The following is a 54,916-nucleotide window of genomic DNA, read 5'->3' as shown; positions in this document are numbered from 1 at the left end:
TCCGCTATGGCGATAATGACCGGCTGGCCGCGCGCGTGGCGACGATGATGGGCGCCGACCTCCTGGTGCTGCTCTCCGACATTGACGGGCTCTACACCGCCCCGCCGGCGCGCGATCCCGACGCAAAGTTCATTCCGGTGGTCGACCGCATCACGCCCGATATCGAGGCGATGGCCGGGGCTGCAGCGTCCGAGCTGTCTCGCGGCGGCATGCGCACCAAACTCGACGCCGGCAAGATCGCCACCGCCGCCGGCACCGCCATGATCATCACCTCTGGCACAAGGCTGTCGCCGCTGATGGCGATCGAACGCGGCGAGCGCGCTACTTTCTTCCGGCCGAGCGCCAATCCGGTCAAAGGCTACAAGACCTGGATCGCCGGCCAGCTGGAACCGGCGGGGCGGCTCACCGTCGATGCTGGCGCCATCGGCGCGCTGCTGTCTGGCAAGTCGCTGTTGCCGGCCGGTGTCAGGCTGGTCAGCGGCAATTTCTCACGCGGCGATACGGTGGCGATCCTGTCGCCTGAGGGACGCGAGATCGCGCGCGGGCTGGTTGCCTACGATGCCGCCGATGCCGTAAGGATCGCAGGCCTGAAGACGGCCGAGATCGAAACCGTGCTCGGATACGAGGCGCGCTCGGCGATGATCCATAGGGATGATCTTGTGGTGAGTGATCCGGGTGACCAGTCAGCCTAAGCCGGCGGCTTGCCAGTCATGACTGAAGCATAGCTGCTGTTCTGCCTCTATTTGCAATGGGGTCGTTAGCCCTAGATCCTCATAAAGAACAGCATCCATCGATGGCTGGCCAGTTCCTTTGCTGACCACAATCACCGAAAGGCGGGGAAGTTTGGCATCGCTACACCGAAGGGCGATTCCTCCCAATGTATTGCCCCAACCTCGGTCGATGCCGCCGAAGGCTTCCGTTAGCTCACCATATGTGACCAGACTTTGGGCAGCGGCCTTTTTTGCCAAAAATTTCGCGACATCCAGTCGGTAGCTGTTTCTCATTTTCTTTAAAGCTGCTGTTGAAATTCGCGGCACCATTGCCTCCCCGGTCGATGAAACACAATATCACGTTTGATCACCGCGTTGATGAGATCGTAGCGGGCGTGTAAAGCAACATCACTCTTCGAGCGTCTAGAGAATGCATATGCTGAAGCTGCATGAACAATCCGGGGATGACACCATCGCGCTGATGGCCGATATCGGCCGCCGCGCCCGCGCTGCCGCCCGACCGCTGGCCATCGCCACCACCACCGCCAAGAACGCAGCGCTCGTTGCCATGGCCGACGCGATCATTTCCCGTGAGCAGGACATTCTCGACGCCAACGCCATCGATGTTTCGAATGGCCACGAATCCGGGCTGTCCGGCTCCTTTATGGACCGGCTGAAACTCGATCCAGCGCGCATCCGCGCCATGGCTGACGGCATCAGGGAAATCGCTGAACTCAAGGATCCGGTCGGGGACGTGATCGCGGCCTGGGATCGCCCGAACGGCCTGCAGATCGAGCGCGTCCGCACGCCGCTCGGCGTTGTCGGCGTCATTTACGAAAGCCGGCCGAATGTGACGGCGGATGCCGGTGCTCTCTGCCTCAAGGCCGGCAATCCGGTGATCCTGCGCGGCGGCTCGGACTCGCTCAATTCCTCCGCCGCTATCCATGCCTGCCTGGTCGAGGGGCTGAAGGCTGCCGGCTTGCCGGAAGACGCCATCCAATTGGTGCCGACCACCGACCGTGCCGCTGTCGGCGAGATGCTGAAAGGGCTTTCCGGCAATCTCGACGTCATCATCCCGCGTGGCGGCAAAAGCCTGGTCGGGCGCGTGCAGAGCGAGGCGCGGGTGCCGGTCTTTGCCCATCTCGAAGGCATCTGCCATCTCTACATTGACCGGTCGGCCGATCTCGACATGGCGGTCAGCATCGCCGTCAACGCCAAGATGCGGCGCACCGGTGTGTGTGGCGCTGCAGAGACTTTGCTGGTCGACCGTGCCGTGGCGTCGACGCATCTGGTGCCGATCCTCGACGCGCTGCGCGCTGCCGGCTGCGAAATCCATGCCGATCTCGAGGTGATGAAGTTGTTCTTCGATGCCAAGCCGGCGACCGACGCCGACTGGGTGACCGAATATCTCGACGCCATCATTGCGGTAAAACTGGTCGACGGCATTGCCGGCGCCATCGACCATATCGAGACGTTTTCGTCGCACCATACCGAGGCGATCATCGCCGAGGACGCAAAGGCGGTGGAGCGCTTCTTCAACGAGATCGATTCCGCAATCCTGCTGCACAACGCCTCGACCCAGTTCGCCGATGGCGGCGAGTTCGGCATGGGTGCCGAGATCGGCATCGCCACCGGCAAGATGCACGCGCGCGGCCCGGTCGGTGTCGAACAGCTGACCTCGTTCAAATACCGTGTGCGCGGGTCGGGACAGGTGAGGCCTTGACGTTTTTCGGCCAAAGGGCCTGAAGCTTGCGCCCAGCCACCCCCCTCTGCCCTGCCGGGCATCTCCCCCTCAAGGGGGGAGATTGGCCGTCATCTGTGATTTCGCCAATCGTCAGCTCTGGGGGATGGTCACCGTCGCCGCAGCTGCTGATCTCCCCCCTTGAGGGGGAGATGCCCGGCAGGGCAGAGGGGGGTGCCTAGCACCATGCTGTCGTCCCCTCAGCCCGCCATCCCCTCGCGCTACCTCCGCATGCCGCATGCCGAAAAAGGCCTCGCCGTCGGCCTGTTCGGCGGTTCGTTCAACCCGCCGCATGCCGGCCATGCGCTAGTGGCGGAAATTGCCTTGCGGCGGCTGGCGCTCGACCAGCTGTGGTGGATGGTGACGCCAGGCAATCCGCTGAAGAGCACGCGCGAGCTCGCGCCGCTCAGCGAGCGGCTGGTTCAGTCGGAGCAGATCGCCAAGAACCCGAAGATCAAGGTCACCACCTTCGAGGCGGCGCACCATATCCGCTTCACCGCCGACACACTGGCGCTGGTCAAGGCGCGCAATCCCGGCGTCGATTTCGTCTGGATCATGGGCGCCGACTCACTGCGCGATTTTCACCGCTGGCAGCGCTGGCGCCAGATCGTCATGACCTTCCCCATCGCCGTCATCGACCGTCCTGGGGCGACGCTGTCCTTCCTGTCCTCGGTCGTCGCCAAGACCTTCGACTATGCCCGCGTCGACGAGGGTGATGCGCCCAGGCTCGCCCGCATGAAGGCGCCGGCCTGGACCTTCATCCACGGCCCGCGCTCCTCGCTGTCGTCGAGCGCCATTCGCAGCGCTGCGAAGGGGTAGGCTGCGCTGGCTCGCTCCCCCTTCTCCCCTTGCGGGAGAAGGTGTCGCCGAAGGCGACGGATGAGGGGGTGTTCCCAGCGGAGTGAGGCGTTGGCGTTCCCTGGAACACCCCTCATCCGTCTCGGCGCTGTCGCGCCGATCCACCTTCTCCCCCAAGGGAAGAAGGGAAGGCCTGCCGATGTCGCTTTTGCAGCGGCCTTTCGCCATCGGCTAGGCGATGCTGCTCGAACATGGCCGTTCCAGTGAACCAGACCCACATCGACCCGCAGCATGGCGCTCCGCCGGCGCCGGTGATCGCCATTGCCAGCGTCGTCGTGTCGATGGCGCTGATTGCGGTCGGCAATGGGTTGATGTTCGCCTATATCCCGGTCCGTCTCGGTGTCGAGCACTTCGATCCGACTTGGGCCGGGCTGATCATCACCGGGCTTTCGGCCGGCGGCCTTGCCGGCTGCATTCTGACCGGACCGCTGGTGCGTCGCGTCGGGCACGCCCGCGCCTTCATGGTGCTGTCGGCGCTGATTGCGCTGTCCAACGCCGCCATCGGCGCCGGCACCTACCCGTTGCTGTGGATCGCGGCGCGCGCGCTCTACGGTTTTGCCATATGCGGGCTGTTCATCGTCGCCCAGAGCTGGCTCAATGACGCCGTCGCCAATGCTATCAGAGGTCGGGTGATGGCGGTGTTTTACGTCGCCTATGTCGCCGGCCTCGGCGTTGGCTATGCCCTGCTGGCGGCGGTCGACATCGCGACGGCCGAAGCGCCGCTGATCGGCATTGCGTTCACGGCGCTGTCGATCCTGCCGGTCGGGATGACGCGGCTCGCCCAGCCGCCGCCGCCGCAGGCCGCGACCGTTGCGCTCGGCCGCGCCTGGCGGATTTCGCCTGTAGGGGTGGCCGGCATGCTGGCCGTCGGCGGCCTGTCGATGGCGATTGCCGGCTTTGCGCCGATCCACGCCACGGCCAAGGGCTACAGCCAGGCAGACGTGGCGCTGCTGCTCTCAGCCATGCCGGTCGGCACGCTGATCCTGCAGATCCCACTCGGCTGGATTTCGGACCGCACCGACCGCCGCTACGTGCTGGCTGGTGCCGCGGCACTCGCCACCGTCGCCGGCCTGCTCGCCATCGGCTTCGACGGCGGCGCGCTGATGGTGCTGGTGGTGATCTATGTTATCTGGGACGGCGCCTCGGAATCGATCTATTCGCTGGCCAGCGCGCATGCGGCCGACCGGGCCGGCAAGGACGACATGGTGGCGCTGTCGAGTTCGCTTCTGTTTGCCTGGTCGCTGTCGGGTTTCATCGTGCCGGGCATCGTGACGGCCCTGTCGGCTGTCTATGGAACGCAAGCCTTCATCTATGTGGCCATCGTCATCGCCACCGTCTTCTGCCTGTTCGTGCTGTGGCGGGTGGCGACGACGCGCGCCGTCCCTGCCACGGAGACCGGCAGTTTCGCGCCGATGTCGGCGCAGGCGCCGTTGCCGGTAGAGCTCGCTTACGCCCCGGAAGAGCAGCGCTAGGCCAGTTCCACAGACCTACTGTCGGGTGGCGGAAGCCTGCTGCCGCGCTTCCGGAGGCGGTGCCGGTACCGAGATGGCCTCGGCGTCGAAGGCCTGCTTGACGCGCTTCGTGAGATCGATCTGGGTGGCGAAGAAATCCGCCGCTGACGTCCAGTAGCGCAAGGTGATGGCGACGCTGGCGTCGCCGACGGTGGCGACAAAGGCGATCGGCGCCGGCTCGCGTTTGATGCGGCGCTCGCCACCGGCGACGCCCAGCATGGTCTTCTGGGCCAGGTCGATGTCGTTCCACGAGCCGATGGTGAGCGTGATGTCGCTGCGGCGCGCGCCGTTGCGGGTAAAATTGCGCACCGGCTGGTTCCACAGCGTCGAATTGGGCGCCAGAACATAGACGCCATCTGTCGTGCGAAGCTTGGTGGCGAACAGGCCGATTTCCTCGACGGTGCCGGCAATGGCGCCGACCTCGACATATTCGCCGATGCGGAATGGCCTGAGCGCCAGAAGCATGATGCCGGCGGCGATGTTTTGCAGCGTGCCTTGCAGCGCCAGCCCGATGGCGAGGCCGATGGCGCCGATGGCGGCGATGATCGAGGCCGTCTGCACGCCGAACTGTCCCAGCACCATGATGACGACCAGGATCAGGATGGCGTAGCGCACGATCTTCGAGAAGAAATGGCGCAGCGTCGCGTCGAAGCCATGAATATGGCCAAGCCCGGCAAAGATCGAGCGTTCGGCAAGGCCGGCCACGATGTAGCCGACGACCAGCAGGATGATGGCGCCGATGGCGGAGAAAGAATAGGAGACGATCAGCGTGCTGAGTTGCGCAAGCCCTGCCTGCACGGTGAGGAGCGTGTTCTGGGGGTCGATGGGCATCATGGAAATTCCGGTTGGGGGTGTGTCGATAACCCGTGCAGCGGCCATGGGTTCCGATTTTTCTCAAGGGCTGCGGAACCCGAAATCGGATGCGACGTTCGCGCTCGCAGGGCCTGCGTCTTGAAACTGCAACGGAACTCTGCCTATCTATGGGGTGTCACCTGATTTTATGGGTGATTTGGTTGTTCTTGCTGCGAAAGGAAATACACTGAGAACAGCACTGCGGAAGAAGGCCGACATCGTGCCTTCGCCGGCCGGGATCAGCGTAAACGACGCCGTGTCCCGCGCCATCACGACAGTCCTTGCCAGTCTGGAAGACTCCAAGGCCGAAAACATTGTCTCAATCGACATTCAGCGGAAATCGAGCCTCGGCGACTATATGGTCATCGCGTCGGGCCGATCGCACCGTCATGTCTCGGCTGTTGCCGACCATCTCCTCAAGGCGCTCAAGGATGCCGGGCTCGGCATGGCGCGCGTCGAGGGGCTGTCCGGCGCCGACTGGGTCCTGATCGATTCAGGCGACATCATCGTCCATGTCTTCCGCCCCGAAGTCCGCGAATTCTACAATCTTGAAAAGATGTGGCAGGCGCCGGACCTCGAGGAAGAGACCTTGCACTGAGCTCCGTCTCATGTCGTAACCGTCGTCGGTGCGACATGTGAAAGCTCGGCGAGGCAGGGATGAAGATATCAGTTCATGCCGTGGGCCGGATGAAGACCGGCCCCGAGAGAGAGTTGGCCGACCGCTATTTCGAGCGTTTCGCCAAAAGCGGGCCGGCGATTGGGCTCGAATTCTCTGGTGTCACCGAGATTCCCGAAGGACGCGCCCAGAACGCCAATGAGCGCCGCCGCGAGGAAGGCCAGAGACTGCAGGCGCAACTGCAGCCGGGCACGGCGCTGTTCCTGCTCGATGAGCGCGGCAAAAACCTGACCTCGGACGATTTTGCCAGCTGCATCGGCCAGTTGCGCGACGGCGGCCGCAAGGCGCTGGTCATCGCCATAGGCGGTGCCGACGGGCACGACCAGCCGCTTCGCGACCAGGCCGATCTGGTGCTGTCGTTCGGCGCGGCCACCTGGCCGCACCAAATGGTGCGCGTCATGCTGGGTGAGCAGCTCTACCGCGCGGCGACGATTCTTTCAGGCCATCCGTACCACCGTTCATAAACCGGTGGGTGGACGCCAACCGTACGGATTTCCGCCCCAATGCGCGGCTGTTTTATGCTAAAGCGCGTCATGCGACGCGCTTTAGGTCTTTTGGTTTTATGCATGTCGTTTTCCCAAAACCGAGGACACTTTTGGGCGACATGCATTCGGCTTCGGTTTCGATCATGGTTGATGGTTCGTTAACGAAGCCACGCATAGACTCGGGCTTCAATGGCTGACAACGGGAAATCAGGAACGGGCTTCCGGCACACGCGCTGCGGCATCGCTGCGGCAGTACTTTTGCTGTCGCTTGGGCTGGCGCGGGCTGAAAACACGCTCGACGTGGCGCCCGACCCGGACCAGAGCCGGGCTGAATATGAGAAGGTTTCCGCCGAAATCACTTTGTCGTCCGAACGGCTGGCCAAGCTCGCCGCGGATATAGCGGCGGTCAAGAAGGACCATGCCTCGATCACCGCGGCGCTGATCCAGTCGGCGATGACCGAGCAGAAGCTCGGCCAGGATATCGAGGATATCGGCGCCAGGCTCGAAGGCCTGAAGGCCGAGGAACAGAAGATCCGCGTCTCGCTGGCAGCGCGGCGCGACGTTCTGGCCGAGGTGCTGGGCGCGTTGCAGCGCATGGGGCTCAACCCGCCACCGGCGATCCTGGTCAAGCCGGAAGACGCGCTGTCGTCGGTGCGCAGCGCCATTCTGCTCGGCGCCGTGGTGCCGGAACTGCGTCAACAGACCGACAAATTGCTGGCCGACCTCAAGGAACAGACACGGGTAACGGCCTCGATCGAGGCCGAGCGGACCCGGCTGACGGCGGCGGTCGGCGAGCAGACGGCGGAAAAGAAACGCCTCTCCATGCTGCTCGAAGCCAAGCAGAAGCTTGAGGCGGACACCTGGACCGCGATGGTGGCGGAAAAGCAGCGATCCCAGGCGCTTGCGGCCAAGGCCGGCAGCCTGAAGGAGCTGATTGCCTCGCTCGAGGCCGACAAGAGCCGCAAGGCGGCGGATGCTGCGAAGGCCGGCGAGCAGAAGGCGGCCGACGCCGATAAGACCGACGCCGATACGACCGCGTCGACGGAACTGGCGTCATTGCCGGTGCCGGAAGGCAATCGTCTCACCGCGGCGGTGCCGTTTTCGGCGCTTCAGGGCCAGGTCGCGCTGCCGGTCACCGGCAAGATCAAGCGCCGTTTCGGGGCCGATGACGGTAACGGCGCGGTGATGCTTGGCGACATGGTTGCGACACAATCGGGAGCCATCGTCACCGCACCTGCGGACGGAAATGTGCTTTATGCGGGGCCTTTTCGCTCCTATGGTCAACTCTTGATCCTCAATGCGGGAGACGGCTATCATGTCGTCCTGGCGGGGATGAGCAGAATCAGCGTCGCGTCTGGCCAGTCGGTGCTCGCAGGAGAGCCGGTCGGCGCGATGGGAGAGGCCCGGGTGGCAAGCACCTCGGCCTCGAAGAATGGAAATGCCACGCCGGAACTCTACGTCGAGTTCCGCAAGGATGGAAAACCCGTCGATCCGACCCCATGGTGGGCGGACCGCTTCTCTGGAAGGACGTGAAATGATGCGGAAACTGTCGCTTCTTATTGCCGGTGCGCTGATGGGCGCGTCAGCGATGAGCCTGGTCTATGGCGCGCCCGGCTCGACGGCGAACGCTGCAGGCTCCGAAACCTACAAGCAACTGGCGATCTTCGGTGACATCTTCGAGCGCGTGCGGGCGCAGTATGTGACGCCGCCGGACGACAAGTCGCTGGTCGAAAACGCCATCAACGGCATGCTCGCCTCGCTCGACCCGCACTCCTCCTACATGAATGCCGAGCAGGCGCAGGACATGCGCGTGCAGACCAAGGGTGAGTTCGGCGGCCTCGGCATCGAGGTCACCATGGAGAACGACCTGGTCAAGGTGATCACGCCGATCGACGACACCCCGGCCGCCAAGGCAGGCGTGCTGGCCGGCGACTATATCGCCAAGATCGACGGCGAAGAGGTTCGCGGCCTGACGCTCAACGACGCGGTCGAGAAGATGCGCGGCCTGGTCAACACGCCGATCAAGCTCACCATCCTGCGCCAGGGCGCCGACAAGCCGATCGAGCTGACGGTGGTTCGCGACATCATCAAGGTCAAGGCGGTCAAGTTCCGGGTCGAGAACGACATCGGCTACATGAAGATCACGTCCTTCACCGAAAAGACCTATGACGACCTCGAGAACGCCATCGACACCATCAAGAAGCAGGTGCCGAACGACAAGCTCAAGGGCTATGTGCTCGACCTGCGCCTCAACCCAGGCGGCCTGCTCGACCAGGCGGTGAGCGTTTCCGACGCCTTCCTCGACCGTGGCGAGATCGTCTCGACCCGCGGCCGCGATCCGAAGGACGTCACCCGCTTCGACGCCAAGGCAGGCGACGACATCGGCGCCAAGCCGCTGATCGTGCTCGTCAATGGCGGTTCGGCCAGCGCCTCGGAGATCGTTGCCGGCGCGCTGCAGGATCTGCGCCGCGCCACCGTGGTCGGCACGCAGTCCTTCGGCAAGGGCTCGGTGCAGACCATCATCCCGCTTGGCGAGAACGGCGCGCTGCGCCTGACGACGGCGCTCTATTACACGCCGTCCGGCAAGTCGATCCAGGGCAAGGGCATCACGCCCGACATCAAGGTCGACCAGCCGCTGCCGCCCGAACTGCAGGGCAGGGATCTGACGCGCGGCGAATCGGACCTCAAGGGCCATATCAAGGGCGCCGACGAGAGCGATACCGGTTCGGGCTCGGCTGCCTATGTGCCGCCGGATCCGAAGGACGATCTGCAGCTCATCTACGCCGAACAGCTGCTGCGCGGCCAGAAGACGGATCCGGCGTTCCCGCCGAATCCGGAGAAGGCCGTGCTCAACCAGTAAAGTCGACCGGCGGCTCTGGCCGCCTGTTTGAAAGCGATGCAATGCTGCCGGGACCGCAAGGTTCCGGCAGTTTGATTCGGAGGCAGTGGATGGAGAGCAGTGCCTCAAAAGGCGCCGGGGACGCGCCGTCAGTTTTGGATATGCGCATGGCGAAAAGGTTTCGCTGATCGTGCGCCCGGGGATGCGGCTTGGCTGACATCGGCAAAGACATCGAACGCCCGCTCGGACAGACCGCCCGGCCGCGCCCTGCGTCGCGCGGAATCAGCGGCCGTGCTGTCGCGACGACACTGGTCGTGCTTGCGGCTGTAGGCATCTCCGGTGCGATCGCGCTGCGCGAAAAGCCTTTCCGCAAGCCCGAACAGGCGGCGGTCTCGACGCCGAAGGTGACGGCGGCCGAGCCTGTCGCGGCGGCACCGGCGGCACCGACTACCGCACCTGCTGCGCCGAAGGCGGAAACGCCGCCCAAGGTAAGCGGGCCGCAGATCATCCATGTGCAGACCCAGGAGGGCGATGGTCCGCCCAATGCAGCCATCGTCATCCATGACCCTTCGACGATCGGCCAGAATCTGAAGATCGCGCATATCCCTGACAAGGCCCTGATCGAGGCCAGCGACACCGGTCCGCTGCCGGTCCGCGCCGCCGACGGCCGGCGGCCGTTCGACGTCTATGCCAGGCCGTGGTCGGGTTCGCGCGGCGCCCGCGTGGCGATTGTCGTCGGTGGGCTTGCCGTGTCGCAGACCGGCACGCAGGCTGCGATCGCCAAGCTTCCGGCGGAAGTGACTTTGGCCTTTGCTCCGCAAGGCAACAGCATCGGCCGCTGGATGCAGGCGGCACGGCAGAGCGGGCATGAGGTCGTCATGCAGGTGCCGCTCGAACCGTTCGACTATCCCAACGTCAATCCCGGCCGCAACACGCTGACGGTGGCGGCGAGCCCGGATGAGAATCTGAAGAATTTGCGCTGGGCGCTGTCGCGGACCACCAACTATACCGGCGTCATGAACTATATGGGCGCGCGCTTTTCGGCCGACGCGACGGCGATGGAACCGTTCATGGCCGAGCTCGGCAAGCGTGGCCTTGCCTATATCGATGACGGCTCGTCCGCGCGGAGCCTGGCGCCCGACCTCGCCTTGAAGGACGGCGTGCCGTTCGTCGCCGGTGACACGGCGATCGACGCCGTGCAGGACCGCGGCGCCATCTTGAAAAAATTGGACGCGCTGGAAGCGACCGCGCGCGCCAAAGGCTCCGCCGTCGGCATCGGCTCGGCCTTCGACCTCACCGTCGACACTGTCACCTCCTGGATCGTGGAGGCGAAGAAGCGCGGCATCGAAATCGTTCCGATCTCGGCAGTGGCCATCGACCCGCAAAAGAATTAGCGCTATCTGCCGGACCGACGCGAACTTTCGAAACGGCTGGACCTGACAGATGGCTAAAAAGATCGATCCAGAGACGCTGCCTTACCGGCCCTGCGTCGGACTGATGATCCTCAATGGCGATGGGCTGGTCTGGGTCGGGCATCGCATCGCCGAGCCGGATAGCGAATTCGCCGGCACCACGCAGCTCTGGCAGATGCCGCAGGGCGGCATCGACAAGGGCGAGGAGCCGCTGGAGGCGGCCGGGCGCGAGCTCTACGAAGAGACCGGCATGCGCTCGGTCACGCTGCTGGCCGAAGCGCCACACTGGATCAACTACGATCTGCCGGCCGATCTGGTCGGCATCGCCTTCAAGGGGCGCTATCGTGGCCAGACGCAGAAGTGGTTCGCCTACCGCTTTCACGGCGAGACCAGCGAGATCCAGATCAACCCGCCGCCCGGCGGCCATACCGCCGAATTCGATGAATGGGCCTGGCGGCCGATGCGGGACCTGCCCGACCTGATCGTGCCGTTCAAGCGCAAGGTCTATGAGGATGTGGTGGCGGCGTTCCGCCACCTGGCGTAGCGGGCTGAAGGCTCGGCTGTTGCGGCGTCCATGAACTGTCCTTACTGATAGGGTTTGTTTGGTGCTCTGGTCAGGAGCCGGGATGAGCAGCGCCCTGGGGAAGTCATCGCGTTCAGAGCCGGAAACCGGCTCGCAGCCGATCAGCGAAGCGGCGGCCGGCGCGATCCTGACCATCGATCTTGGCGCTGTCAGAGAGAATTACCGGCGGCTGAAGGCCAAACTCGGCGGCGTGCGCTGCGCTGGTGTCGTCAAGGCCGACGCCTACGGGCTCGGCGCGCGCCAGGTGGCGGCCGCACTCGTTGCCGAGGGCTGCGACATCTTCTTTGTCGCGCATCTCGCTGAGGGTGTCGCGCTGCGCGACGCAGTTGGGTCGCGACCGGAGATCCATGTGCTGAACGGCCTGCCGCCGGGCTCGGAACCGGAAGCGGTTGCGGCGGATCTTGTGCCCGTCATCAACAGCGCCGGACAACTGAAGGCGTGGAGCGAGGCGGGCCAAAAGGCAGGCCGCAAGTTCAAGGCGGCCATCCAGGTCGATAGCGGCATGTCACGGCTGGGGATGGCGCCCGCCGAGGTCGAGGCGCTTGCCGCCGATGCTTTTGCCGGCGTAGATGTCGTCCTCGTCATGAGCCATCTGGCGCGGGCCGACGAACCCGCCAATGCGGCCAACGACGCGCAGCTCAAGGAGTTCGAACGGCTGCGTGCCATGCTGCCCAAGGCGCCGGCGTCGCTCGACAATTCCTCCGGCATCTTTCTGGGCTTTCCCTATCGTTTCGACCTCGCCCGCCCGGGCGCAGCGCTCTACGGCATCAATCCGACGCCAGGGGAGGCGAACCCGATGCTACCGGTGGTGCGGCTCGAGGCAAAGATCATCCAAACACGCAGCATCGACAAGGGTGCGGGCGTCGGCTACGGCCATGCGTTTCTGGCCAGCGGTCCCTTGCGCGCGGCGACGATTTCGCTCGGTTATGCCGATGGCTGGCACCGGCGCGCTGCGTCGGCCGCCTGGTTCGACGGCGTGCGGCTGCCCTTTGTCGGGCGGGTGTCGATGGATTCGATCATCCTCGACATATCGGCGCTGCCGGCCGGGCGGCTGCGCGAAGGCGACCTTGTCGAACTCTTGGGTCCGTCGCAGAGCGTCGATGACGCCGCCGGCCATGCCGGCACGATCGGCTATGAAATCCTGACCAGCCTCGGCCCCCGCTTCCACCGCCGCTACGTGAACGCATAGGACGAGACGCGCCCCCTTGGCGGACGCTGCAAAATCCGGCAGACAGGAGGCGGCGGCCTTCTGACAGATGTCGTCGTGGAGAGTGATGCGATGAAGATCTTCGTGTTGGGCGGCGGCGTGATCGGGGTCACCACAGCCTATTATCTCGCCGAGGCAGGCCACGAGGTCACGGTTTTCGACCGCCAGAAAGGGCCGGCGCTGGAAACCAGCTTCGCCAATGCCGGCGAGGTGTCGCCTGGCTATGCCTCGCCCTGGGCCGGTCCCGGCATCCCGCTGAAGGCAATCAAATGGCTGTTGATGAAGCATGGTCCGCTGGTCGTGCGCCCGGCCTTCGATCCGCATATGTGGACGTGGCTGCTCAAGATGCTGCGCAACTGCACGGCCGATCGCTACGCCATCAACAAGGCGCGCATGGTGCCGCTCGCCGAATACAGCCGCGACACGCTGAAGGCGCTGCGCGAGGCGACCGGCATCGCCTATGACGAACGGGCCAAAGGCACGCTGCAGCTGTTTCGCACGCAAAAGCAGCTCGACGGTACCGGCGGCGACGTCGAGGTGCTGAAAAAATACGGCGTACCCTACGAGCTGCTCGACCCCGAAGGCTGCATCGCGGCCGAGCCGGCGCTGGCTGGCGTGCGGGAAAAATTTGTCGGCGGGCTGAGATTGCCCGGCGACGAAACCGGCGACTGCAAGATGTTCACCGACAGATTGGCCGAGCTCTGCGTGGCGCGCGGCGTCACGTTCGAATACGGCACGCAGATCAGGCGCTTCACCAAGAACCGCAATCGCATCGTCAGCTTCGGCACGGATCAGCGCTCGCGCGCGGCCGACGCCTATGTGCTGGCGCTGGGCAGCTATTCGGCGCGTTTCATRCGGCTGCTCAGGCGTCCGATCCCGGTCTATCCGGTCAAGGGTTATTCGATCACCGTGCCGATCAAGGATGCGGCGGCAGCACCGGAATCGACGGTGATGGACGAAACCTACAAGGTGGCGATCACACGGCTCGGCGACCGCATCCGCGTCGGCGGCACGGCGGAGATTTCCGGCTTCGACCTCAGGCTGCACGAATCGCGGCGACGCACGCTCGAACATTCGGTCGGCGATCTGTTCCCGGATGGCGGCGACCTCAAGGCAGCGTCGTTCTGGTGCGGGCTGCGGCCGATGACGCCGGACGGGCCACCGCTGATCGGCCGCACCGAGTTCTCCAACCTCTACCTCAACACCGGCCATGGCACACTTGGCTGGACCATGGCCTGCGGCTCGGCCAAGGTGCTGTCCGACATCATCTCCAGCAAAGTGCCTGATATCGATGTGCGGGAGCTGGGGCCGGAACGGTATTTGAGGTAGGAAGCTAAAACGCCTCCTTCACCCAGCCCTTCGAGAACAGCCACCGGTAGGCCCAGGATATCGTCACCTTGGTCGAGACCGGGTTCGAATGGGCGACATAGTCGTCATAGACCGGCTGCATTCTGGCGTAGAAGGCGGGGTCGAGCACCATCATGCCGTTTTCCAGGTCATGGAAGAAGCTGCGGTTGTTGAGGTTGACCGACGAGATCGTCACCAGCCTTTCGTCGATCATCATGATCTTGGAATGCAGCACGACATCGGGCGCCTTGAATTCGCGGATGTTGATGCGGTCGCCATATTTCTCGACGAACAGCGTGTTGAGGGCGGTCAGCAACCTGCCGCCAATGTCGCCCTTGAGGTCGATGCGGCCGACTATGTCGATCCTGACGCCGCGCGCCAGTGCCCGCTCGATGGCGAGGCTGAGCTTCGGCGTCAGATTGAGATAGGGATTGACGATCTCGATATGATGCTCTGCGGTGTCGATCAGTTCGACGAAATAGGTCTCCAGCGCGTGGTTGTCCTCGTAGGGCACGGAAATGAAGTGGCGCACCGTGCCTGGCGGGCGCCGGCCGTCGGTGCGCACCGGAATGGAGAAAGGCCTGATAATATTGGTGTCGGCGTCGCGCAGCCACAATGTCGAAAGATGCGCGGCGAGCGTCTCGACGGTTGCCGGATCGGCGAACTCGATGTCGAAATCGCTCCAGTTCGAATAGTAGTTCAGCGAGAAGCCATCGGTCTTGCCGTATTGTTCCAGCTTTGGATAACGCGACAGGTCGATAGGCTTGTGGAACAGGAAGCCGTCATGGATGTTGCGGCCGCCGATGATGACGCGCGAGCGGGCGGGATTCTGCGCCAGCGTTGCCAGCATCTTGACGTGATGGGTCTTGTGCAACTGCGACAGCTGCTCGTCGATCGGCGCGCCCTGGTCGGCCCGCCAGCGATATTCCTGCACCTCGACATTGGGGTATTCGGCGGCCAGCCGGTGCAGCAGCGCATCATCCTTGTCGCGCTCCAGCACGTCGGTGACCATGATGCGCACCTTGGTGCCGAGGGCCGCGTGATGGCGGATCAGCCGCTCGATGACGCGGCCGGAAAAGTCGGCCTTGAACTCCAGTGACGACAGATAGATCAGCTTGAGTTTCGGCGCGTGCGAGAAGTCGAGCGGCAGTTCGGGATCGACCTTGTCGAAGGCGCTTTCGGGTAGCGGCGCACCGAGCAGCGCTTCGACCTTGGCGTTGAAGCCGTCGCGCGATTTGCGCAGCAGGCGTGGTTGGCCGAGCGGCAGCGAGCAGGTCTGCGAAAGCCAGCGGCCGGCGTAGAAGACGCGGTCAAGCTCTTCCAACCCGAAGGGATCTGGCACCGGACAGCGCTCGTAGCGGCTGTCGAGCGCGGCAAGCGCCGGATAGGCAACCTCTTCGCGCAGGATGGTGAGCGGGGCGCCGGCAGGTGCGAAGCTGGAGCTGAGCTTGAGATCGCAGCGGTTCAGACTGTCACCTGGAAACAGGCTGGCGGTGGCGGCTTCTTCTCCCGACAGGTGAAAGCGAAATGGCGCGCCAGCGGTGATGGTGCGCGAGCTGCCACCGGCGCGGATCGCCAGCGTGCCGTCGCAGGCGCCCGATATGTCGACTGGTTGGTGGCCCGACTGGCGCAGCACGATTTCGATCGAGCGCGCCTGCAGGCCGGAAAAACTGAATGTCTTGGGCGCGGAGGGACGGGCAGCGGCGTCGACATAGAGGGTCTGCCGCGACACCCGCCACCGGCCGTCGAAGTGGCCTTCGCCAGGCTTGCCGCTCGCCGCCGGCATCTGTTCGGCCGTAACCGGCTTCGCCAGCTGTTCCAGGGTCCGGTAGGTGGCCTGGAAATCGCGGTTGGCGATGGCATGGCGGTCATGGCCGAACGGACCGGTGCCGTTCTCCCTGTCCATGGCGCCGATCTGGTTGTAGGCGAGCAGTGCCAGAAACTGCCTTTCGTAATCGCTGGTGCCGGCGTCGCCGAAAAACGCGGCGGCCGCGGTCCGCGGCCCCGGTGTGCCCGCCGACAGCGAGGGCCGTCCGCAGTCCCTAGCATCGGGGAAGAAATCGCAGCTGTGTTTGAGCGGACCGGCGCAGGCGGCAAGGGCTGCTAGCGCCAGCCCGGCAAGGGCCAGGCGGAAGGCGCGGTTCATCCCGTCGCCCTGTTCATCGTCTTCAGCTCAGCCGGATCGCGCGGTGGCAGGAAGCCTTGCGGAAAGACCTTGCAGACGGGAAGCGCAAAGGTGGCGATCAAGAGCTCGGCCTCGCCGCGCATCTTTTTTGGCGCCGTCCTGTCGTCGCGGATCGCTTTTGCCGAGGCGACGAGCGCGCCGTCGCAGGCGCAATGATTGCGGCGTGCGATGTAGCAGGCGTCGTGGATCTGGCAGGCGCTGTCGAGCCGGTCGACCGGACGGGCCGAGAGGTCGCCGGTGCGGGTGCCGGGGCCGCAATAATTGCCGAAGACGAAAGGCGAGGGGCGGGCCATCGCGGTGCGGACCGGCTTTGGCAATTCGGCTTCCGGAACTTGGGTCCATGGATTGGCGCAGGCCGAAAGCCAGGCCAGCAGGAGGATGGCAAGAACGGCTCGCATTGTTATCCGCGCCAGTTTTCCGAAAAATGTGCCACCCCGGCGCTCCACCGTACCTGCGGCAAAATCCTGTGCCTGATGCCACACTCATTGATTCCGTGGCAAGGGAAGGGGATTTTATGGCAGGGGAAAGGCGGCACTTACACGAACAGCCCGCGTTCGCGTTCCACCGCCTTGGTGATGAAGTTGGCGACGATCTGCACGCGGCGCAGGGGCCGGACCGATTCGTGATAGACCAACCAATAGGCGCGGCGGATCGGCGCCACGATGTCGACGGGGATCAGCTCCGGCATCGAGCGGGCGACGAAGGTGTGCAGAATGCCGATGCCGGCGCCTGAACGCACCGCTTCGGCCTGGCCGAGGGCTGAGGAAATGGCAAAACTGGTGCGCCAGTCCGGGCTGAACTCGGCCGCATAGTCGAGTGACGGGCTGACGATGAGGTCCGGCACGTAGCCGATCAATGTATGCTGGCTAAGTTCCGCTGATGTCTGCGGCAGGCCATGCGCCTCGACATAGCCGCGTGAGGCAAACAGGCCGAGCGTGTAGTCGACCAGCTTTCCCGCCACCAACCTGCCTTCGCTCGGCCGCTCGACGGTGATGGCGATGTCGGCCTCGCGCCGTGACAGCGAGAAGGAACGCGGCACCGGCACCAGCTGGATGGTCAGTTCGCGGTGCAGCGCCGTCAGCGCGCCGAGGCGCGTGGCCAGGAATGCGACGCCGAACCCGTCGGGCGCGCCGATGCGCACCGTGCCGGAAATATCGTCGCCTTCGCCCGACACGGTCGAGCGCGCGGCAATCATGTCGCCCTCCATGCGCTCGGCAATGTCGAGGAAGCGCTCGCCGGCCGGCGTCAGCTCGCTGCCGGTGGTAAGCCGGCGAAACAGTTTTGTGCGCAGCGCATCCTCGAGTGCCGCGATGCGGCGCGAGACCGTGGCGTGGTTGAGCTCGAGGCGCTTGGCGGCGCCAAGGATCTGGCCAGCGCGGGCGACGGCGAGGAAGATGCGGACGTCATCCCAGTTCATGGGGGTGGTCCGGATGATGATGGTCAACGTCGCGTTCTGTGGCGCCCCCCTCTGTCCTGCCGGACATCTCCCCCACAAGGGGGGAGATTGGAAGTTCCGCCGACTGCTCTCCTTCAGCAACGGTTGCGATTGGCGAAAGCGGGGATGACCGAGCAATCTCCCCCCAAGTGGGGGAGATGTCCGGCAGGACAGAGGGGGGCGCGAAGGAACTCAACCGGTTGTCCTCAAGCAGATAATTCGTGACATCGCCATTTGCGGCAATTAATGCACACTCGACCACCGTTGTCTATTTCCTGCACAACGGTTGCGTTCTCCCTCGCGTTGCTTTCGCCCCCGCAAAGGCGTTCACTGCAGCATCACAAACTCAGGGAGAGAAACCATGATCGAATACGGTCATTTCATCGGCGGCAAGCATGTCGCCGGGACCAGCGGGCGCAAGCAGGATGTCATGCAGCCGATGGACGGCACGGTGCGCGGCACGGTGGCGCTGGCTTCGCCGGCGGAATTGCGCGCGGCTGTTCTCAACGCCAAGGAAGCACAGCTCAAATGGGCTGCGACCAACCCGCAGCGCCGTGTGCGCGTCTTGATGAAATTCCTCGAACTGGTCGCTCGCGACTATGACGAACTGGCCGACATACTGGCGCGCGAACACGGCAAGACCATCGCCGACGCCAAGGGCGACATCCAGCGCGGCCTCGAAGTGGTCGAAGTCTGCATCGGCGCTCCGCACATGATGAAGGGCGAATTCACCGACGGCGCCGGCCCCGGCATCGATGTCTATTCAATGCGCCAGCCGCTCGGCGTCGTCGCCGGCATCACCCCGTTCAATTTCCCGGCAATGATCCCGCTGTGGAAGATCGCGCCGGCAATCGCTTGCGGCAACGCGTTCATCCTGAAGCCCTCGGAGCGTGATCCGGGCGTGCCGATGCGCATCGCCGAACTGTTCATCGAGGCCGGCCTGCCTGCCGGCATCCTCAACGTCGTCAACGGCGACAAGGACGTCGTCGACGCCATTCTCGACGATGCCGACATCAAGGCCATCGGCTTTGTCGGTTCGACGCCGATCGCGCATTACATCTATTCGCGCGGCACGGCCGCCGGCAAGCGCGTGCAGTGCTTCGGCGGCGCCAAGAACCACATGATCATCATGCCCGACGCCGACATGGACCAGACGGTCGATGCGCTGATCGGCGCCGGCTACGGTTCGGCCGGCGAGCGCTGCATGGCGATCTCGGTGGCGGTTCCGGTCGGCAACGACACCGCCAACCGGCTGATGGAAAAGCTGATCCCGCGTGTCGAAAGCCTCAAGGTCGGCCCGTCGACGGATTCGTCCGCCGATTTCGGCCCGCTGGTGACGGCGCAGGCCCTGGAGCGGGTCAAGGGCTATGTCGACATTGGCGTCAAGGAAGGCGCCAAGCTGGTCGTCGACGGCCGCGGCTTCAAGATGCAGGGCTACGAGGACGGCTACTATATGGGCGGCTGCCTGTTCGACAACGTCACCGCCGACATGCGCATCTACAAGGAAGAGATTTTTGGCCCGGTGCTTTCGGTGGTGCGCGCGCCGACCTATGAGAACGCCATCAAGTTCGCCAATGACCACGAAATGGGCAATGGCGTCGCCATCTTCACCCGCGACGGCGATGCCGCGCGTGACTTCGCTTCCCGGGTCCAGGTCGGCATGGTCGGCATCAACGTGCCGATCCCGGTGCCGATCGCCTACTACACCTTCGGCGGCTGGAAAGCGTCGTCCTTCGGCGACCTCAATCAGCATGGCCCGGATGCGTTCCGCTTCTACACCAAGACCAAGACGGTGACGTCGCGCTGGCCGTCCGGTATCAAGGACGGCGCGGAGTTCGTCATCCCGACGATGAACTGACCGGATGCTTCTTCGTTTGCGTGTCCTCGCCTCGGCTGTGGGCACGCGGGCGAGCTGATCCACCCTATTTGAGATGAAAAAGGCCCGGGCGGAAAAGCCCGGGCCTTTCTGCCTTCGGGTCGCGGGTCGTATCGGCCGCTTGTTATTTTCTCTCGCTGACACCATATATGGAACATAGCGGGAACATCCGCTGGATGGCAGACCGGAACACAGAAAGGAGCGACGCGATGATGACGTCGGAACCGGCCTGGGTCGTCCCGGCAAAATGAGGCCGTCAACCACCTCTTCTTGCCGGGATGCGATGGCAAAGGAGGTGCTCTATGGCACGCAAATCTCTGTTAGCTTGGGTGAAGACCCTGGTTCTTGCCGGTGCACTGGCGATGGGCACGAGTGCCGCCAGCGCTCGGTACCAGTTCTGCGTTGAGCACGGCGTTCTCGTCGCGCATCTGAGCGAGAATTTCCAGGAAAAGCAGTTTGCGTTCGGGCTGATCGGTCAGACCGCGATCATGGAAGTCTTCGTCGGTGAGAGCGGAACCTGGACGATCGTCGTCACCAATGTCGCCGGCACAAGCTGCATCATCGCGGCCGGCAACAATTGGGAAAGTGTCGTGGCCCAGTCCGGCCACGATACATGACGGAACAGGCGCTGTGCCTTGCGTCACCCCACCGTAAAAAGCCGGTGAACGGTGGCCTCGCCGGCGGCATGGTCATGCGCCGATTTCCAGCCGCGTGATCCGCTCACCGGCCAGCATGAAGTTATAGTGCAGCGTCGCCGGACTGCCGGGGAAATTGCCAGAGACGATGCCGGCGACCCGCCACACATGGCCGTTGACCGTCGCGTCGGCGACCTCCACTGTCACCCGGTACTTGCGTGTGGTTGCATCCATCCAGCTGCGGATGGCAGCTGACCCCTGATGGGTTTCGCCTTCGTCGCGAACCGTGGCGTCCGGTGCGAAGGGGGTGAGCATTGCGTCGATGTCGTGCCGGTTCTTGGCAGCAAAATAATCCGCCAGCGGCTGGGGAAGCTTTACGGTCATGGTCTCGTCTCCGGTTCCGATTGTCGCCCGCCGGCTTGACGTCGGCGGTGCTTGTTCGATCCCTAAAGTGAGATATGCTGCGGAAATGACAAGAACCGACGAAAAGGTAAGGTACTTACCTGAAAGTAAGGCCGGGCCTGAAAGCAAGATTGGGCCTGAAAGCAAGGTCGCACCGTTGACGCCCTCATCCGCGGCGAGCGGCGTCGAGAATGTGCTGCGCATCCTCGAAGGGCGCTGGAAACTGGTGATCCTGTTTCATCTGTTCGGCGGCAAGGTGCTGCGCTTTTCCGACCTTGAACGGGCGATTCCGGCGATCTCGCAGAAGATGCTGATCCAGCAGTTGCGGCAGATGGAGGCCGACGGCATCGTGCGCCGTATCGTCCACCATCAGGTGCCGCCGAAGGTCGAGTATTGCCTGACGGATTGGGGCCAGGCCCTGTGCCCGGCCCTCGACGCCTTGCTGAAATGGGCAGCACTTCGCGAATCTGCGGAAGTCTGACGCCGACCGTGCCTGCAACGCGCCGCAAGGCCCGCAAAGGTGCTTGTTTTCAGATCGGGGCCGCACCATATCGAATCCAGGGAATGTGATAAAATTCCCAGAAGACAGACCGGAAACCAGAAGGAGTGACGTGATGAAAACGTCGGACCCGGCCTGGAACGCTCCGGCACATTGAGGCTGCCTATGTGCCTCCCTTTGCCGGAACGTGAAGGCGAAGGAGGTGCCAAATGGCACACAAATTTTCGTTTCGATGGATCAGGATAGCTGCGATCGGCGCCGCGCTGGCGCTGTCGACGCTGCCCGTACAGGCGCAACTCGTCTGCGGCGGCCACAGTGATGTTATCGCCGGACTGGCGCAGGCCTTTCAACAAAGGCAGATCGGCTACGGAGTTGTCGGGCAAGCTGCCATTGTCGAAATCTATGTCTCGGCAAGTGGGACATGGACCTTGCTGATAACCGACGTAAACAGCCAAAGCTGCATCCTCGCGATCGGTGAGGGATGGGAGGATACCCTCACCGTGACCGAGATGGCGCACGGGAACTGAGTTGCCTGATCAGCGGGTGGCCGCCGTCTCGGCATGGCCGCGCAGCAGCGCCATCAGGCGTTTGGCGTCCTTGGCGGCGGCTTCCTCGTCGCCGGCCAGGATTGAGCGGATCAGGGCGACGTGGTGCTCGGCGGATTCGGCAAGGCCGGTGTCGGCCTTGTAGCGGAACCAGAAGCGACGGCTGTGGGTCTGCAAGGGTGCGGCAAGGCGCGCCGCGAACGGGTTGTCGGCAGCCAGCGCCAGGGCCTCGTCGAGCGCCTTGTCGGCCTGGATGAAGGCCAGCACATTGCCGGAGATGACCGCCTTCTGCATGGATAGCGCCGCGTCGTGAAACATGTCGGCGGCTTCACGGGTGACGAAACGGGCGGCCGAGCGGGCCAACACCACCTCGACGCCGCGGCGCGCGTCGAGCACGCGCAGCCAGTCGCCGGGATGCAGCGGGGCAATGGCGATGCCGGCGCGCGGCCTGACGTCCAGCAGCCCTTCCCAGGCCAGGCGCTGGATCGCTTCGCGCACCGGCGTGCGGCCAAGGCTGAGCCTTTCGATCAGGGCGCCCTCGGTGACGAAGCTCGACGGCGCCAGTTCCAGCGTCACGATCATGTGCTCGAGCACGCGGTACGCCTTGGCGGCAGCCGGTTCGGATGTCGTGCCTGGTTCGATGGATATCAAAGGCGGTCTCCTGATATATTTTAGATATATCATAACAGATTCCGCATTGACAGCGGATTTCTTACCAGATATACGGCTGATATATCAGATGGAGAAATGACCATGTGGACCGGAGTTTTCCCCGCCGTCACGACCAAATTCACTGCCGACGACCGCCTCGATCATGCCGAGATGGAGCGCTGCTTTGCCTTGCAGATGGAGGCGGGTTGCGACGGCATCATAGTGTGCGGCTCGCTCGGCGAAGGCCCGATGCTGTCGCATGACGAGAAGATCGAGGTGCTGAAGACGGCGCAGAAAGTCGCCGGGAAGAAGCCGGTGCTGCTGACCATCAATGAGGCCGGCACCCGCGAGGCGGCAAGCATCGCCAAGCGCGCGAGCCGGGAAGGCGCCAACGGGCTGATGGTGGTGCCGAGCCCGATCTACCACACCAATTCGGAAGAGACGGTTGCCGCCTTGCGCGCCGTCGCCCAGGCCGGCGACCTGCCGGTGATGATCTACTCCAACCGGCTCGCCTACCGCGTCGACGTCACCGTCGACCAGATGGAGGAGCTGGCCGCCGACAAGCGCTTCGTTGCCATCAAGGAATCGTCCGACGATATCCGCCGTTCGACCGAGATCATCAACCGGTTCGGCGACCGCTACGACCTCTTCACCGGCGTCGACAATCTCGCATTCGAGGCGCTGTCGGTCGGCGCCATCGGCTGGGTGGCGGGTCTGGTCGTCGCCTTCCCGCGCGAGACCGTCGCCATCTACCAGCTGATGAAGCAGGGCCGCCGCGAAGAGGCGCTTTCGATCTACCGCTGGTTCCGGCCGCTGCTCGATCTCGATGTCTCGACCTATCTGGTACAAAACATCAAGCTTGCCGAAGTGTTCGCGATCAACACAAATGATCGCGTGCGCATGCCGCGTCAGCCTTTGGCGGGCGAGCGCCGCAAGGCAGTCGAAAAGATCGTCAAGGACGCACTGGCGGTACGGCCGAAGCTGCCGACGTTCTGAGGAAGGTTGGATGCCGTCTCATCTCAAGCGTGTCGAAAGCGATGGAGACTGGACGGCATATCACAGCATACGCAAGCGCGTTCTTTGGGAGGATCGGGGCTTGGGCGGTTATGACGAACGGCATCCCGACGACCGTCTTGCCAACAATCATCCGCTGCTCCTCATGCATGATAACGGGCCGGTGGGGACTGCCAGGCTGGATGTTGTCGACCAGCACCTCGGCATTGTCAGGCTTGTTGCGATCGAATCCGGGCTGCAGCGGCGCGGCCTGGGGCGCGCCCTCATGAGGCAAGTCGAAACCTATGCCCGTGGTCTCGGTCTCGTTCGGCTGGAAGTCAATGCCGCCAGGGATGCCGAAGGGTTCTATCAAAGGCTCGGCTGGGAGATTGTACAGTCTGACCGGAAGAACCCGCTGATGACGAAAGCCCTGAAAGCTGGAGACAGCCCATCGTGACTGCGCAAACGCTGGACATCGCCATTGTCGGTGGCGGCATTGTCGGCATCTGTGCCGCAGCCCTGCTGGCCGAGGCAGGGCGCAGCGTCACCATCTTCGACCGCACCGGCATTTGCGAGGAAACCAGTTCCGGCAATGCCGCCGCCTTTGCCTTCTCCGACGTGCTGCCGATGGCGCATAAGGGGATGATGCGGCAATTGCCGAAATGGCTTGCCGACCCGCTCGGGCCGCTCGCCATACCACCAGCCTATTTGCCCAAACTCCTGCCTTGGCTGATCCGCTTTTGGCGCGCCGGCGCGTCGAGGCATTACGAGGCGAGCCTCGCCGCGCAGGCCGGCATGATGAAGCTCGCCGAGGCAGAATGGATGGGACTGCTCGACCGTTCCGGCGCGCGGCCGATGCTGCACGAGGACGGCTCGCTGGAACTCTACGAAAGCGAGGCCGAGTTTCAGGGCGGGCTCCCCGGCTGGGCGGCGCGCGAGCGTTTCGGCATCGGCTTTCGCCATGTCGAAGGCGACGAACTGGCGCGGCTGCAGCCGGGCCTGTCGCCGCGCTTCATCAAGGGCACCTTCGTACCGGTATGGAAGACCGTTGCCGACCCGAAACTGCTCGGCAAGGCGGTGTGGGCCTATGCCGAAGGGTTGGGCGCGCGTTTCGAAAAAGCACGCGTCGAGCGCGTCGCGGCCGATCATGCTGGCGCGACGCTAACGCTGGCCGACGGTACGACCAAGCAGGCAAGGAACCTCGTCGTCGCGGCTGGCGCATGGTCGCATCTGCTGGCCAAGAACCTCGGCGACATTATCCCGCTCGAGACCGAGCGCGGTTACAACACGACCTTGCCGAAGACCGCCTTCGATGTGCGGCGGATGCTGATCTTCTCCGGCCACGGCTTCGTCATCACGCCGCTCGACACTGGACTGCGCGTCGGCGGCGCCGTCGAGTTGGGCGGACTCGACCGGCCGCCGAATTTTGCGCGCTCGAAGGCCATGCTGGAAAAAGCCAGACAATTCCTTCCGGGGCTGGACGCGTCAGGTGGCCGCGAATGGATGGGCTATCGCCCGTCGCTGCCGGATTCGCTGCCGGTCATCGGCACGGCGCGCACCGCGCCCAACGTCGTCTACGCCTTTGGCCATGGCCATCTCGGCCTGACCCAGGCGGCGGCCAGCGGCCGCTTGATCCGCGATCTCGTTCTCGGGCAGACTTCGCCGATCGATCTTGCTCCCTTCAGCCCGCAACGGTTTTGAGTTCGAGGAAATCATGGCCAAAAAATTCTTCTTCTGCATCGACGGCCATACGTGCGGCAATCCGGTGCGGCTGGTCGCCGGTGGCGGTCCTTTGCTCCAGGGTTCGACGATGATGGAGCGGCGGGCGCATTTCCTGGCGGAATATGACTGGATCCGCACCGGGCTGATGTTCGAGCCGCGCGGCCATGACGTGATGTCGGGCTCGATCCTCTATCCGCCGACGCGCGAGGATTGCGACATCGCCATCCTGTTCATCGAAACCTCGGGCTGCCTGCCGATGTGCGGCCACGGCACGATCGGCACGGTGACGATGGCAATCGAGCATGGGTTGATCAAGCCAAAGACGCCGGGTGTGCTCAGGCTCGACACGCCGGCCGGGCTGGTCATCGCCGAGTACAAACAGGTGGGCGACTATGTCGAGGAGGTGCGCATCACCAATGTGCCGTCATTCCTTTATGCCGAAGGGCTGACGGTCGACTGCCCGCAGCTTGGCGAAATCACTGTCGATGTCGCCTATGGTGGCAATTTCTACGCCATCGTCGAGCCGCAGGCGAATTACCGCGACATGGCTGATTATTCCGCCGGCGACTTCATCGCCTGGAGCCCGGTGGTGCGGCAGCGGCTCAACGAGAAGTATTCATTCGTGCATCCGGAAAACCCCGGCATCGTCGGGCTGTCGCACATGCTGTGGACCGGCAAGCCGACGGTGGCGGGCGCGGATGCGCGCAACGCCGTCTTCTATGGCGACAAGGCGATCGACCGCTCACCTTGCGGCACAGGCACTTCGGCGCGCATGGCGCAGCTTCATGCCAAGGGCAAGCTCAAGGCGGGCGACAGCTTTGTCCATGAATCGATCATCGGTTCGCTGTTCAAGGGCAAGGTGGAAAAGGACGTCACCGTCGCCGGCAAGCCGGCCATCATTCCGTCGATCGGCGGCTGGGCGCGGCTGACCGGCCTGAACACCATCTTCATCGACGACCGTGACCCGTTCGCGCACGGGTTCGTGGTCAAGTGAGGTTGCGGGGCTGCTGATCGTCCGGCCCGACAGAAACCTCACGGCGAAACCAGTCGGCAAAGGTGAGCGCGGCGGGCGAGGCATTCGCCGCCATGGTCAGGAAGTATGCCTTGTCGCGATTGGTCGAGATGTCGGACAGGACCACGAGGTCGCCCCGCTTCAGTTCGTCGCGGAAAACATCGACTGGACAAAGCGCCACGCCGTGGCCGGCAATGACCGCAGTCGCCAGAATGTTGAAGTCGGCAAAGACCGGCCCGTTGCCGACATCGACCTTGGCCAGTCCGGCCTCGGCAAACCATTCGCCCCAGCCCTGACGGTTCTCGTCATGCAGCAGGTCGGCGCCGGCGATCCCGGCAGGGGTTCGCAGATGCTCCCTGCCGGCCAGGTAATAGGGGCTGCACACCGGCCGGTTGAGGCGCGAAAACAGCTTCAGACTGGTGACGCCGGGCGTCGGATCGGCGCCGAGCGTGATCAGCACGTCATTGTCGCCATCGCCAAGCCTGTCCTCGGCCTTGGCATAGGCGACGCGCATGCCGATGTCGGGATGGCTGGCGGTGAAGGCGGGCAGGCGGGGCACCAGCCAGCGGCTGGCGATGGACGGGATGCAACCTACCGAAATGGTTGCTGCCGCGGCGTTGCGCCGGATGCGCCGGCAGGTGGCGCCGAGTTCGGCAAGGGCAGCACTCGCTGACGCTTGCAGGATCACGCCGGCGTCGGTCAGCCTTACCTTGCGTGCGTCGCGATGGAAGAGCGGCACGCCCAGCCACTCCTCCAGGCGCCTTATCTGGTGGCTGATCGCCGGATGGGTCACATGCAGCTCCTCGGCGGCAGCGGAAAAGCTCAGGCGGCGCGAGGCAGCCTCGAAAGCGCGAATGGCATTCAGCGGGATGTAGTCCATCTGTAAGATTTACTAACATGATCGGTGAGAAGCAATCATTTGAAAGCCTGCCTGGCATGCGGCATCTCTGCTGCGGATCATCAATTCCACCCATAACTTTCCGGCCCATGGCCGGTATCCGCAGGGAAATCGTCATGTTCACCAGACAATTGGCTGATGTAGAAAAATCTGACTTCTTCGTGAATTGGGGCAATGGCACCAGCCACCGGCTACTGACCCAGCAGGACGGCATGGGCTTCACCGTCTGCCACACCGTCGTGCGCGCCGGCAGCGAATCGCGCCTCCATTATCGGCAACATTTCGAGGCCTGCTATTGCATCGCGGGCGCCGGCGAGGTCGAGGACATGTCCGGTGCGGTGCATCGTATCGAGCCGGGCACGATCTATGTGCTCAATGAGCATGACGAGCACTATCTGCGGGCCGATGCCACAGGCGATATGATCCTGGTCAGCGTCTTCAATCCGCCCTTGAAGGGCACGGAGCGGCATGCGCTGAGCGAGGACGGTGGGTCCGCCTACTGATCACAGACGGGCAGGCGCTTCCAGTCCGGCGGCCGGGCCTGGACGCTCGGATACACATAGTCTTTTATCGACCATCGCGGGCCACTCGCTCGAGGCTTTGTGGCGAAGTAGCAAGAATCTTGCCCCCGAGGAAAGGAATGTGGCTAAAAAACGAAGCCTGTCAGCAACGCAACGATTCGTCTCATCACCTAATTTTGACGGTGATTTCTTCGAAATGGGGTGCATTGTCCGGCTGAATCGTCAAAGACATTGCGTTATGCCAATGATAGGGTCCGCGATAGTCCAGGGGTCGGGAGCAAAAAACGGGCAATCGGAAGGCGTGCCGGCAAAACACGCACGACGTTTGAAAAATCACGTTGCAATCCGGGCTCGAAACTTTACGACTAGGGGAAATACGAAAAGGAATGCGTCTGCATGGGCGACATTCCAGGGGAGCCATGTACACATGCAGTATTTTGTCCAGCAGCTTATCAATGGGCTGACGCTGGGATCGATCTATGGGCTGATCGCAATCGGCTACACGATGGTCTACGGCATCATCGGCATGATCAACTTCGCCCATGGCGACATTTTCATGGTCGGGGCCTTCGCCGCCCTCGTCGTCTTCCTCATCCTCGGCTCCTTGTTCTATTCGGTGCCGGTCGTCCTGGCGCTGCTGATCATGATGATCGTGGCGATGCTGCTCACCAGCCTCTACAACTGGACGATCGAGAAGGTGGCCTACCGGCCGCTGCGCGGTTCGTTCCGGCTGGCGCCGCTGATCACCGCCATCGGCATGTCGATCGCGCTGTCGAACTTCATCCAGGTGACGCAGGGTCCGCGCAACAAGCCGATCCCGCCAATGGTCAGCAAAGTCTACGACATCTACGGCATCAGCGTGTCGCTGAAGCAGATCATCATCGTCATCGTCACGGCGCTGCTGCTGGCGCTGTTCTGGTACCTGGTCAACAGGACTTCGCTCGGCCGAGCGCAAAGGGCCTGCGAGCAGGACCGCAAGATGGCGGCACTGCTGGGCGTCGATGTTGATCGTACGATCTCGATCACCTTCATCATGGGCGCGGCCCTGGCGGCCGTCGCTGGCACGCTGTTCCTGATGTACTACGGCGTCATCGCCTTCTCCGACGGCTTCGTGCCGGGCGTCAAGGCCTTCACCGCGGCCGTCCTCGGCGGCATCGGGTCGCTGCCGGGCGCGGTGCTTGGCGGGCTTTTGATCGGCTTCATCGAGAGCATGTGGTCGGCATATTTCTCGATCGACTACAAGGACGTCGCGGCGTTCTCCATCCTGGCGATCGTGCTGATCTTCCTGCCTTCCGGCATTTTGGGCCGGCCAGAAGTCGAAAAGGTCTGAGACAATGGCGGTTTCCGTATCCTCGGAGCGCGACACCGTCGCCTCCCCCGTGCAGCGTGCATTTCGTGAAGCGCTCTATGCCGGCGCCATCTCGCTGGGGCTGTTCATTCTGTTCATCGGCCTGAAGACCGACCAGAACATCAGCAACCAGCTGATCCTGGCGCAGCGCTGGGGACTGCTCATCACCGTGGTCGTGCTGACCATGCTTGGCCGCTTCTTCTACATTGCCTATGGCCAGCCGTTCATGGCCAATCAGAACATCGCCGATGTCGCCACCGGCCTGTTGCCGGCGAGCGTGGCGTCGCGCTTCTTCCAGCTTCCGGCCTTCATTGTGGCCGTCGTGCTAGCGGTTATCCTGGTTGCGTTCAGCAGCGCCCTGCCGGCGTTGGTGGGACCCGATCTGGCCGGCTATCTCCAGTTCCTGCGCGCGCTGGCCGTCATCTATGCGCTCGCCTGCGTGATCTTTTATTTCCGCGCATTCATCCACGCCAATTTCACCAAGCTCGGCATTGCGGCGCTGGTGCTATACCCGATCCTTGTCGTCGTGGTGCTGTCGGTCTATGCGTGGTCGATCATGGGCGGCCTGCAGGGGTCGTTGAAATGGGTCGACAATTACGGCATCCAGATCCTGATCTATGTGATGCTGGCCTGGGGCCTGAACATCGTCGTCGGCCTCGCCGGTCTGCTCGACCTTGGCTACGTCGCCTTCTATGCGGTCGGTGCCTATGCCTATGCGCTGCTCGGCTCCCACTACGGCCTGTCGTTCTGGATCCTGCTGCCGGCAGCCGGCGCCATGGCCGCCTTCTGGGGCGTGCTGCTCGGCTTTCCGGTGCTCAGGCTGCGTGGCGACTATCTCGCGATCGTCACGCTGGCCTTCGGTGAGATCATCCGGCTGGTGCTGATCAACTGGCGCGACGTGACCAACGGCTCGGCCGGCGTCTCCGGCATCCCGAAGGTCACCTTCTTCGGCCTGATGACGTTCAATTCGTCGGATCCGAACTATATCGGCAAGGTGCTGGATATCGCCCAGTCGAGCGCCTACTACAAGATCTTCCTCTATTACCTGATCCTGGCGCTGGCGCTGCTCACCGCCTTCGTCACCACTCGGTTGAGGCGCATGCCTGTCGGCCGCGCCTGGGAAGCACTGCGCGAGGACGAGATCGCCTGCCGCTCGCTCGGCATCAACACCACCACCACCAAGCTCACCGCCTTTGCCACCGGCGCCATGTTCGGCGGTTTTGCCGGCGCGTTCTTCGCCGCGCGGCAAGGTTTCGTCAGCCCTGAATCCTTCGTCTTCCTGGAATCGGCCATCATCCTTGCCATCGTCGTGCTTGGCGGCATGGGCTCGCTGGTCGGTATCGCGGTCGCCGCGCTGGTGATGATCGGCGGCACCGAGGCGTTGCGCGAACTCGATTTCCTGAAGAGCATCTTCGGCAAGGACTTCACACCGGAGCTCTACCGCATGCTTCTGTTCGGCATGGCCATGGTCATCGTCATGCTGTGGAAGCCGCGCGGCTTCGTCGGCAGTCGTGAACCGACAGCCTTCCTCAGAGAACGAAAAGCCGTCTCCAGTTCCTTCACCAAGGAAGGGCACGGCTGATGAGTGCGAATTCGATGAAAGACGCCATTCTCCAGGTCGAGCATCTGTCGATGAAGTTCGGCGGCCTGGTCGCTATCGGCGACCTGTCCTTCCAGGCCAAGCGCGGCGAGATCACCGCGCTGATCGGACCCAACGGCGCCGGCAAAACCACCGTCTTCAACTGCATCACCGGCTTCTACAAGCCGTCGGAAGGCATGATCACGCTCAACGGTGCCGACGGCTCGAGCTTCCTGCTCGAACGGCTGCCCAATCATGAGATCCCGGCGCGCGCCAAGGTGGCGCGTACCTTCCAGAACATCCGGCTGTTCTCCGGCATGACGCTGCTGGAGAACCTGCTGGTTGCCCAGCACAACAAGTTGATGAAGGCATCGGGCTATACGATCCTTGGCCTGTTCGGGATCGGTGGCTACCGCCGAGCCTCGGCCGAATCGGTTGAGCTTGCCAAGCACTGGCTGGAGAAGGCCGATCTTGTCGACCGCGCCGACGATCCGGCCGGCGACCTGCCCTATGGCGCGCAGCGACGGCTCGAGATCGCGCGCGCCATGTGCACAGGGCCCGAGCTTCTGTGCCTCGACGAGCCTGCGGCCGGTCTCAATCCGAAGGAATCGGCAGCGCTCAATTCGCTGCTGATGGACATCAAGAGCAGCACCTCGATCCTGCTGATCGAGCATGACATGTCGGTGGTCATGCAGATTTCCGACCATGTCGTGGTGCTCGAATATGGCCGCAAGATTTCCGACGGCAGCCCGCAATCGGTGCGCACCGACCCGCGCGTTATCGCCGCCTATCTCGGCGTCGACGACGAGGAGGTCGAAACCGTTCTGACCGAGGTCGGCGATGAAGACGTCATCGAGCAGTTGGATATCGGGCCGGACTCGGCACACGGGCCAGGCACGTCGTCTTCTTATCTCGCCGGTCCGGTGAGCGACACGATCGGCCATAGCGAGGGCGAGCGGGTCACGGTTTCGAAGGGCGCCTCGAAGGCAGCTCAATTCGATGCAAAGGCCAACGTCGCGCCGAGAAAACCGACCGAGCGGGCCACGGCCAAGCCCGCCGGGAAATCCCCGACATCCAAGCCGCGCGGAGGGCGTAAGTGATGGCCGAGACAACGCTGCTCGACATCAAGGGCGTCGAGACCTACTACGGCAACATCAAGGCGCTGAACGGCGTCGATGTCCACGTCAACCAGGGCGAGATCGTCGCGCTGATCGGCGCCAACGGTGCGGGCAAGTCGACGCTGATGATGACCATCTTCGGTGCGCCGCGGGCCCGTTCCGGCACCATCACTTTCGCCGGCACCGACATCACCCAGATGCCGACGCACGAGATTGCCCGCATGCGCATCGCGCAGTCGCCGGAAGGCAGGCGCATTTTCCCACGCATGACGGTAATGGAAAACCTGCAGATGGGCGCCGGTCTCGACAACCTCAAGCACTATGATGAGGATGCCGAGAAGGTGTTCACGCTGTTCCCGCGCCTCAAGGAGCGCATCGCCCAGCGCGGCGGCACGCTGTCGGGCGGCGAGCAGCAGATGCTGTCGATCGGACGCGCGCTGATGGCGCGGCCGAAGCTGCTCCTGCTCGACGAGCCGTCGCTGGGCCTGGCGCCGCTGATCGTCAAGCAGATCTTCGACGCCATCCGCGAGTTGAACCGCACGCAAGGGCTGACCGTGTTCCTGGTCGAGCAGAACGCCTTCGGCGCGCTCAAGCTCGCCACGCGCGGCTATGTCATGGTCAACGGCAACGTGACCATGAGCGGCACGGGTAAGGAACTGCTCGCCAATCCCGAAGTGCGCGCGGCCTATCTCGAAGGCGGCCATCACTGAGTTTGGAGCGAAATTTATGCATACGGTATTCCGCTCCAAGTTGTTTGTTTGTCGCATGACCTTTGTCCGAAAAGTCTGCAACTTTTCGGGGGCATGCTAGGGAGTCTTCACCATGCAAGGCATTCTCTACGAAGAACCTTCCATCTGGCAGTTCTTCTTCGTCACCTGTCTGCTCGGCGGCTGGGCGGCATGGATGACCGGCAAGGCCAGCGCCCAGACATGGCGCAGCCTGCCGGCGCTGTTCGCCTACCTGCTGGGGCTCGGGATCGGCATCAGGTTCATCCATCATGCCCTGTTCGGCGGCACGATGTTTTCGCTGCAATACTATGTCGTGGACACAATCGTGCTCATGATATTCGGGTTTGTCGGCTATCAATACACGCGCACCAACCAGATGGTGACGCAGTATAATTGGCTTTACGAACGTGCTTCGATCTTAAGCTGGAAACCGAAAGGCTGACGTTCATCATTAACGCCGTTTCGGGGATGAATCGGCGTGACAAGGGCCTGAAAATCGGCAAAGTACGCTTTCTGCGATAAGGGTGGGCATCGCATGAAAGTATCATCCACGCCCACCTCGTAAATGGGAGCGTTTCAATGAAGAAATCACTTTTGTCCGCCGTTGCCCTGACCGCGCTTGTCGCGTTCGGCGGTAACGCATGGGCTGATGTCCTCGTCGGCGTCGCCGGTCCGATCACCGGTCCGAATGCGGCCTTCGGTGCGCAGCTGCAGAAGGGTGCGGAAGCGGCCGTTGCCGACATCAACGCAGCAGGCGGCATGAATGGCGAGCAGATCAAGCTCGAAGTCGGCGACGACGTCTCCGATCCGAAGCAAGGCATCTCGGTCGCCAACAAGTTCGTCGGCGATGGCGTCAAGTTCGTGGTCGGCCACTTCAACTCGGGCGTCTCGATTCCGGTGTCGCAGGAAGTCTATGTCGACAACAATATCGTCGAAGTGACCCCGGCGGCGACCAACCCGAAATTCACCGAGCGCGGCCTGTGGAACGTGTTCCGCACCTGCGGACGCGACGACCAGCAGGGCGGCATTGCCGGCGCCTATATTGCGGCCAACTTCAAGGACGCCAAGGTTGCCGTCATCCACGACAAGACCCCCTACGGTCAGGGCCTTGCCGATGAAACCAAGAAGGCGATGAACGCAGCCGGCCTGACGGAAGTCATGTACGAAGGCGTCAATGTCGGCGACAAGGACTTCTCGGCGCTGATCGCCAAGATGAAGGACGCCGGCGTCACCCTGATCTATTGGGGCGGCCTCCACACCGAAGCCGGCCTGATCATCCGCCAGTCGGCTGACCAGGGCCTCAAGGCTACCCTGATGTCGGGCGACGGCATCGTCACCGACGAGCTGGCTGCGATCGCCGGCGACGCGGTTATCGGTACGCTCAACACCTTCGGTCCGGATCCGCGCCTGATCCCCGAGAACAAGGCACTGGTCGAGAAATTCCGCGCCCAGGGCTTTGAGCCGGAAGCCTACACGCTCTACGCCTATGCCGCTATGCAGGTCATCGCCGAAGCCGCTGCCGTGGCCAAGACGAACGACCCGGTGGAAGTGGCCAAGGCCCTGCATGAGAAGGGTCCGTTCAAGACCGTTCTGGGCGACCTCGCCTATGACGAGAAGGGCGATCCGAAGCTCCCGGGCTACATCATGTACGAGTGGAAGAAGGGTCCCGACGGCAAGATCACCTGGCTGCCGAAGGGCTGATCGGATAACGCAATTCCTACGAAATGCCCGGCGCTTGCGCCGGGCATTTTTCTTTGACCAGACGCCTAGGTCCGAGCAGGGGTGGTGGCATTGGCTACAAAAGAACCTTTAGCCGGAGCCGGATTGAGTGCTGGATGACAATTCGCGTCACTTCGCGACGCCATTCGCACGCAGTCTTTCGCTTTGCAGTGCTAGAATCCATTTAAATCGGTTTAATCGCCTCCCGATTTTGGTTGCACTGCAGCATTTTCGCGTTAATCATTGCTGAGCCCCCATCCCTCCCTGTCCGGAGCCTTCTTCCTTGGCCATCACGAAGATCCTCGTCGCCAACCGGTCCGAAATTGCCATCCGCGTCTTTCGCGCGGCCAACGAGCTCGGGCTCAAAACCGTGGCGATCTGGGCCGAGGAGGACAAATATTCGCTGCATCGGTTCAAGGCCGATGAAAGCTACCAGGTCGGGCGCGGGCAGCATCTGGCCAAGGACATGGGGCCGATCGAAAGCTATCTGTCGATCGAGGAAGTGATCCGCGTCGCCAGGCTTTCAGGCGCCGACGCCATCCACCCGGGCTACGGCCTTTTGTCGGAGAGCCCCGAATTCGCAGATGCCTGCGCTGAGGCCGGCATCACGTTTATTGGCCCGAAGCCGGACACGATGCGCCGGCTCGGCAACAAGGTTGCCGCGCGCAATCTCGCCATTGAGGTCGGCGTGCCGGTGATCCCCGCCACAGACCCGTTGCCGGACGATATGGAGACGGTCAAGAAACTGGCCAAGGAGATCGGCTATCCGGTGATGCTGAAGGCCTCGTGGGGCGGTGGTGGGCGCGGCATGCGCGCCATCCGCGCCGAGGCCGATCTTGCCCGTGAAGTCACGGAAGGCAAGCGCGAGGCGAAAGCCGCCTTCGGCAAGGACGAGGTCTATCTCGAAAAGCTGATCGAGCGCGCGCGCCATGTCGAGGTCCAGGTGCTTGGCGACACGCATGGCAACGCAGTGCATCTGTTCGAGCGCGACTGCTCGATCCAGCGCCGCAACCAGAAGGTCGTCGAACGGGCGCCGGCGCCATACCTTGAAATGTCGCAGCGCGAGGAGCTTTGCGGCTACGCGCTGAGGATCGCTCGCGAGACCAGCTATATCGGCGCCGGCACGGTGGAATTCCTGCAGGACGCCGACACCGGCAAATTCTACTTCATCGAGGTCAATCCGCGCATCCAGGTCGAGCACACCGTCACCGAGCAGGTGACCGGCATCGACATCGTCAAGGCGCAGATCCACATCTTGGACGGCTTTGCCATCGGCACGCCGGAATCGGGCGTACCGGCGCAGAAGGACATCAGGCTGAACGGCCACGCGCTGCAGTGCCGCATCACCACCGAAGATCCCGAGCACAATTTCATTCCGGATTACGGCCGCATCACCGCCTATCGCGGCGCCACCGGCTTCGGCATCCGGCTCGACGGCGGCACCGCCTATTCGGGCGCGGTCATCACCCGCTTCTACGATCCGCTGCTGGAGAAGGTGACGGCCTGGGCGCCGACACCGGCCGAGACGATCGCCCGCATGAACCGGGCGCTGCGCGAGTTCCGCATCCGCGGCGTTGCCACCAACCTCACCTTCCTCGAAGCGATCATCAACCACCCGAGCTTCGCCGACAATTCCTATACGACCAAGTTCATCGACACGACGCCGGAGCTGTTCCAGCAGGTCAAGCGCCAGGACCGCGCCACCAAGCTGCTCAACTACCTGGCCGACGTGTCGGTCAACGGTCATCCGGAAACCCGCGGCCGGCCCATGCCGAAGGCCGATGCGGCAGCACCTGTCGTGCCTTATCTCAACGGCAATGTGCCGGGCGGCAGCAAGCAGAAACTGGACGTGCTCGGCCCGCAGAAATTCGCTGCCTGGATGCGCGAGCAGAAAGAGGTGCTGGTCACCGACACGACGATGCGCGACGGCCATCAGTCGCTGCTTGCCACCCGCATGCGCACGCATGACATTGCCAATATCGCCGGTACATACGCTCGGGCCTTGCCGCAGCTCCTGTCGCTTGAATGCTGGGGCGGCGCCACCTTCGACGTCGCCATGCGCTTTCTCACCGAGGATCCGTGGGAGAGGCTGTCGCTGGTGCGCGAGGCAGCCCCCAACCTTCTGCTGCAGATGCTTCTGCGCGGCGCCAATGGCGTCGGCTACACCAACTACCCCGACAATGTCGTGCAGCATTTCGTCAAACAGGCAGCGGCCGGTGGCGTCGATCTGTTCCGCGTTTTCGATTGCCTGAACTGGGTCGATAACATGCGCGTCGCCATGGACGCGGTGGGCGCCGAGGGCAAGCTGGTCGAAGCGGCGATCTGCTACACCGGCGATATCCTCGATCCAGCGAGGGCCAAATACGACCTCAAATACTATGTCGGACTGGCGAAGGAATTGCAGGCCGCCGGCGCCCACATCATCGCCGTCAAGGACATGGCCGGCCTGCTGAAGCCGGCCGCCGCACGCGTGCTGTTCAAGGCGTTGCGCGAGGCAACCGACCTGCCGATCCATTTCCACACCCACGACACGTCGGGCCTGTCGGCGGCGACGGTGCTGGCGGCGGTGGAAAGCGGCGTCGACGCCATCGACGCGGCGATGGACTCTCTCTCCGGCAACACCTCGCAGCCGTGCCTGGGCTCGATCGTCGAGGCGCTGAAGGGAACCGAGCGCGATCCCGGCCTCGACCCGCAATGGATCCGCCACATCTCGTTCTATTGGGAGGCGGTGCGCAACCAGTACGCCGCTTTCGAAAGCGACCTGAAAGGGCCAGCGTCGGAGGTCTATCTGCACGAGATGCCGGGCGGCCAGTTCACCAACCTCAAGGAGCAGGCGCGCTCGCTCGGGCTGGAAACGCGCTGGCACGAGGTGGCGCAGACCTATCACGACGTCAACCTGATGTTCGGCGACATCGTCAAGGTGACGCCGTCGTCCAAGGTCGTCGGCGACATGGCGCTGATGATGGTCAGCCAGGACCTGACTGTCGCCGACGTCGAGAACCCCAACAAAGACATCGCCTTCCCGGACTCGGTGGTGTCGATGCTGCGCGGCGATCTCGGTCAGTCGCCGGGCGGTTGGCCGGAAGCCTTGCAGAAGAAGGTGCTGAAAGGCGACAAGCCGATCACGGTGCGGCCGGGCTCGCTGTTGAAGCCCGCCGATCTCAAGGCCAACCGCAAGGAGATCGAGCAGAAGCTGGAGCGCAAGCTTAGCGAGTACGAATTCGCCTCGTGGCTGATGTATCCAAAGGTGTTTTCCGACTTCGCCGCGGCGCAAGAGACCTATGGCCCGGTCAGCGTGCTGCCGACGCCGACCTATTTCTACGGCATGAAGTCGGAAGACGAGATTTTCGTCGACATCGAAAAAGGCAAGACCCTGGTGGTACGGTGCCTTGCGATCGGCGATGTCGACGAGAAGGGCATGGTCACGGTGTTCTTCGAGCTCAACGGCCAGCCGCGAAGGGTGAAGGTTCCCGACCGCGCGCATGGCGCGTCCGCCGCCAAGGCGAGGCGCAAGGCCGAGCCCGGCAATGAGGCGCATGTCGGCGCGCCGATGCCGGGCGTGGTCTCGGCGCTTGCGGTTGCCGCCGGCCAGGCGGTCAAAGCCGGCGACGTGCTGTTGTCGATCGAAGCCATGAAGATGGAGACGGCGCTGCATGCCGAGCGCGACGGCACGATCGTCGAAGTGCTCGTCAAAGCGGGCGACCAGATTGACGCGAAGGATCTGCTGATCGCCTTTGGCTAAGGCGTACTGATATTCAGGTGAGGCCGGCCGGCAAATGGCGGCTTCCTGCGCTTCCGGTGCTCATATGTGGACGGCCCCCTGCTTGCAAGGTTTGGCGGAGATAGTTTGATCGGATCGCTTGCGCTCATATGTCCGGCCTTTTGCGCGCAGTTTGTGAGCGCTGGCCAAGATGGGCTCCGCGGATAGCGAGTTCCAAACACGTACACGGCATTGGCTGCCGGTGAGCACCTCGGAATGCCTCGCTGGTCCCGGTTCGACCGGTCACACCATCTTCTCCTCTTGCTTGCAAGTTCCGGCCTTCAGCGTCGAGTGTGGGCTCGGCGCCGAACTCTTAATGCTCTACGGCTGCACAGGCGCCGGATAGGTGGCGTCGAGGGGGCGGTACTGTTCTCCGCTGACCATCAGCTTCCAGGCGATGCGGGCCAGCTTGTTGGCGAGCGCCACCGCCGCAAGCTTGGGGGCTTTGCGTGCTATCAGGGCTGCCAGCCATGGCCAGAACCTTTTGCTGCCACGCCGCATGTGCTGGATGAGAGCGGTAGCGCCCGCCACCAGCACGCTTCGCAGCATCTCGTCGCCAGCACGGGTAATCACCCCAAGCCTGTTTCTGCCTGCCGTAGAATGGTTCTTCGGCGTCAGTCCGAGCCAGGCGGCAAAGTCCCGTCCCGGACCTAAAGCCGTACGCATCCGTAACCTTGATGGCCAGCAGCGTCGCTCCGACAGGACCAATCGCTGGTATGGCGGCCAACCGTTGGCTCATTTCGCTGTACCGATGAAGCGAGAGCAGCTTTTCATCGAGCGTGGCAACCTCAGCGCTGATATGCGCATAGTCGCGCGCCAGGGTCTCGAACATCTCCCTGGCTGCGTCCGGGATCGCCTTGTCGGTGCGAATGTCGGCCAGCAGATCGCCGAGGCGGGAAAGTCCCTTGGGCGCAACAAGGCCGAACTCCGCCGCAAAACCCCGCATCGAATTGGCCAGCTGCGTGCGCCGGCCGATGAACTGCGCGCGCAGTTTCGCCAGCATCTGCGCCGCCTGCTGGTCGGCGCTCTTGACGACAACGAAACGCATATTTGGCCGGCTCATTGCCTCGCAGATCGCCTCGGCATCGGCGGCATCCGACTTGGAGCGCTTCACATAGGGCTTCACGTACTGCGCCGGTAGCAGCATCACATCATGACCCAGCGCGCGCAATTCCCGCGCCCAGTAGTGCGCCGCGCCACAGGCTTCCATGCCAATCTTCAGCGGCGAAAGCCCGGCAAAGAAGGCAAGCACCTGATTGCGCCGTAGCTTCTTGCGCAGCACCGGCTGCTCAGCTTCGTTCACGCCATGCAACTGGAAAACGCTCTTTGACGTATCCATGCCAATGCGAATAAGTTTATCCACGGACGGTCTCCCTTGTTTGAGATCTGCAACGACCTCATTCTGGCACATCACGATGCCGTCGGGGGCCGTCCACCCCAACACGTGCTTTAAGTACGCTCCGCTCCGGTTCTCGAAAACACCATTTTCGGCACGGCCTGACCTGAATCTCAACACGCCTTAAGGCGTGCGCAACTCTTCATGCCGCATCGATAATGGCTTGACCCGCCGCGCCTGCTCGGGCATCGAACCCGCTCCAATTTTGCCGCGCCAGAATCGCGGTGCTTAAAAAGAAGCGGAGAAAAAACATGGCCGACGACATCACCGAGACCAGCCAGACTGTTGCCGCCGGCCAGTTGCGCGCCTTCATCGAGCGCATCGAGAGGCTCGAGGAAGAAAAAAAGACCATCGCCGACGACATCAAGGAAGTGTTCGCCGAGGCCAAGGGCACCGGCTTCGACACCAAGGCGATGCGGTCGATCATCCGGCTGCGCAAGAAGGATCAGGCCGAGCGGCAGGAAGAAGACGCCATCCTCGATCTGTATATGGCGGCCCTCGGCATGGTGTAAGAGAACTGTATGGAAATTCTACCTGGCTGATATCGCCGGAGCGGATTTCGAAACAGTCTCGGCCGGGCATGATGCTGGAGCGGGCATCGAACCATGAGCGAATTCGACTTTGGCGCCCGCCGCGCCTCTGAATTTCGCCAACGCAGCTTCTGGGCGCTGTTCGCCGAACGGCATCCGGAGGAACGCGCATCCATGGCGCGGCGCGGGCCGTGGTTCTGGCAGCGCGGGCTGCCCGATTTCGCCCTGGTCCTGTCCATGTATGTCGCGCCGGCGCAAAACCATGTCGGCGTCTTCTTCGGCCGCAACGAGAAGTTCGGCGCCACTGAAGCCTGGTCGCGGCTGAAGCCGTTCCAGCCGGCAGTCGAAGACAGGCTGAAGCTCAGGCCCGAACAGAGTTGCGAGGGCCTCGGCATCAATTCGATGTGGCGGGTGAACTGCTATGCCGAGGACAACTGGCCGGCCATGGCCGACTGGCTGGTGACGGAATGCTCGCGTTTCGAGCGCGCCGTCACCGAGGTGCTGGGACAGGCTGAGACCGCCTGGCGCTAGTTCGGTTTCGGCGCGTCGCGGCCGATCTCGTCCAGATGCTGCTGCAGCGCCATGTGATCGAGCGCGTCCATCGGCAGGTTGGTGAACAGCGAGATGCGGTTGTTGAGCATGCGATAGGCATCGGCGAAGGCCAGATGCATCTCGGCGTCGGTGCCTTGCGCCTTGGCCGGATCCGGTATCGCCCACAGCGCGGTCATAGGATGACCGGGCCAGACCGGGCAGGATTCATTGGCGGTGCTGTCGCAGACCGTGAAGACGAAATCCATTTCCGGCGCGTCAGGCTCTGCAAATTCGTCCCAGCCTTTCGAGCGGGCGAAGCCGGTGTCGTAGTTGAGGCTTTCGAGCAGCTGCAGCGCGTAGGGATTGACGGTGCCCTTCGGCTGGGAGCCGGCGGAGAAGGCCTTGAATTTCTCGGCGCCGATCCGATTGAGGATGGCTTCGCCCATGATCGAGCGCGCCGAATTGGCGTTGCATAAGAACAGCACGTTGTAGCTTTTGTCGCTCATCAAAAACCTCCCCTGCAGGCGACCGGGATGAAGGAACGGCACGTTGTGCAAGTTAGCTTTGCTGCGGATGCGGGCAAGGGGCGGGCTCGAAAAGATTTCGCGATTGTTTGGCGATCGGCAAGACATATGCTTCAACGCGCCTGATCATTATGCGGCGTTGACAGACCTGCCGCTCTCGGGATCGTTGCGGGTTCCGGATGGGATAGTTTGATGCAGGGACCAGCGGGCAGTGAAGACGGCAAGACGGGCGGAGCCGCCGGCTTCTTCCGCTCGCGCTGGCATGGCGCGGTGCCGCTCGACCGGTTGTTCTGGCGCGACATGGTCGTTGTCGGCACCGCGATCAACGTCGTATCGTCGGTGGTTGCACTCATCCTGCTCGGGCTGAAGCTGCCGTTGGCAGTGGTGCTGGCCGTGCATTTCGCGCCGGTGCCCTACAACATCTTCCTGACCCTGGCTGTCTGGCGCATTGCGGAAAAGGCCGGCGGCGGCAAGGCCTCGCTGATGATGCTCGGTTCCGCGCTATGGTTGATCCTGGTGGTCGTTGTCTGAGACGCCGGCTGGGCACGAAAAAGGGCGGCCGGAGCCGCCCTTTGCAGGAGATGATGACCGGGTTGCGGTTTAAGCCGCCGGCTCGAATTTCAGCGCCACGCCGTTGATGCAATAGCGCAGGCCGGTCGGAGGCGGGCCGTCGTCGAAGACATGGCCGAGATGGCTGCCGCAGCGGGCGCAGTGGCATTCGGTGCGGACCATGCCGTAGCTGCGGTCGACAGTGTTTTCGACCGAACCTGGCACCGGGTCGTTGAAGCTCGGCCAGCCGGTGCCGCTCTCGAACTTCAGCTTGGATTCGAACAGCGGCTGGTCGCAGCCGACGCAGGAAAAGGTGCCGGCGCGCTTCTCGTAGAGCAGGGCGCAGCTTCCGGGACGTTCGGTGCCGTGGCCGCGCATGATCGCATATTGCTCCGGCGTCAGGCGGGCACGCCATTCGGCGTCGGTGCGGGTAACGGGGTAGGTGTGGGTGTCCATTCAATCTCCTCAGCCTTGGCGGCTTGTTGTTGGTTGCAATCTGTCTTCGCTCCAAGATAGGGGTTTGTTACAGGTTCGGCCAGCGCCGCGACGTGCCTGAGCCTCAATGCTTGCGTGAAAGCTGCTTCGTCGCGGCTTCGAGCCCTGCCAGCGTCAGCGGGAACATGCGGCCGCCGAAGAGGTCGCGGATCATGGCGATCGAATGGGTGAAGCCCCAATTCTTGGGGTTTTCCGGGTTCAGCCACACCGCATTCGGCCATTGCTGCAGCAAACGGCCGAGCCAGACGCTGCCGGCTTCCGGGTTCCAATGTTCGACCGAACCGCCGGGATGCGCAATCTCGTAAGGGCTCATCGAGGCGTCGCCGACGACGATCACCTTGTAGTCTGGGCCGTATTTGTGAAGCAGGTCGAAAGTCGGGATCGTCTCGGAATGCCTGCGGCGATTGTCCTTCCAGACGCCCTCGTAGAGGCAGTTGTGGAAGTAAAAATATTCGAGCTGGCGGAATTCGGCGCGGGCGGCCGAAAACAGTTCCTCGACACTTTTGATGTGGTCATCCATCGAGCCGCCGACATCGAAGAACATCAACAGCTTCACGGCGTTGCGCCGTTCGGGGCGCGTCTGCACGTCGAGATAGCCATGCTCGGCGGTGGCGTGGATGGTGCCGGGCAGGTCGAACTCTTCCTCCGCGCCCTCGCGCACCCAGCGGCGCAGGCGCTTCAGCGCCACTTTGATGTTGCGGGTGCCGAGCTCGACCGCATCGTCGAAATTCCTGAACTCGCGCTTGTCCCAGACCTTTACCGCGCGGCGGTTGCGGCTTTCATGCTGGCCGATGCGCACGCCTTCGGGATTGTAGCCATAGGCGCCGAAAGGCGATGTGCCGCCAGTACCGATCCATTTCGAACCGCCCTGGTGCCGGCCCTTCTGTTCCTCCAGCCGCTGCTTCAGCGTCTCCATCAGTTTGTCGAAACCGCCGAGAGCCTCGACCAGCTTTTTCTCCTCCTCGGTCAGGTGCTTTTCAGCGAGACGGCGCAGCCATTCTTCCGGAATGTTGGCGACGTCAATGGCGTCCGGTCCGGTGAGCGCCTCGACACCTTTGAAGACATGCGCAAACACCTGATCGAAGCGGTCGATATGGCGCTCGTCCTTCACCAAAGCGGCGCGGGCGAGGTAATAAAAACCCTCGACGTCATAGTCGACCAGCCCGGCCTCCAGCCCTTCCAGCAACGACAGATATTCCCTGAGCGAAACGGGAACCCGCGCGGCCTTCAGTTCGAGGAAGAAGGGAAGGAACATGGTTGGCCGTTATCTATGTCCTTCGATCTTCTCTCGTGCCGCACTAGCGATGAAGGCGGAACGCGTGAGGCCGCGCCGACCGGCTTCCTCGTCGATCGCAGCCAAAAGACCCGCGTCGAGCGACAGATTAGCCCGCACCGGCCGGCCGGAATCAATCAATACCGGGATCATCACGGCGGACTCTCCCGCTGTGCTGTCGATTTCACCCTGTCCGAGCAGCTCAGCAACGGTATTCGGTCCCGGCAAGGGCAAGTGTTTCGCCAAGTGCGCTTCGACCCATTCACGCACGGCCGACGTCACATCGGCGATGGCCTCTTCAGGGCTTGCGCCGCCGCCATGGCACCCCGGAAGGTCAGGGACTCGGACACCCCAGACATCGTCCGCGCCATCGAGAATTCCGATATAGTGCGCCATGTGCTTGGTCCTCAAATCCATCCTGCCAGCCGAGCGATCGACCGGGCAACGCCAGGAGATTGCTCACGGTGCCGAGGTACGATGAGCATCACCTCAGGCTTGTCCGGATGCTCATATTTGTCGTGCTTGCCGCCGCCGACACCTACCCAACCCTCGCGCAAAAGCCTCGCGATGATCTTGCGCGTATTGGTCTCGATCAGCGGCATCGCTCACCCACGTATGCGCAATATATTGCGCAATAGCTGTTATTTCAACTGGGTGTCTATCTACAGCAGATCGTACTCGATGAAGCCCGTCCGCCGGGCGACATGGTCGTAGAGCTTGCGGGCGGTGATGTTGGTTTCGTGGGTCATCCAGTAGACGTTCTTGACGCCGATCTTGCCGGCTTCCTGCTTGACCGCTTCGATCAGCGCCGCACCGATGCCCTTGCCGCGCACCTCAGGGTCGGCGAACAGGTCCTGCAGGTAGCAGTTGTTTTTCTCCGACCAGCCGGAGCGGTGATAGAGATAGTGGGTCAGGCCGACCGCCTTGCCGTCGAGGGTGGCGATAAATCCCTTCGGCTCGAATTCACCTTCCGTGAACAGCCGCTTCCAGGTGATCTCGTAGACCTCGTCCGGCAGCTTGGTTTCGTAGAAGGTGAGGTAGGCGGTCCACAGCCGCCGCCAGTCGGCGTGGTCGGACTGTGCCAAAAGGCGGACGGTGATCTCGGTCATTTCGGTTCCTCCAAAGCTTGATCCGTTCCGGCGGAATCAGATCCAGTACAGCTTCGCCTAAATCACCGGCGAATTGTACTCGCGAAATGCGGTCGCCAGCACATGCAGCGCCTCGCGCGCTCGTGGCGCCAGTGTGTGCGAATGCAGGACCACTTCGGATGGGTCAAGCGGCGGCAGGCCAAGCTTGCGGCCAATCTCGACCAGGCCGGGAGGAACGACGCGGTGGGCCAGCGCCGAAACGGCAAAGCCCGCCGACACCGCAATGTTGACGGCCGCACCGCCGCCGCCGACGAAGGCTTCCTCCCAGGCGATGCCTGCCTTGTCCAGCGTCTCGACTGCTCGCACACGATCCGGGCAGCTGCATATTGTGCTTAGAAGCGCCAGGCGTAACGGCGTACCGCGCTGCCATTCGAAGGACGGGGTCGCGAACCAGCCATAATGGTTGCGCGACAAGGTCCGGCCCGGACGGCTGTCGCCTTCGCGGTGGACGATGATCGCATCGAGTTCGCCGCGATCGAATGCTTCCTTCAGAATGGTGCTGGTGTCGATTCTCAAACTGAGCGTTAGCGATGGATCGTGCGCGTGGAGCTGGGCGATCAGGACGGAGAGCTCGGGGCCGGCGACATGGTCGACAAAGCCGAGCGCGAGCCGACAAGGCGCTTCGGCAAACTCGGCCATGGCGCGCTCATGCGCGGCCAGGAAATCGCGCGCGGAGGGCAGGAAAACAGCGCCCTTAGCCGACAGGCTGACGCGGCGCGGGGTCCGTTCGATCAGCCGCGCTCCGAGCTTTTCCTCGAGCCGGCGCAGCTTGACGCTGATCGTCGCCTGGGTGCTGCCGAGCGCTGCGGCGGCACGGGTGAAGCTCTGCAGGTCGGCCACCATCACGAAGGTGCGAACGGCATCGACATCAAGGCTGGTCATTTACGAGCCTTCCATTGGGAAGCATGCCAATTTGTCATTTCTGATATAGCCAACCATAGCCTTTTTTCATGATCAAGTCTCCTCTATTTCAGCTTGATCGCGGTTTGAAGAGCTTCACCGCCCCATGTTCCGATGGAGAGAGATCGATATGCCGTTGCCCATTCAACGAAACACCATTGCGCTTACAGGCGTCTGCCTGGCGTCGCTGCTGTTCGGGCTCGAGATCTCCAGCGTGCCGGTGATCCTGCCGAAACTCGAAAGCGTGCTCGCCGCCGATTTCAGGGATCTGCAGTGGATCATGAATGCCTACACCATTGCTTGCACGACGGTGCTGATGGCCACGGGGACATTGGCCGACCGCTTCGGCCGCAAGAGCGTGATGGTGATCACCACCGTCGCCTTCGGCCTCGCTTCGCTGCTGTGCGGCCTCGCCCCCAGCGCGCCGCTGCTGATCGCTGCCCGCTTCCTGCAAGGCCTTGCCGGCGGCGCGATGCTGACCTGCAGCGTGGCGGTGCTGTCGCACCAGTTCCAGGAACGGAAAGGCGCGCGGCAAGGCTTTTGTCGCCTGGAGCGTCGTCGCGGGCATCGGGCTTGGGTTCGGTCCCGCCATCGGCGGTCTGATCGTGGCGCTGTCGAACTGGCAGTGGGTCTTCCTCATCCACGTGCCGCTGGCGATCCTGGCGCTCGCCTTCATCGGCGCCGGTGTTACGCAATCGCGCGATCACAACGCCCAGAGGCTCGACTGGGCCGGCATGCTGACGCTGTCAGCCGCTGTCTTCGGCTTCTCCTATCTGATCACCCAAGGCGCGGATCTCGGAGCCAGTGCCCGCATCGGCGTGATTGCGGCGGCGGTGGCGGCCTTCATCGCTTTCCTTGTCGCCGAGTGGGTCAATCCCTATCCGATGTTCGATTTTTCGGTGTTTCGCATCCGCCAGTTTTCGGGCGCGATCATGGGCGCGATCGGCATGAATTTCAGCTACTGGCCGTTCATCATCTATCTGCCGATCTATTATTCGGGCGTGCTCGGCTATGACAGCACGACGACCGGCCTTTTGCTGCTCGTCTACACGCTGCCCTTCATGGTGATGCCGCCGATCGCCGAGCGCATTCGCGCGCGCTATCAGGCGCGGATCGCCATCCCGCTCGGCCTTTTGACATTGGGGATCGGCTTCATCGCCATGTGGATCGGCTCCGGGCTCGAAGGGGCGACCTGGCTGACCATGCTGCCCGGCACGCTGATCGCCGGCATCGGCATCGGCCTCACCAATTCGCCGACCACCAACACCACGACCGGCGCGGTGTCGCCGGATCGCGCGGGCATGGCGTCCGGCATCGATATCAGCGCACGCCTGATCACGCTCGCCATCAACATCGCGGTGCTCGGCCTGCTGCTGACGCAGGGTATCGTTTCTTACTTGCGGACCACACTCGGTGCGGCCTTGGAGCCGAACGAGTTGCAGGCGCTGGCGGAAAGGATCGCCACCGGAAATCTCCACAACCTCGCGCAGGGGACGCCGAAGCTCGCAACCCTCGATCCCTCCGGCGCCATCGTGCACGCAGCTCTGGTCAATGGTTTCAGCTGGGTCATGCTCTATTGCGGAATCGGCGTTCTTGCCCTGTCGGTCATCGGCTTCGTCATCTTCGGACCAAAGCGCGTCGCGCCGCAGGAGCGAGGGTTTGCTCCCGCTGAGTAAGCGGCGGAAGCCGGCTCATGGCTGTCAGCTCAGCCCGCCGTCCTCATCCCTGCCGCCTGGCCAAGAAGGCCAGGCGTTCGAACAGGTGCACGTCCTGCTCGTTCTTTAGGAGTGCGCCATGGAGCTTGGGCAGCGCGTTCTTGGGGTCGGCGCGCAGATCCTCGGGTGCTATGTCGTCGGCGACCAGCAGGCGAATCCAGTCTAGCGCTTCGGAGGTCGACGGCTTCTTCTTCAGCCCCGGCACGTCGCGGATTTCGTAGAACTGGGTCAGGGCTGCCCGCACCAGATTCTGCTTGATGCCGGGATAGTGGACGTCGACGATTTTGTGCAGCGTCTCGACATCGGGAAAACGGATATAGTGGAAGAAGCAGCGGCGCAGGAAGGCGTCGGGCAATTCCTTCTCATTGTTGGAGGTGATGATGACAATGGGGCGCACAGCGGCGCGGATCGTCTCGCCGGTCTCGTAGACGAAGAACTCCATCCGATCGAGTTCCTGCAACAGATCGTTGGGAAACTCAATGTCGGCCTTGTCGATCTCATCGATCAACAGCACGACCTTCTTTCCGGCCGCGAAGGCCTCCCAAAGCTTACCGCGCTTGATGTAGTTCCTGATGTCATTGAAGCGCTCGTCGCCAAGCTGGCTGTCGCGCAGCCGCGAGACCGCGTCATATTCATAGAGCCCCTGCTGCGCCCGCGTCGTCGACTTGACGTGCCATTCGATCAGGTCGAGGCCGAGTGCCGAAGCCAGCTGGCGAGCAAGCTCGGTCTTGCCGGTCCCGGGCTCGCCCTTGACCAGCAAGGGCCGCTCCAGCGCGATCGCCGCGTTGACCGCCACCATCAGATCCTTGTCGGCGACATAGGCCGCCGTGCCTTCAAAACGCATTCTTGCTCCTCGGTTGGTCATCGCGACCGTAAGGACGCCGCCCGGCCTGTGCAAGGGCGAGCCGGCTGCGACGAAAGGGTGTGACATCCGAAATGGAAACATCGGCTCGTGTCACTGGCGCTTAACCGACCAGCAGCCTATATTGGGCTTGGCGATCTGCGCTTCCCGGCAGGAGAACATTTTCCCCGGGGCCTTAACGATCCTTAGGGAGCTGTCCCTGGGAAGACCCGTGGGTTTTCTCATACGGCGCCCACCTACTTTGTAGGTTCCCGGGATCGCTCTCTCCACCGGTTGTGTGGATCGTCACTTGTTGCCTGTATCCACGTGTTTGGTGGATGATGCGGTAGAAAACGTCGCTCTTAAAGCTCCAACAGAAACCGACCTTTTCTATCGTTTGGCGCATGGCACCCTCAAAAGACCTGAAAAAACAACTGCGCCGCGAAGCCCTCGGCCGCCGTGATGCGCTCGATCCGATGTGGCGGGTGGAGATCGCACTTGAGATGGCCGAGACGGCGCGCGATCACCTCGCTATCGAGCCTGGCCAGATCGTTTCAGCTTTCTGGCCGATGCGATCGGAAGTCGACGTCAGGCCGCTGATGTTTGCCTTGCGCGAGAAGGGAGCCAGGCTTTGCCTGCCGGCCATCCTCGACAAGAGCACAATCGTCTTTCGCGAACTGGTGCGCGGCGCGCCGATGGTCGAGATGGGTTTTGGCACGGTCGGTCCCCATGAGGAAGCCGAGGTGCTCGATCCCGCGGTAATGCTGGTGCCGTTAGCCGCCTTCGACGCTCGCGGCCATCGCATCGGCTACGGCGCCGGCTATTACGACCGCGCCATCGCCAGGCTGATCGATAAGGGCCAGCCGCCACGGCTGATCGGCATCGCCTTCGATTGCCAGGAGGTGGCGCAAGTGCCGGACGAGAACCATGACGTGATCATCCCGGAAATACTCACGGAGAGCGGGTTGCGCCGCTTCGATATCGCTTAAAAATCGCGATCCGTTTAACGTGTTTCCAAGACATGCCGGATAGTATTCCTGCAATACAATCCGAGCCGATGGCGGCCATCATGTTTGTCTTTGCACGCTTCCTGCTGATGCCGTTCGTCCTCATCGCGGTGACGCTGTTCGCGATGGGCTTGCACATCGTCGGAACAACCTTGCATCACCAGTTCGCCTGGCATCGGACGGTTGCCACCGTGACGGATGTCAGTCCTTACAGCGAAACGCAGAGGAATGGCCTGACCACCGAAGGCATCAATGTTGCCGTCACCTACATGGCGAACAATGCGCCGATGACCTGGTCCGGCAAGGGGAAGATCATCGGTCTCTACACGGCGTCCAAAGGCGACAAGGTGGAACTTTACTACGACCCAGGCGATCCATCGACCCTCGATACTGCCGCAATGAAAGGCTGGCGCGGCGGGTTGTTGCTCCTTGCCGTTACCGGCGGCTTTACCGTGTTCTACGTCTGGTTCTTTTGGCTGCGCGGACGCAGCGCGCCGCCGATGATGCCATCGGCTGTTCGCGTTGCGGGCTCGGACGCCAAGCCGCCTCAGCAGCAGCGTGATACTTTCGGCCGGCGTTAGCGCCAATCGCCCGGGTAGCGCTTGCCTAGCGTCCGCACCTCTGGATAGAAGTGGGCATGAGACTTCTCTTCCTCGGCGACATGGTGGGCAAATCGGGACGTACGGCAGTGTGGGAACAACTGCCTGGCCTGATCTCCGATTTCAAACTCGATTTCGTCATCGTCAACGGTGAGAACGCCGCCGGCGGCTTTGGCATCACCGAAGACATTTTCCGCGACACCATCGCCGCCGGCGCCGATGTCGTCACCACCGGCAATCATGTCTGGGATCAGCGCGACGCGCTGATCTTTGCTCCGCGCGAGGAGCGCTTCCTGCGCCCGTCCAATTTCCCCAAGGGCACGCCGGGGCGCGGTTCCGGCGTCTATATCGCCAAAAACGGAGCGCGCGTGCTGGTCGCCAACATTATGGGTCGGGTGTTCATGCATCCCGAGCTCGACGACCCGTTCCAGGCCGGTGAGCGCGAGCTTGCCGCCTGTCCGCTGGGCGAGCAGGCCGATGCGGTGGTCATCGATTTCCACGCCGAGGCGACCTCGGAGAAAATGTGCTTCGCGCATTTCGTCGACGGCCGCGCCAGCGTCGTCATCGGCACCCATACGCACCAGCCGACCGCCGACCACCAGATTCTCAATGGCGGCACCGGCTACATGTCCGACGCCGGCATGTGCGGCGATTATGATTCCTCGCTCGGCATGGACAAGGAAGAGCCGCTCAACCGGTTCCTGTCGAAAGTGCCGAAAGGCCGGTTCGAGGCGGCGACCGGACCGGCGACATTGTGTGGCATCGGCGTCGATATTTCCGACCGCACCGGCCTGACCGAGAAGATCGCGCCGTTTCGTCGCGGGCCGCGGCTCGAAGAAACCGCGCCATCCTTCTGGTCGTGACATTGATATAGTCGAGTACAGTACCTAACTGGCGACGAAACTGCTCTAGATCGTTAAAGAGGGGACGACCTCCATGCAGCTGATCGAATTCTTTGCGCCGCATTTTCAATTCGTTTCCGACCCCACCGCCTGGGTCGCGTTGCTGACGCTGATTGTGCTCGAGGTCGTGCTCGGCATCGACAATCTGATCTTCATCTCGATCCTGACCAACAAATTGCCGGAAGCGCAGCGCGCCCGCGCCCGCCGTCTCGGCATCTCGGCGGCGCTGATCATGCGGCTGGTGCTGCTCGCCACCATTTCCATCATCGTCCAGCTGACGACGCCGGTCTTCACCGCTTTCAGCCATGGTTTTTCCTGGCGCGACCTGATCCTGATCGCCGGGGGCCTGTTCCTGGTGTGGAAGGCGACCAAGGAAATCCATCACACGGTCGATCCCGAAGACCATAAGGACACGATGCTGGGCGAGACGCTGCAGATCTCGCTTGCCGGCGCCATCTTCCAGATACTGCTGCTCGACCTCGTCTTTTCCATCGATTCGATCATCACCGCCGTCGGCATGACCGACGAGATCGCCATCATGTACATCGCTGTCATCGTGGCGGTGAGCGTGATGATGCTGGCGGCCGGGCCACTAGCCAATTTCATCGCCAAGAACCCGAGCATCGTCATGCTGGCGCTGGGCTTCCTGCTGATGATCGGCATGACGCTGATCGCCGACGGCATGGGCTACCATGTGCCCAAGGGCTACATCTACGCCGCCATGGGTTTCTCGGCGCTGGTCGAGGGGCTCAACATGCTGGCAAGGCGGCGCAGGAAATCCGGCGGCGGGCACTGAGAGCCATGGCACCCAAGAACCTCGATCGAGATCAGCGCGATCAGTTGGCCAAGCTGGCTGATTTGCCTGACAGCGAGATCGATACGTCGGACATTCCGGAAGCTCCGGTCGAGAATTGGATTTGGGCCTATCGTGGCGCTAACAGGTCGAGCGGCGAACGCTGTGTCTGGACGAATTGAGCCGATTTATCTATAAGCCGGCCATTCCGAGAAAGAGCGCCGTATGCCTTCGCAGGCATACGAAAGACGTTCTGAGATTTAAATTCGAGCATTTGCGGGAAGGCTGGGCATCGTCGCCTCGCTTCGCGATGCTCTAGCCGAAGACGACAGGGGTGCCATGGCTGGCCATTCACAGTTCAAGAACATCATGCACCGCAAGGGCCGCCAGGACGCGGTGCGGTCGAAAATGTTTTCCAAGCTGGCGCGCGAAATCACCGTCGCCGCCAAGAGCGGGACGCCCGATCCGTCGATGAACCCGCGCCTGCGCCTGGCGATCCAGAACGCCAAGGCGGTGTCGATGCCCAAGGACAACATCCAGCGCGCCATCAACAAGGCGTCGATGGGCGATGCCGAGAATTACGAAGCGGTGCGCTATGAAGGCTATGGGCCGGGCGGCGTGGCGCTGATCGTCGAGGCGCTGACCGACAACCGCAACCGTTCGGCTTCGAACGTGCGCGCCGCCTTCACCAAGGCCGGCGGGGCGCTCGGCGAAACCGGCTCGGTGTCGTTCATGTGGAACCGCGCCGGCGAGATCTACTATCCGGCCTCTGCCGGCAGCGCCGACAAGGTGATGGACGCGGCGATCGAGGCCGGCGCCGATGACGTGGAATCGGACGAGGAAGGCCACACCATCTACTGTGCCTTCGAGAGCATGGGCGAAGTGTCGAAGGCGCTGGAAGCCTCGCTCGGCGAGGCCGAATCGGTGAAGCCGATCTGGCAGCCGCAGAACAATGTTCCCGTCGACGAGGAGCGAGCACAGTCGCTGATGAAGCTGGTCGCGACGCTCGAGGACGATGACGACGTGCAGAGCGTCTATGCCAATTTCGAAGTCGATGACGAGACCATGGCCAAGCTCAGCGCGGCGTGATCGATCAGGATATGAGCGAGTCTCAATCCGATATGAGTGAAAAGGTGCTGCCCACCATCCGCATCACCTATTGCACGCAGTGCCAATGGCTGCTGCGGGCCGGCTGGATGGCGCAGGAGCTGCTCTCCACCTTCGGCACGGATCTCGGCGAAGTGACGCTGGTACCCGGCACCGGCGGCATCTTCACCATCTCCTGCAACGATCAGTCTATCTGGGACCGCAAGCGCGACGGCGGCTTTCCCGACGCCGCCAAGCTCAAGCAGCTGGTGCGCGATGTCATCGATCCGGACCGCGATCTAGGCCATTCCGACCGCAAGGCCTAATCTGCGTCGATATTCAGGTGAGGCCGGCCTGCAAATGGCGGATACCTGCGCTTCCGGTGCTCACGTACTTGAGTACGCTCCGCTCCGGTTCTCGGTATCCACCATTTTCGACGCGGCCTGACCTGAATCTCAACACAGCTTACGTTGCTTAACGACTTTCAGAGCAATGCGAAGATGAAGCAGGCCATCGACACGATGGCGGTGATGGTGCGGACGTGGTTCCACATCACCCATTGGTTCAGATGGTTCGCCCACACGGTGGCGCCATTGGCGCTGGCGGGGTCGACGGCCGCGAGCGCGTCGTTGAGCGGCACATTGAAGACCATCGTCACGATCGGGTTGCCGATCAGGTAGATCACCGCGCCGGCAAGCAACCAGTAGGAGCCCGACTGGCTCCAGCCCATGATGACGGCGGCGATAAGCACCAGGCAGAGCAGGCCGGTGCCGAACAGCGCCGTCATGAAGGTCGGGGTGATCACCGTGATGTTGATCGAATTCATCGCCGCGATGCCTTGAGGGACGGGCAGCCGGGCAAGCGCCGCCATGACGAAGTTGGAAAAGGCGAAGAACACGCCGCCGACGACGCCCGAGCCGATTGCGGCAATGATGGTGAGAGTGGGAAGAAGCCTGATCATCTCAGTTACTCCAGATGCCGGTTGCGGCGGTTTCATTTGCGTAGGCGGAAAAGTCTTTCGGCGCACGGCCAAGCACGCGCTGGACGCCATCGGTTAGCGCCTCGTTGCGGCCGTCAAGCACTTCGGTGAACAGCTCGTTGAGCAACCAGGTGATTTCGGGCGGCAGTTCATATGCGGCCATCGCGGCGGTGAATTCGTCATGCGAGACCTTGACATAGCGGATGTCGCGGCCGGCCGCCTTGGCGATCTCGGCCACCGCGCCGGCGAAGCTCAGGAGCCGCGGCCCGGTCAGTTCATAGAGCTGGCCGACATGGCCTGGCCCGGTCAGCGCGACGAAGGCCGCGTCGGCAATGTCGTCGGCATCGATAAAGGGCTCACCGACATTACCGACTGGCAAGGCCACTTCGCCCCCGAGCAAGGACTCGACGAGAAAGCCTTCGCTGAAGTTCTGCGAAAACCAGGCGCAGCGCAGGATCGTCCAGTCGGCGCCCGAGGCTTTGACCATCTCTTCGGCGCGCTGGGCCTCGGTCTCGCCGCGGCCGGAGAGCAGCACCAGCCGGGTGACGCCATTGGCCACTGCAAGCCTGGCGAAGGCACCGACGGTCTCGGCGGCTCCCGGCACGGCGATGTCGGGATAGTAGCTGATGTAGATGGCGCTGACGCCTTGCATGGCCGGCCCCCAGGTCGCCGGAACTTCCCAGTCGAAGCGTGGGCTGCCCGAGCGCGAGCCGATGCGCACGGGAACGCCCTTTGCGGTCAGTCGCTCGGCCAGGCGACGGCCGGTCTTGCCGGTGCCGCCGAGGATCAGGATTGGTTTTGAAGCTGTGTCAGTCATTTCGCTTTCCTCTCTTTTACAAACATGAGCAATCCTCACATTTGCAAAACGTGATAAACCCTCGTATTCTGCAAGTCAAGCGCGTTCGTTGAAAATTCTTGGAGGGACCATGGAAGGCAGGACCGTTGAGCAGGATGGGCAGGTCGGATCACCGCGCCGGGCGCCCAGCCAGCAACGCAGCCGCGAGCGGGTCGAGCGTATGCTGGCCGCCGCCTCGGCGCTGATTGCCGAACAAGGCAGCGACGCCATGCGCATGGGCGAGGTGGCGGAACGGGCAGAGGTGTCGATCGGTTCGCTCTACCAGTTCTTTCCCGACAAGCGGGCGATCGTCTGGGCGCTGGCCGAGCGCTACACCGCCGAAAGCCAGGCCTGCATCTCCTCGGCGCTCAAGGATGTCGTCGACGCCGAGGGTCTGCGGCAGGCGTTCTCAGAGCTGGTCGATATTTACTACCGGCTGTTCCTGGCCGAGCCGGTGATGCGCGACATATGGTCGGGCACCCAAGCCGACAAGGCGCTGCGCCAGCTCGAACTCGCCGACAGCCGGGCGAACGCGGAATTCCTGACCGCAGTGCTCAGGCGGCTGCAGCCCGGTGCCGATCCGGCGACGCTGGAGACGACGGCGTTTCTGGTCTGGCAGATGGGCGAAGCCGCGGTGCGGCTGGCGATCTCGGTCGACCGGCAGGAAGGCGACAGGCTGGTGGCCGCCTACAAGCGCATGGCGTTGAGGGAGTTGTTGGAAAGGTAGGCTCTCACCCTCCCCCTTGTGGGGAGGGTCGCTGCGAAGCAGCGGGGTGGGGGCGGCGCCGGACCCCCACCCGGACCTTCGGTCCGACCTCCCCACAAGGGCAGGGGAATCGCAGATAAGTTGATTGGCTATTGCCAAGCAGCAAAAGAAGGATTCTGGAGAGGCTTTCTCGAAGCAGAGGAGGCCGCAGTGCCGTTGGTTTTGTCGATCCTGCGAGAAGTACGCGATCCGCGCGACAT

Annotated in this window: 56 protein-coding genes, 1 other RNA gene and 3 pseudogenes (1 of these 60 cut by a window edge); 41 read left to right on the top strand and 19 right to left on the bottom strand. The window is 63.0% G+C overall.

What is annotated here, in order from left to right; genetic code table 11:
• Positions 1–692, top strand: partial view of a glutamate 5-kinase gene (proB, locus tag AC1DYO_RS27550; RefSeq protein ID WP_477267562.1) — the 3' portion only. It extends 445 nt beyond the left edge of the window; 692 of the gene's 1,137 nt are visible here — the last part of the coding sequence; its start codon lies off the left edge, out of view; its stop codon occupies positions 690–692.
• Here the strand turns inward: proB and AC1DYO_RS27545 are convergent.
• Positions 684–1,040 (bottom strand): hypothetical protein, encoded by a 357-nt coding sequence (locus AC1DYO_RS27545; protein WP_477267561.1) that lies wholly within the window; start codon positions 1,038–1,040, stop codon positions 684–686. The genes proB and AC1DYO_RS27545 overlap by 9 nt on opposite strands.
• Before the next feature lie 106 nt (positions 1,041–1,146).
• On the opposite strand from AC1DYO_RS27545, the gene AC1DYO_RS27540 reads away from it, so the two are divergent.
• The 3 genes from AC1DYO_RS27540 (at position 1,147) to AC1DYO_RS27530 (ending at position 4,781) form a co-directional block, all read left to right on the top strand.
• Positions 1,147–2,433 carry a glutamate-5-semialdehyde dehydrogenase gene (locus AC1DYO_RS27540; protein WP_477267560.1) on the top strand — a complete coding sequence of 429 codons (1,287 nt, stop codon included), beginning with the start codon at positions 1,147–1,149 and terminating at the stop codon, positions 2,431–2,433.
• Positions 2,434–2,637: 204 nt separating this feature from the next.
• The gene (locus AC1DYO_RS27535; RefSeq protein WP_477267559.1) at positions 2,638–3,270 is read left to right on the top strand and encodes a nicotinate-nucleotide adenylyltransferase; all 633 of its coding nucleotides are present in this window, start codon (positions 2,638–2,640) and stop codon (positions 3,268–3,270) included.
• 230 nt (positions 3,271–3,500) lie between these two features.
• Complete coding sequence (locus AC1DYO_RS27530) at positions 3,501–4,781, top strand: MFS transporter (RefSeq protein WP_477267558.1); 1,281 nt, start codon at positions 3,501–3,503, stop codon at positions 4,779–4,781.
• Between the two features lie 15 nt (positions 4,782–4,796).
• Here AC1DYO_RS27530 and AC1DYO_RS27525 read toward each other — a convergent pair whose 3' ends face one another.
• Positions 4,797–5,651, bottom strand: coding sequence for a mechanosensitive ion channel family protein (locus tag AC1DYO_RS27525; protein WP_477267557.1), 855 nt, complete (start codon positions 5,649–5,651; stop codon positions 4,797–4,799).
• 241 nt (positions 5,652–5,892) lie between these two features.
• On the opposite strand from AC1DYO_RS27525, the gene rsfS reads away from it, so the two are divergent.
• From rsfS to AC1DYO_RS27485, 8 genes are all read left to right on the top strand, one after another.
• Positions 5,893–6,270 carry a ribosome silencing factor gene (gene rsfS, locus AC1DYO_RS27520; protein WP_181061503.1) on the top strand — a complete coding sequence of 126 codons (378 nt, stop codon included), beginning with the start codon at positions 5,893–5,895 and terminating at the stop codon, positions 6,268–6,270.
• Between the two features lie 59 nt (positions 6,271–6,329).
• Positions 6,330–6,812, top strand: coding sequence for a 23S rRNA (pseudouridine(1915)-N(3))-methyltransferase RlmH (gene rlmH / locus AC1DYO_RS27515; RefSeq protein WP_477267556.1), 483 nt, complete (start codon positions 6,330–6,332; stop codon positions 6,810–6,812).
• 210 nt (positions 6,813–7,022) lie between these two features.
• Positions 7,023–8,366, top strand: a complete 1,344-nt coding sequence (locus AC1DYO_RS27510; RefSeq protein WP_477267555.1) for a murein hydrolase activator EnvC family protein — start codon at positions 7,023–7,025, stop codon at positions 8,364–8,366.
• A 1-nt stretch (position 8,367) separates the two neighbouring features.
• The gene (locus AC1DYO_RS27505; RefSeq protein ID WP_192252503.1) at positions 8,368–9,693 is read left to right on the top strand and encodes a S41 family peptidase; all 1,326 of its coding nucleotides are present in this window, start codon (positions 8,368–8,370) and stop codon (positions 9,691–9,693) included.
• Positions 9,694–9,881: 188 nt separating this feature from the next.
• Positions 9,882–11,066 carry a divergent polysaccharide deacetylase family protein gene (locus AC1DYO_RS27500; RefSeq protein WP_477267554.1) on the top strand — a complete coding sequence of 395 codons (1,185 nt, stop codon included), beginning with the start codon at positions 9,882–9,884 and terminating at the stop codon, positions 11,064–11,066.
• 49 nt (positions 11,067–11,115) lie between these two features.
• Entirely contained in the window at positions 11,116–11,628 is a 513-nt protein-coding gene (locus AC1DYO_RS27495; protein ID WP_477267553.1) for an RNA pyrophosphohydrolase, read from the top strand.
• Between the two features lie 82 nt (positions 11,629–11,710).
• Entirely contained in the window at positions 11,711–12,856 is a 1,146-nt protein-coding gene (gene alr / locus AC1DYO_RS27490) for an alanine racemase (protein ID WP_477267552.1), read from the top strand.
• A gap of 90 nt (positions 12,857–12,946) precedes the next feature.
• Positions 12,947–14,203 carry a D-amino acid dehydrogenase gene (locus tag AC1DYO_RS27485; RefSeq protein WP_477267551.1) on the top strand — a complete coding sequence of 419 codons (1,257 nt, stop codon included), beginning with the start codon at positions 12,947–12,949 and terminating at the stop codon, positions 14,201–14,203.
• A gap of 4 nt (positions 14,204–14,207) precedes the next feature.
• Here the strand turns inward: AC1DYO_RS27485 and AC1DYO_RS27480 are convergent, their stop codons facing one another.
• The 3 genes from AC1DYO_RS27480 to AC1DYO_RS27470 form a co-directional block, all read right to left on the bottom strand.
• Complete coding sequence (locus tag AC1DYO_RS27480; protein WP_477267550.1) at positions 14,208–16,367, bottom strand: phospholipase D-like domain-containing protein; 2,160 nt, start codon at positions 16,365–16,367, stop codon at positions 14,208–14,210.
• The gene (locus AC1DYO_RS27475) at positions 16,364–16,804 is read right to left on the bottom strand and encodes a hypothetical protein (protein WP_477267549.1); all 441 of its coding nucleotides are present in this window, start codon (positions 16,802–16,804) and stop codon (positions 16,364–16,366) included. The genes AC1DYO_RS27480 and AC1DYO_RS27475 overlap by 4 nt, the downstream gene beginning before the upstream one ends.
• A gap of 137 nt (positions 16,805–16,941) precedes the next feature.
• Positions 16,942–17,823, bottom strand: a complete 882-nt coding sequence (locus tag AC1DYO_RS27470; RefSeq protein WP_477267548.1) for a LysR family transcriptional regulator — start codon at positions 17,821–17,823, stop codon at positions 16,942–16,944.
• A gap of 379 nt (positions 17,824–18,202) precedes the next feature.
• Here AC1DYO_RS27470 and AC1DYO_RS27465 point away from each other — a divergent pair, with 379 nt between their 5' ends.
• Positions 18,203–19,699, top strand: coding sequence for a CoA-acylating methylmalonate-semialdehyde dehydrogenase (locus AC1DYO_RS27465; RefSeq protein WP_477267547.1), 1,497 nt, complete (start codon positions 18,203–18,205; stop codon positions 19,697–19,699).
• A gap of 320 nt (positions 19,700–20,019) precedes the next feature.
• Positions 20,020–20,334 carry a hypothetical protein gene (locus tag AC1DYO_RS27460; RefSeq protein WP_477267546.1) on the top strand — a complete coding sequence of 105 codons (315 nt, stop codon included), beginning with the start codon at positions 20,020–20,022 and terminating at the stop codon, positions 20,332–20,334.
• A gap of 72 nt (positions 20,335–20,406) precedes the next feature.
• Here AC1DYO_RS27460 and AC1DYO_RS27455 read toward each other — a convergent pair whose 3' ends face one another.
• Positions 20,407–20,736, bottom strand: a complete 330-nt coding sequence (locus AC1DYO_RS27455; RefSeq protein ID WP_477267545.1) for a nuclear transport factor 2 family protein — start codon at positions 20,734–20,736, stop codon at positions 20,407–20,409.
• Positions 20,737–20,911: 175 nt separating this feature from the next.
• Here AC1DYO_RS27455 and AC1DYO_RS27450 point away from each other — a divergent pair, with 175 nt between their 5' ends.
• Positions 20,912–21,235, top strand: a complete 324-nt coding sequence (locus AC1DYO_RS27450) for a winged helix-turn-helix transcriptional regulator (protein ID WP_477267544.1) — start codon at positions 20,912–20,914, stop codon at positions 21,233–21,235.
• 227 nt (positions 21,236–21,462) lie between these two features.
• On the top strand, positions 21,463–21,780 hold the full coding sequence (locus tag AC1DYO_RS27445) for a hypothetical protein (protein WP_477267543.1): 318 nt from the start codon (positions 21,463–21,465) through the stop codon (positions 21,778–21,780).
• A 9-nt stretch (positions 21,781–21,789) separates the two neighbouring features.
• Here AC1DYO_RS27445 and AC1DYO_RS27440 read toward each other — a convergent pair whose 3' ends face one another.
• Complete coding sequence (locus AC1DYO_RS27440) at positions 21,790–22,482, bottom strand: GntR family transcriptional regulator (protein ID WP_477267542.1); 693 nt, start codon at positions 22,480–22,482, stop codon at positions 21,790–21,792.
• A 69-nt stretch (positions 22,483–22,551) separates the two neighbouring features.
• Between AC1DYO_RS27440 and AC1DYO_RS27435 the strand changes: the two genes are divergently transcribed.
• The 4 genes from AC1DYO_RS27435 to AC1DYO_RS27420 are packed head-to-tail and all read left to right on the top strand — an operon-like array spanning position 22,552 to position 26,158.
• On the top strand, positions 22,552–23,445 hold the full coding sequence (locus AC1DYO_RS27435; RefSeq protein WP_477267541.1) for a dihydrodipicolinate synthase family protein: 894 nt from the start codon (positions 22,552–22,554) through the stop codon (positions 23,443–23,445).
• Between the two features lie 10 nt (positions 23,446–23,455).
• Complete coding sequence (locus AC1DYO_RS27430; protein WP_477267540.1) at positions 23,456–23,899, top strand: GNAT family N-acetyltransferase; 444 nt, start codon at positions 23,456–23,458, stop codon at positions 23,897–23,899.
• Positions 23,896–25,143 carry an NAD(P)/FAD-dependent oxidoreductase gene (locus tag AC1DYO_RS27425; protein ID WP_477267539.1) on the top strand — a complete coding sequence of 416 codons (1,248 nt, stop codon included), beginning with the start codon at positions 23,896–23,898 and terminating at the stop codon, positions 25,141–25,143. Before AC1DYO_RS27430 ends, AC1DYO_RS27425 begins: the two co-directional genes overlap by 4 nt.
• A gap of 13 nt (positions 25,144–25,156) precedes the next feature.
• Positions 25,157–26,158, top strand: a complete 1,002-nt coding sequence (locus AC1DYO_RS27420; RefSeq protein ID WP_477267538.1) for a 4-hydroxyproline epimerase — start codon at positions 25,157–25,159, stop codon at positions 26,156–26,158.
• On the opposite strand, the gene AC1DYO_RS27415 is transcribed toward AC1DYO_RS27420, so the two are convergent.
• A complete protein-coding gene (locus AC1DYO_RS27415) occupies positions 26,151–27,056 on the bottom strand; it encodes a LysR substrate-binding domain-containing protein (RefSeq protein ID WP_477267537.1) in 906 nt (301 codons plus the stop codon). The two genes, AC1DYO_RS27420 and AC1DYO_RS27415, sit on opposite strands and share 8 nt — an antisense overlap.
• Positions 27,057–27,190: 134 nt before the next feature.
• Between AC1DYO_RS27415 and AC1DYO_RS27410 the strand changes: the two genes are divergently transcribed.
• The 8 genes and pseudogenes from AC1DYO_RS27410 to pyc all read left to right on the top strand — a co-directional run bounded on the left by AC1DYO_RS27410 (position 27,191) and on the right by pyc (position 37,829).
• Positions 27,191–27,577, top strand: coding sequence for an ectoine synthase (locus AC1DYO_RS27410; RefSeq protein ID WP_477267568.1), 387 nt, complete (start codon positions 27,191–27,193; stop codon positions 27,575–27,577).
• 445 nt (positions 27,578–28,022) lie between these two features.
• A complete protein-coding gene (locus tag AC1DYO_RS27405; RefSeq protein ID WP_181057722.1) occupies positions 28,023–28,925 on the top strand; it encodes a branched-chain amino acid ABC transporter permease in 903 nt (300 codons plus the stop codon).
• A gap of 4 nt (positions 28,926–28,929) precedes the next feature.
• The gene (livM, locus tag AC1DYO_RS27400) at positions 28,930–30,525 is read left to right on the top strand and encodes a high-affinity branched-chain amino acid ABC transporter permease LivM (protein ID WP_477267536.1); all 1,596 of its coding nucleotides are present in this window, start codon (positions 28,930–28,932) and stop codon (positions 30,523–30,525) included.
• Positions 30,525–31,610 (top strand): annotated as a pseudogene (locus AC1DYO_RS27395) (ABC transporter ATP-binding protein); the annotation flags it as partial. The gene livM and the pseudogene AC1DYO_RS27395, both read left to right, overlap by 1 nt.
• A gap of 11 nt (positions 31,611–31,621) precedes the next feature.
• Entirely contained in the window at positions 31,622–32,350 is a 729-nt protein-coding gene (locus AC1DYO_RS27390) for an ABC transporter ATP-binding protein (RefSeq protein ID WP_142869801.1), read from the top strand.
• A gap of 112 nt (positions 32,351–32,462) precedes the next feature.
• A complete protein-coding gene (locus AC1DYO_RS27385; RefSeq protein WP_477267535.1) occupies positions 32,463–32,810 on the top strand; it encodes a DUF6867 family protein in 348 nt (115 codons plus the stop codon).
• Between the two features lie 137 nt (positions 32,811–32,947).
• Complete coding sequence (locus AC1DYO_RS27380; RefSeq protein WP_477267534.1) at positions 32,948–34,069, top strand: branched-chain amino acid ABC transporter substrate-binding protein; 1,122 nt, start codon at positions 32,948–32,950, stop codon at positions 34,067–34,069.
• A 301-nt stretch (positions 34,070–34,370) separates the two neighbouring features.
• Positions 34,371–37,829 (top strand): pyruvate carboxylase, encoded by a 3,459-nt coding sequence (gene pyc, locus AC1DYO_RS27375; protein WP_477267533.1) that lies wholly within the window; start codon positions 34,371–34,373, stop codon positions 37,827–37,829.
• 339 nt (positions 37,830–38,168) lie between these two features.
• Here the strand turns inward: pyc and AC1DYO_RS27370 are convergent.
• Positions 38,169–39,210 (bottom strand): annotated as a pseudogene (locus AC1DYO_RS27370) (IS110 family RNA-guided transposase).
• 284 nt (positions 39,211–39,494) lie between these two features.
• On the opposite strand from AC1DYO_RS27370, the gene AC1DYO_RS27365 reads away from it, so the two are divergent.
• Positions 39,495–39,755, top strand: a complete 261-nt coding sequence (locus tag AC1DYO_RS27365; RefSeq protein WP_477267532.1) for a DUF2312 domain-containing protein — start codon at positions 39,495–39,497, stop codon at positions 39,753–39,755.
• 93 nt (positions 39,756–39,848) lie between these two features.
• A complete protein-coding gene (locus AC1DYO_RS27360; RefSeq protein ID WP_477267531.1) occupies positions 39,849–40,304 on the top strand; it encodes a hypothetical protein in 456 nt (151 codons plus the stop codon).
• On the opposite strand, the gene AC1DYO_RS27355 is transcribed toward AC1DYO_RS27360, so the two are convergent.
• Positions 40,301–40,810, bottom strand: coding sequence for an arsenate reductase ArsC (locus AC1DYO_RS27355; RefSeq protein ID WP_477267530.1), 510 nt, complete (start codon positions 40,808–40,810; stop codon positions 40,301–40,303). The two genes, AC1DYO_RS27360 and AC1DYO_RS27355, sit on opposite strands and share 4 nt — an antisense overlap.
• A gap of 210 nt (positions 40,811–41,020) precedes the next feature.
• Here AC1DYO_RS27355 and AC1DYO_RS27350 point away from each other — a divergent pair, with 210 nt between their 5' ends.
• Complete coding sequence (locus AC1DYO_RS27350) at positions 41,021–41,359, top strand: hypothetical protein (RefSeq protein WP_477267529.1); 339 nt, start codon at positions 41,021–41,023, stop codon at positions 41,357–41,359.
• 69 nt (positions 41,360–41,428) lie between these two features.
• Here AC1DYO_RS27350 and msrB read toward each other — a convergent pair whose 3' ends face one another.
• The 6 genes from msrB to AC1DYO_RS27320 form a co-directional block, all read right to left on the bottom strand.
• Positions 41,429–41,833, bottom strand: a complete 405-nt coding sequence (msrB, locus tag AC1DYO_RS27345) for a peptide-methionine (R)-S-oxide reductase MsrB (RefSeq protein ID WP_477267528.1) — start codon at positions 41,831–41,833, stop codon at positions 41,429–41,431.
• Between the two features lie 103 nt (positions 41,834–41,936).
• Complete coding sequence (locus tag AC1DYO_RS27340) at positions 41,937–43,127, bottom strand: vWA domain-containing protein (RefSeq protein WP_477267527.1); 1,191 nt, start codon at positions 43,125–43,127, stop codon at positions 41,937–41,939.
• Positions 43,128–43,136: 9 nt separating this feature from the next.
• Positions 43,137–43,541 (bottom strand): type II toxin-antitoxin system HicB family antitoxin, encoded by a 405-nt coding sequence (locus AC1DYO_RS27335; RefSeq protein ID WP_181057740.1) that lies wholly within the window; start codon positions 43,539–43,541, stop codon positions 43,137–43,139.
• Between the two features lie 11 nt (positions 43,542–43,552).
• Positions 43,553–43,747 carry a type II toxin-antitoxin system HicA family toxin gene (locus AC1DYO_RS27330; RefSeq protein WP_181057742.1) on the bottom strand — a complete coding sequence of 65 codons (195 nt, stop codon included), beginning with the start codon at positions 43,745–43,747 and terminating at the stop codon, positions 43,553–43,555.
• A gap of 60 nt (positions 43,748–43,807) precedes the next feature.
• Positions 43,808–44,254, bottom strand: coding sequence for an N-acetyltransferase family protein (locus AC1DYO_RS27325; protein WP_477267526.1), 447 nt, complete (start codon positions 44,252–44,254; stop codon positions 43,808–43,810).
• A gap of 57 nt (positions 44,255–44,311) precedes the next feature.
• Positions 44,312–45,175, bottom strand: a complete 864-nt coding sequence (locus tag AC1DYO_RS27320; protein WP_477267525.1) for a LysR family transcriptional regulator — start codon at positions 45,173–45,175, stop codon at positions 44,312–44,314.
• Between the two features lie 148 nt (positions 45,176–45,323).
• Between AC1DYO_RS27320 and AC1DYO_RS27315 the strand changes: the two are divergent.
• Positions 45,324–46,869, top strand: a pseudogene (locus tag AC1DYO_RS27315) (MFS transporter).
• A 43-nt stretch (positions 46,870–46,912) separates the two neighbouring features.
• Here the strand turns inward: AC1DYO_RS27315 and AC1DYO_RS27310 are convergent.
• Positions 46,913–47,752, bottom strand: coding sequence for an AAA family ATPase (locus AC1DYO_RS27310; protein ID WP_477267524.1), 840 nt, complete (start codon positions 47,750–47,752; stop codon positions 46,913–46,915).
• Between the two features lie 150 nt (positions 47,753–47,902).
• Between AC1DYO_RS27310 and ssrS the strand changes: the two genes are divergently transcribed.
• The 8 genes from ssrS to AC1DYO_RS27270 all read left to right on the top strand — a co-directional run bounded on the left by ssrS (position 47,903) and on the right by AC1DYO_RS27270 (position 52,462).
• Positions 47,903–48,058, top strand: a non-coding RNA gene (gene ssrS / locus AC1DYO_RS27305) — 6S RNA.
• Between the two features lie 95 nt (positions 48,059–48,153).
• A complete protein-coding gene (locus AC1DYO_RS27300; RefSeq protein ID WP_477267523.1) occupies positions 48,154–48,738 on the top strand; it encodes a 5-formyltetrahydrofolate cyclo-ligase in 585 nt (194 codons plus the stop codon).
• 68 nt (positions 48,739–48,806) lie between these two features.
• The gene (locus AC1DYO_RS27295; RefSeq protein WP_477267522.1) at positions 48,807–49,337 is read left to right on the top strand and encodes a hypothetical protein; all 531 of its coding nucleotides are present in this window, start codon (positions 48,807–48,809) and stop codon (positions 49,335–49,337) included.
• 56 nt (positions 49,338–49,393) lie between these two features.
• Positions 49,394–50,218, top strand: a complete 825-nt coding sequence (locus AC1DYO_RS27290) for a TIGR00282 family metallophosphoesterase (RefSeq protein WP_477267521.1) — start codon at positions 49,394–49,396, stop codon at positions 50,216–50,218.
• Between the two features lie 73 nt (positions 50,219–50,291).
• Positions 50,292–51,053 carry a TerC family protein gene (locus AC1DYO_RS27285; protein WP_477267520.1) on the top strand — a complete coding sequence of 254 codons (762 nt, stop codon included), beginning with the start codon at positions 50,292–50,294 and terminating at the stop codon, positions 51,051–51,053.
• A 5-nt stretch (positions 51,054–51,058) separates the two neighbouring features.
• Complete coding sequence (locus tag AC1DYO_RS27280) at positions 51,059–51,232, top strand: hypothetical protein (protein WP_477267519.1); 174 nt, start codon at positions 51,059–51,061, stop codon at positions 51,230–51,232.
• Between the two features lie 157 nt (positions 51,233–51,389).
• The gene (locus AC1DYO_RS27275) at positions 51,390–52,139 is read left to right on the top strand and encodes a YebC/PmpR family DNA-binding transcriptional regulator (RefSeq protein ID WP_023668740.1); all 750 of its coding nucleotides are present in this window, start codon (positions 51,390–51,392) and stop codon (positions 52,137–52,139) included.
• 32 nt (positions 52,140–52,171) lie between these two features.
• A complete protein-coding gene (locus AC1DYO_RS27270; protein WP_477267567.1) occupies positions 52,172–52,462 on the top strand; it encodes an Rdx family protein in 291 nt (96 codons plus the stop codon).
• Between the two features lie 158 nt (positions 52,463–52,620).
• Here the strand turns inward: AC1DYO_RS27270 and AC1DYO_RS27265 are convergent, their stop codons facing one another.
• Together AC1DYO_RS27265 and AC1DYO_RS27260 are read right to left on the bottom strand one after the other, a co-directional pair.
• Positions 52,621–53,097, bottom strand: a complete 477-nt coding sequence (locus AC1DYO_RS27265; RefSeq protein WP_477267518.1) for an anthrone oxygenase family protein — start codon at positions 53,095–53,097, stop codon at positions 52,621–52,623.
• A gap of 1 nt (position 53,098) precedes the next feature.
• Positions 53,099–53,932 carry an NAD(P)H-binding protein gene (locus tag AC1DYO_RS27260; RefSeq protein WP_477267517.1) on the bottom strand — a complete coding sequence of 278 codons (834 nt, stop codon included), beginning with the start codon at positions 53,930–53,932 and terminating at the stop codon, positions 53,099–53,101.
• 109 nt (positions 53,933–54,041) lie between these two features.
• Between AC1DYO_RS27260 and AC1DYO_RS27255 the strand changes: the two genes are divergently transcribed.
• Positions 54,042–54,677, top strand: coding sequence for a TetR/AcrR family transcriptional regulator (locus AC1DYO_RS27255; RefSeq protein ID WP_477267516.1), 636 nt, complete (start codon positions 54,042–54,044; stop codon positions 54,675–54,677).
• Positions 54,678–54,916 lie beyond the last annotated feature (239 nt).

The sequence above is a fragment of the Mesorhizobium sp. P2_F5 genome (genome assembly GCF_056403715.1).
Note: the sequence above shows the minus strand (reverse complement) of the source record. Positions and strands in the feature narration are given on the sequence as shown.

Bases quoted from the DNA above. Each gene is read 5' to 3' on its own strand.
- AC1DYO_RS27380 (WP_477267534.1), top strand. From the start codon at position 32,948: ATGAAGAAATCACTTTTGTCCGCCGTTGCCCTGACCGCGCTTGTCGCG.
- AC1DYO_RS27430 (WP_477267540.1), top strand. From the start codon at position 23,456: ATGCCGTCTCATCTCAAGCGTGTCGAAAGCGATGGAGACTGGACGGCA.
- msrB (WP_477267528.1), bottom strand. From the start codon at position 41,833: ATGGACACCCACACCTACCCCGTTACCCGCACCGACGCCGAATGGCGT.
- AC1DYO_RS27390 (WP_142869801.1), top strand. From the start codon at position 31,622: ATGGCCGAGACAACGCTGCTCGACATCAAGGGCGTCGAGACCTACTAC.
- AC1DYO_RS27545 (WP_477267561.1), bottom strand. From the start codon at position 1,040: ATGGTGCCGCGAATTTCAACAGCAGCTTTAAAGAAAATGAGAAACAGC.
- AC1DYO_RS27445 (WP_477267543.1), top strand. From the start codon at position 21,463: ATGGCACACAAATTTTCGTTTCGATGGATCAGGATAGCTGCGATCGGC.
- AC1DYO_RS27510 (WP_477267555.1), top strand. From the start codon at position 7,023: ATGGCTGACAACGGGAAATCAGGAACGGGCTTCCGGCACACGCGCTGC.
- AC1DYO_RS27320 (WP_477267525.1), bottom strand. From the start codon at position 45,175: ATGACCAGCCTTGATGTCGATGCCGTTCGCACCTTCGTGATGGTGGCC.
- AC1DYO_RS27255 (WP_477267516.1), top strand. From the start codon at position 54,042: ATGGAAGGCAGGACCGTTGAGCAGGATGGGCAGGTCGGATCACCGCGC.
- AC1DYO_RS27310 (WP_477267524.1), bottom strand. From the start codon at position 47,752: ATGCGTTTTGAAGGCACGGCGGCCTATGTCGCCGACAAGGATCTGATG.
- AC1DYO_RS27540 (WP_477267560.1), top strand. From the start codon at position 1,147: ATGCTGAAGCTGCATGAACAATCCGGGGATGACACCATCGCGCTGATG.
- AC1DYO_RS27440 (WP_477267542.1), bottom strand. From the start codon at position 22,482: ATGATATATCTAAAATATATCAGGAGACCGCCTTTGATATCCATCGAA.
- AC1DYO_RS27465 (WP_477267547.1), top strand. From the start codon at position 18,203: ATGATCGAATACGGTCATTTCATCGGCGGCAAGCATGTCGCCGGGACC.
- AC1DYO_RS27525 (WP_477267557.1), bottom strand. From the start codon at position 5,651: ATGCCCATCGACCCCCAGAACACGCTCCTCACCGTGCAGGCAGGGCTT.
- AC1DYO_RS27435 (WP_477267541.1), top strand. From the start codon at position 22,552: ATGTGGACCGGAGTTTTCCCCGCCGTCACGACCAAATTCACTGCCGAC.
- AC1DYO_RS27295 (WP_477267522.1), top strand. From the start codon at position 48,807: ATGGCGGCCATCATGTTTGTCTTTGCACGCTTCCTGCTGATGCCGTTC.
- AC1DYO_RS27505 (WP_192252503.1), top strand. From the start codon at position 8,368: ATGATGCGGAAACTGTCGCTTCTTATTGCCGGTGCGCTGATGGGCGCG.
- AC1DYO_RS27280 (WP_477267519.1), top strand. From the start codon at position 51,059: ATGGCACCCAAGAACCTCGATCGAGATCAGCGCGATCAGTTGGCCAAG.
- livM (WP_477267536.1), top strand. From the start codon at position 28,930: ATGGCGGTTTCCGTATCCTCGGAGCGCGACACCGTCGCCTCCCCCGTG.
- AC1DYO_RS27325 (WP_477267526.1), bottom strand. From the start codon at position 44,254: ATGACCGAGATCACCGTCCGCCTTTTGGCACAGTCCGACCACGCCGAC.
- AC1DYO_RS27535 (WP_477267559.1), top strand. From the start codon at position 2,638: ATGCTGTCGTCCCCTCAGCCCGCCATCCCCTCGCGCTACCTCCGCATG.
- AC1DYO_RS27265 (WP_477267518.1), bottom strand. From the start codon at position 53,097: ATGATCAGGCTTCTTCCCACTCTCACCATCATTGCCGCAATCGGCTCG.
- AC1DYO_RS27405 (WP_181057722.1), top strand. From the start codon at position 28,023: ATGCAGTATTTTGTCCAGCAGCTTATCAATGGGCTGACGCTGGGATCG.
- AC1DYO_RS27360 (WP_477267531.1), top strand. From the start codon at position 39,849: ATGAGCGAATTCGACTTTGGCGCCCGCCGCGCCTCTGAATTTCGCCAA.
- AC1DYO_RS27330 (WP_181057742.1), bottom strand. From the start codon at position 43,747: ATGCCGCTGATCGAGACCAATACGCGCAAGATCATCGCGAGGCTTTTG.
- AC1DYO_RS27300 (WP_477267523.1), top strand. From the start codon at position 48,154: ATGGCACCCTCAAAAGACCTGAAAAAACAACTGCGCCGCGAAGCCCTC.
- AC1DYO_RS27455 (WP_477267545.1), bottom strand. From the start codon at position 20,736: ATGACCGTAAAGCTTCCCCAGCCGCTGGCGGATTATTTTGCTGCCAAG.
- AC1DYO_RS27275 (WP_023668740.1), top strand. From the start codon at position 51,390: ATGGCTGGCCATTCACAGTTCAAGAACATCATGCACCGCAAGGGCCGC.
- AC1DYO_RS27350 (WP_477267529.1), top strand. From the start codon at position 41,021: ATGCAGGGACCAGCGGGCAGTGAAGACGGCAAGACGGGCGGAGCCGCC.
- AC1DYO_RS27470 (WP_477267548.1), bottom strand. From the start codon at position 17,823: ATGAACTGGGATGACGTCCGCATCTTCCTCGCCGTCGCCCGCGCTGGC.
- AC1DYO_RS27260 (WP_477267517.1), bottom strand. From the start codon at position 53,932: ATGACTGACACAGCTTCAAAACCAATCCTGATCCTCGGCGGCACCGGC.
- AC1DYO_RS27415 (WP_477267537.1), bottom strand. From the start codon at position 27,056: ATGGACTACATCCCGCTGAATGCCATTCGCGCTTTCGAGGCTGCCTCG.
- AC1DYO_RS27285 (WP_477267520.1), top strand. From the start codon at position 50,292: ATGCAGCTGATCGAATTCTTTGCGCCGCATTTTCAATTCGTTTCCGAC.
- AC1DYO_RS27410 (WP_477267568.1), top strand. From the start codon at position 27,191: ATGTTCACCAGACAATTGGCTGATGTAGAAAAATCTGACTTCTTCGTG.
- AC1DYO_RS27420 (WP_477267538.1), top strand. From the start codon at position 25,157: ATGGCCAAAAAATTCTTCTTCTGCATCGACGGCCATACGTGCGGCAAT.
- AC1DYO_RS27355 (WP_477267530.1), bottom strand. From the start codon at position 40,810: ATGAGCGACAAAAGCTACAACGTGCTGTTCTTATGCAACGCCAATTCG.
- rlmH (WP_477267556.1), top strand. From the start codon at position 6,330: ATGAAGATATCAGTTCATGCCGTGGGCCGGATGAAGACCGGCCCCGAG.
- AC1DYO_RS27530 (WP_477267558.1), top strand. From the start codon at position 3,501: ATGGCCGTTCCAGTGAACCAGACCCACATCGACCCGCAGCATGGCGCT.
- AC1DYO_RS27270 (WP_477267567.1), top strand. From the start codon at position 52,172: ATGAGTGAAAAGGTGCTGCCCACCATCCGCATCACCTATTGCACGCAG.
- AC1DYO_RS27495 (WP_477267553.1), top strand. From the start codon at position 11,116: ATGGCTAAAAAGATCGATCCAGAGACGCTGCCTTACCGGCCCTGCGTC.
- AC1DYO_RS27460 (WP_477267546.1), top strand. From the start codon at position 20,020: ATGGCACGCAAATCTCTGTTAGCTTGGGTGAAGACCCTGGTTCTTGCC.
- AC1DYO_RS27365 (WP_477267532.1), top strand. From the start codon at position 39,495: ATGGCCGACGACATCACCGAGACCAGCCAGACTGTTGCCGCCGGCCAG.
- AC1DYO_RS27385 (WP_477267535.1), top strand. From the start codon at position 32,463: ATGCAAGGCATTCTCTACGAAGAACCTTCCATCTGGCAGTTCTTCTTC.
- AC1DYO_RS27290 (WP_477267521.1), top strand. From the start codon at position 49,394: ATGAGACTTCTCTTCCTCGGCGACATGGTGGGCAAATCGGGACGTACG.
- AC1DYO_RS27475 (WP_477267549.1), bottom strand. From the start codon at position 16,804: ATGCGAGCCGTTCTTGCCATCCTCCTGCTGGCCTGGCTTTCGGCCTGC.
- AC1DYO_RS27335 (WP_181057740.1), bottom strand. From the start codon at position 43,541: ATGGCGCACTATATCGGAATTCTCGATGGCGCGGACGATGTCTGGGGT.
- AC1DYO_RS27480 (WP_477267550.1), bottom strand. From the start codon at position 16,367: ATGAACCGCGCCTTCCGCCTGGCCCTTGCCGGGCTGGCGCTAGCAGCC.
- AC1DYO_RS27340 (WP_477267527.1), bottom strand. From the start codon at position 43,127: ATGTTCCTTCCCTTCTTCCTCGAACTGAAGGCCGCGCGGGTTCCCGTT.
- alr (WP_477267552.1), top strand. From the start codon at position 11,711: ATGAGCAGCGCCCTGGGGAAGTCATCGCGTTCAGAGCCGGAAACCGGC.